Source organism: Streptomyces griseocarneus, from assembly GCF_014655595.1.
Classification (GTDB): domain Bacteria; phylum Actinomycetota; class Actinomycetes; order Streptomycetales; family Streptomycetaceae; genus Streptomyces; species Streptomyces griseocarneus.
Map to the genome: position 1 here is coordinate 225,436 of NZ_BNBL01000009.1, position 57,521 is coordinate 282,956.

Below are 57,521 nucleotides of genomic sequence, written 5' to 3' on the forward strand. Positions count from 1 at the left end.
GCTGTGCAGCGGCACCATGGGCACCCCCCTGGCCCGCTGGGCCGACCCGGGCGCCGCCCCCTGGCTGCTGCTCGCCGGACACGTCGCCCTCGGCCTGCTGGCCGCCGCCTGGCTGCGGCGCGGCGAGGCGGCGCTCGGCCGGCTGCTGCGTGCCGCGGCCGCGGCCGCCTTCCGGCCGCTGCGGATGGCCACCACCGACACCGCGCGCGTGCGGCCGCGGCGCGGCCCGCTCCCGCGCCCCGTGCGCGACGGCCGGCCGGCCCGGCCCCTGCCGCTGCTCGTCCACTCCGTCGTCCGCCGCGGTCCGCCGCCCGGGCCCGCCCTCGCCGCCTGAGGGCCCCGGACACCGACAGCACCGTACGGACACGCATCACGGAGAACGCACCATCATGAGCAAGCGCAACAACTGGGAGAACAAGCAGAGCGCCCGCGAGCGGCTGCGCGCCGAGCGCGAGCAGCAGGCGAAGCGGGACCGCACCCGCCGCCAGTTCGTCGTCGGCGGCGCCATCGTCGGCGTGCTCGCGATAGCCGGCGGCATCGGCTACGCCGCGACCCAGCTCGGCGGCGCCAGCGCCAAGAGCACCAACGCCGCCTGGAAGGCCGCCGCCGACCAGACCCTGGTCAAGCCCGCCAACACCGGCGGCGACAAGGGCACCGAGGTCGTCATCGGCAAGAAGGACGCCAAGCACACCCTGGACGTGTTCCAGGACATGCGCTGCCCGGTCTGCTCGGTCTTCGAGCAGAACGTCGGCGACACCATCGACAAGGACGTCAAGGACGGCAAGTACAAGGTCTCGTACCACGTCGGCACCTTCCTCGACCGCAACCCCCAGATCGCCGGCACCGGTTCGAAGAACGCGCTCAGCGCGCTGGGCGCCGCGCTCAACGTCAGCCCCGAGGCGTTCAGCGCGTACAACAAGGCGCTCTACGCCAAGGCGAACCACCCCGAGGAGACCAAGGACGACTTCGCCGACGACGCCGTCCTGCTGAAGGTCGCCCAGCAGGTGCCGGCGCTCAAGGGCAACGCCGCCTTCGAGAAGGACGTCAAGGACGGCACCTTCGACAAGTGGGCGCTGGAGATGTCCGACTCCTTCGACAAGGTCAAGGACGTCACCGGCACCCCGACGCTCAAGCTCGACGGCAAGAAGGTCACGTACGAGAGCGAGCAGGGCAAGGGCGTACCGATGACGCCCGAGCAGTTCAACTCGGCCGTCGGCGAGCACCTGAAGTAGCCCTCGCGGGGCCGGGCCACCGTCCCCTCGAACGATGCCGAATCTTGACACGACACCCGGCTGGGGCCGTGGCACACTCGGCGTCATGGAGGGGACGGGAGTTCGGTTCAGGGCGGTGCGCGCCGCGCTGTTCACGGCGTTGTGCGTCACCCTGTCCGCCACTTCCCACGTCCTGCTCTCCCACGCACCGCTGCCGGCGGCCACGGTCGCCGGGCTGTCGGCGGCGTTCTTCACCATCGCCTACGCGCTGGCCGGCCGGGAGCGGGGCTACGCGTCGATAGCCGCGCTCCTGGTCCCGCTGGAGCTGGCGGCGGACACCGTCTTCACCACCGGCCAGCACGCCTGTTACGGCCAGGCCGGCGGTCCGGTGGCGGGCCCGCTGCACTCGATGGGCGTCGATCTGGTCTGCCGCGGCGGCGAGTTCGGCACCCCGCTGGCGGCGGGCGAGGCCGCCGCGAACTCCGCCACCCCCTGGCTGCTGCTCGCGGCGCACGTCGCCGTCGGGCTGCTGGCCGCCGCCTGGCTGCGGCGCGGTGAGGTGGCAATGGCCCGGCTGGTCCGCGCGGTGGCCGCCGTCGCCTTCCGGCCGCTGCTGTCGGCCCTGGCCGCGCTCGCGCCGTCCACCCCGGCCGGCCCCCGCCCGCGGCCCGTGCGCGACACGCTCGCCGCGCGCACGCTCCCCCTCCTCGTGCACTCCGTCGTACGGCGGGGACCGCCGCTGTGCCCGGCATCCGCCTGAGCACAGCACCGTCTTCGGTCCCATAGCCCGTACGCCCACGGAGGGTTCACGCCATGAGCAACCGCAACACCCCGCAGAACAAGGCCGCCGCCCGCGAGCGGCTGCGCGCCGAGCGCGAGCGCCAGGCCAAGAAGGACAGGACGCGCCGCAAGGTCCTGGTCGGCGTGGGCGTCGTCGCCGTCCTCGCGATCGCCGCCGGCATCGGCGTGGCCGTCACCAACGCCACCAGCGGCGGCAAGAACAACAAGGTCACCAGCGAGGACTGGGTCTCCGCGGCCAAGAAGGCGGAGTTCAAGGCGCCCGCCAACACCTCCGGGGACAAGGGCACCACGGTCGTCATCGGCAAGCAGGACGCCAAGAACACCCTCGAGGTCTTCGAGGACATGCGCTGCCCCATCTGCTCCGGCTTCGAGCAGAACGTCGGCGAGGTGGTCCTCAAGGACGTCAAGGACGGCAAGTACAAGGCGCAGTACCGGATCGGCACCTTCCTGGACCGCAATCCGATGATCAAGGGGTCCGGCTCCAAGAACGCGCTCAGCGCGCTGGGCGCGGCGCTCAACGTCAGCCCCGAGGCCTTCCTGGAGTACAAGAAGGCGCTGTTCGCGCAGAAGAACCACCCCGACGAGCGGGACGACGCCTTCTCCGACGACGCCAAGCTGCTCGACATCGCCGGCCAGGTCCCGGCGCTCAAGGGCAACGCCGCCTTCGAGAAGGACGTCAAGGACGGCACCTTCGACAAGTGGGCGCTGGCCGTCTCCGACTCCTTCGACACCTTCGTCGGCCCGGACAAGGAGATCAAGGGCACCCCGGGCCTGAAGCTCAACGGCAAGGTGCTCGGCGACGAGCGGGGCCAGGCCCCGCAGGCCCCGGACATGTTCAAGACCCTGGTGGAGCAGAACCTGAAGAAGTAACAGCGGGCGACGGGTGGGCGAACTCTTGGTAACGCGCCCACCCGCACTCTTACCGGCGGTTGTGACCGACCGGTAATGTGACGGCCCGTGACATCCCACGACATATCACGACGCACTGCCGTCACGGCCGTCGCCGCCACCGCGACCGCCGCCCTGCTTCCCACGGTCGCCGCGCCCGCGGCCGTCGCCGATTCCGGCCCTCCCGCCGGCAACACCCCCGCCACGGCCACCGCCTTCGCGCACGGCGTCGCCTCCGGCGACCCGCTGCCCGACGGCGTCCTGCTGTGGACCCGCGTCACCCCCGCGCCCGACGCCGTCCCCGGCTCCGGCCGCGGGCCGGCCGTCGACGTCGCCTGGCAGGTCGCCGAGGACGAGCAGTTCACCCGCGTCGTCGCGCACGGCACGGTCACCGCGACGGCCGCCACCGACCACACCGTCAAGGCCGACGTGCGCGGACTGCGCCCGGCCACCGGCTACTTCTTCCGGTTCACCTGCGACGGCGTCCACTCCCCCACCGCCCGCACCCGTACGGCCCCCGCCCGCGACGCGGCCGTGCCCGGCATCCGCTTCGGCGTGGTCTCCTGCGCCAACTGGGAGTCCGGCCACTTCTCGGCGTACCGCCACCTCGCCGCCCGCCGCGACCTGGACGCGGTCTTCCACCTCGGCGACTACATCTACGAGTACGGCACCGGGCAGTACCCGGCGGCCAAGTACGTCGTCCGGCCGCACGCGCCCGCCCACGAGATCGTCACCCTGGCCGACTACCGCACCCGGCACGGCCGTTACAAGACCGACCCCGACCTCCAGGCGCTGCACCACGCGCACCCGGTCGTGGCCATCTGGGACGACCACGAGTTCGCCAACGACGCCTGGACGGGCGGCGCCGAGAACCACACCCCGGGCGCCGAGGGCGACTGGGCGGCGCGCGTGGCGGCCGCCAAGAAGGCGTACTTCGAGTGGATGCCGGTGCGCCCCTCCGTCGAGGGCACCACCTACCGGCGGCTGCGCTTCGGCAAGCTCGCCGACCTCCACCTGCTGGACCTGAGATCCTTCCGCTCGCAGCAGGTCAAGCCCGGCAGCGGCAAGGTCGACGACCCCGAGCGCACCATCACCGGCCGCGCCCAGCTGGACTGGCTCAAGGAGGGGCTGGCCTCCTCGGACACCGCCTGGCGCCTGGTCGGCAACCCGGTGATGATCTCGCCGGTCGCCTTCGGCGCCCTGCCCGCGCACCTCCTGGAGCCGCTGGCGAAGCTGCTGGGACTGCCCTCGGGCGGCGTGACCATCAACTCCGACCAGTGGGACGGCTACACCGACGACCGGCGGGAGCTCATAGCCCACCTGACCGACCGCGGCATCTCCAACACCGTCTTCCTGACCGGCGACATCCACATGGCGTGGGCCAACGACGTGCCGAAGAAGGCCGCGACGTACCCGCTGTCCTCCTCGGCCGCCACCGAGTTCGTGGTGACCTCGGTGTCCTCGGACAACCTCGACGACCTCCTGCACGTGGCCCCGCACACGGTCTCCCTGGCCGCGGCCACCGCCCTCAAGGCCGCCAACCGGCACGTGAAGTGGCTCGACATGGACTCGCACGGCTACGGCGTCCTCGACGTGACCGCCGAGCAGGCGCAGATGGACTACTACGTGCTGTCCGACAAGACCGACCCGGCGGCCACGGCCTCCTGGACCCGCTCGTACCGCACCCGCTCCGGGACCCAGCGCGTGGAGCGGGCCGACGCTCCCGTGCGCTAGCTAGGAGCGGCCGGAGCCGATGTCCTCGAGGAAGCCGAGCGTCACCCGCCAGGTGGCCTCGGCGGCCTCGGCGTCGTAGTCCGGCAGGTCCGGGTCGGTGAACAGGTGGCCCGCGCCCTGGTAGCGGTGCACCTCCACGTCCGCGCCGGCCCGGCCCATCCGCAGGTACCAGGCGTTGAGCCAGTCGTGCGGCTCGAACGGGTCGGGGTCGGCGACGTGCAGCTGCACCGGCAGCTCGTCCACGGCCGTGTCCTCGGCCAGGTCGGAGGTGCCGTGCAGGAGCAGCAGGCCGCGCGCCTTCTCGTCGTTCAGCGCCAGGTTCTGCGCGATCGAGCCGCCGAGCGAGAACCCCGCGTAGACCACGCCCCGGTCCGACAGCGGCGCGGCGGCGGTCACGGCGCGGCGCAGCAGCTCCTCGCGGCCGATCTCGTCCTTGATGGCCATGCCGTCCTCGACGGTGTCCGCCGTCCGCCCCTCGTAGAGGTCGGGTACGTGCACCTCGTGCCCGGCGGCGCGCAGGCGGTCGGCGGCGGCGTGGACCGCGGGCCGCAGCCCGTAGGCCGAATGAAACAGGACGATCGTGGTAGGGGACGCCACTGGAGGTCACTTCCTTACAGCTGTGGGAGCACCGCCCAGCAGTCAGCTGGGGGAGCGTGCCCCCATCGTGCCAGCTAGGTTCGGAAGGAGCGGAGGTGCCCATGGAGCACATACTGCGTCCCCTGGCGGTCGTCGGCGCGGCAGTGGTGATCACACTGCTGGCGGGCTGGGTCGCGGACCAGGTGGTCCGGCGGATCGGGACGCGCCACCCGGAGACGCCGCTGTGGGGATTGCTGGGCCGCTGCCGGGTGCCGGTGCGGCTGGTGCTGTGCGCGGCGCTGCTGCGGGCCGGCTACCCCTGGGCGGAGCTGTCCCCGTGGAACGCGGCGGCCGTCGGGCAGGTGCTGACCCTGGTGCTCATCGGGGCCTGCGCCTGGCTGGCCGTCCGGGTGGCCACGGCGGTGGTCGAGTCCACCTACGCGCGCTACGCCGCCGGCGCCCAGGACCCGGCGCGGGTGCGGCGGGTGCGGACGCAGGTCACGCTGATCCAGCGGGTGGTGACGGCCGCGGTGACGGTGGTCGCGGTGGCCGCCATGCTGCTCACCTTCCCGGCCATGCGGACGGCGGGCGCGTCCCTGCTGGCCTCGGCCGGGGTCATCGGCATCGTCGCCGGCATCGCCGCCCAGTCGACGCTGGGCAATCTCTTCGCCGGGCTGCAGATCGCCTTCGGCGACATGGTGCGCATCGGCGACACGGTCGTGGTCGAGGGGCAGTGGGGCACCGTCGAGGAGATCACGCTCACCTATCTGGTGGTGCGCACCTGGGACGAGCGGCGGCTGACCATGCCGGTGTCGTACTTCACCAGCAAGCCGTTCGAGAACTGGTCGCGCGGCGACCCCCGGATGACCGGCACCGTCTTCTTCCACCTGGACCACGCCGTCCCCGTCGACCTGATGCGCGAACACCTGCACGACATACTCAAGGCGTCCCTCGAGTGGGACGAACGGGCCTGGAACCTGGTGGTCACGGACACCACGCCCACCACCGTGGAGGTACGGGCGCTGCTGACGGCCCGCAACGCCGACGACATCTGGGCCCTGCGCTGCATGGTGCGCGAGGAGCTGATCGCCTGGCTGCGCCGCGAGCACCCCTACGCGCTGCCGCGGATCAACACCGCGCCCGCGCCCGGCCCGGCCGAGGTGCCCGACCGCGAGCAGGCCCCGCCGTCCTCCGGCGACATGGGGCCGGGGCCGGGGACGACGTGAGGGCGCGGGACAGGCGCGAGGCGGGGAGGCCGGGGAGGTCCGCGTGGGGCCGGGAGGCCGGGGAGGCCCGCCGCTCGGATCCCGCGCAGGGTGCGTTTCAGATCCCGCGCAGGGTGCGTTCGTCCAGATGCCGCAGCACCCTGTCCACCACCTCGGGGTCCATCCCCGGCTCGCTGCGGGCCGCGATGACCTCGCGCCGCGCCGCGGACAGCAGCTCCGCCTGCACCCGGTGGAGCGTCCGCAGCCGCTCCACGCGCTGCGCGTGCGCCTCGCGGCGCTCGTCGTCGACCATCTCGGGGCTGATCCGGGCGCCGATGTCGTAGGCGCGCCGGCCCAGCATCTCCATCATGTCCTCGGGAAGGTCCTCCGCCTCCACGATGTCCAGCAGCCGGTGCCGGGCCGCCTTGGCCGCCCGCGCGGCCAGCTGCCGCTCCAGTTCGAGGGTCTCGCCGGTGTCGGCGCTCACCCCCAGCGCGCGGACCAGCCGGGGCAGGGTCAGGCCCTGGGCCACGAGGGTGACGATGATGACGGCGAACGCGACGAAGAGGATCTCGTCCCGGGCCGGGAAGGGGGAGGAGTTCTCCTGCTTCAGGGGGATGGCCAGGGCGAGGGCGACCGTGGCCACGCCGCGCATCCCCGACCACCACGTCACCACCGTCTCGCGCCAGCTCATCAGGACCTCCTCGTGGACGTCCCGGCGGTTGTGGAGCTTCTTGGTCACCCACGCGGCGGGCAGCAGCCACAGCAGCCGCACGCCGACGACCACCGCCACGACGGTGCCGCCGATGCCCAGCATCTCCTCCCAGCGGCCGGAGGCCGTGCTGATCGCGTTGTGGAGCTCCAGGCCGACGAGGCCGAACGCGACGCCGGTGACGAGGGTGTCGACGACCTCCCAGAAGGTGTGCCCGGCCAGCCGGCCCAGGACGTCGTCGGGGTCGTGGGTGTACTCGGCCAGGTAGAGGGCGGTCGTCAGCACGGCCAGCACGCCGGACCCCTTGAACTCCTCGGCCAGGACGTACGAGACGAACGGCACCAGCAGGGTCAGGCCGATCTGGAGCGTGGCGTCCCCGAGGACCTCCATCAGCCGCTTGGTGGCCCAGCCCAGCGCGAGGCCGACCGCGACGGCCACCACGGCGGACAGCACCAGCGCGCCGAACGCCTGCGGCCACGAGAAGCCGCCGCTGACGGCGGCCGCGATGGCCACGTGGTAGAGCACGATGGCGGTGACGTCGTTGAAGAGGCCCTCGCCCTCGAGGATGGAGACCAGGCGGCGCGGCAACCCCAGGGCGCCGGCGACGGAGGTGACGGCGACCGGGTCGGGCGGGGCCACGAGCGCGCCCAGGGCCACGGCGGCGGCCAGCGAGATGCCGGGCACGATCGTGTGGGCGACGGCGGCAACCGCGGCGGTGGTGACGAAGACCAGCGCGACGGCCAGCAGGAAGATCGGCCGCTTGTTGGACGCGAACTGCCGCCACGAGGTGCGCTGGGCGGTGGCGTAGAGCAGGGGCGGCAGCACCAGCGGGAGGATGTACTCCGGCGGGATGTCCACGTTGGGCACGAACGGCAGCAGCGCGAGGACGATCCCGCCGATCGTCATCAGGACCGGGGAGGGCACCCCCAGCCGGTCCCCCAGCGGAACCGTGACCAGCGCCCCCAGCAGCAGGACGAACAGCAGGGCGAGCTGGTCCACGGATACCCCCGGGCCGGGTCGGTGCGGTCGAGCTGAACCTCAAGCCTGCCGCACCGGCCCCGGGGGCGCCTTACGAGCTCTCGGCGCGCACCGTGTCCAGGGCGTGCTGGAGGTCGTCCGGGTAGACGCTCTCGAACTCCACCCAGCGGCCGTCACTTGGGTGCTCGAAGCCGAGCCGCACCGCGTGCAGCCACTGGCGGGTGAGCTTCAGGCGCTTGGCGATGGTGGGGTCGGCGCCGTAGGTGAGGTCGCCGACGCACGGGTGGCGGTGCGCGGACATGTGCACGCGGATCTGGTGCGTACGGCCCGTCTCCAGCTTGATGTCCAGCAGGCTGGCGGCCCGGAACGCCTCGATGAGGTCGTAGTGGGTGACGGACGGCTTGCCCTCGGCCGTGACGGCCCACTTGTAGTCGTGGTTGGGGTGACGGCCGATGGGCGCGTCGATCGTGCCGCTCATCGGGTCCGGGTGGCCCTGCACCAGCGCGTGGTAGCGCTTGTCGACCGTGCGCTCGCGGAACTGCTGCTTGAGCAGGGTGTAGGCGCGCTCGGACTTGGCGACGACCATCAGGCCGGAGGTGCCGACGTCCAGGCGGTGCACGATGCCCTGGCGCTCGGCGGCGCCGGAGGTGGAGATGCGGTAGCCCGCGGCGGCGAGCCCGCCGATCACGGTGGGGCCGGTCCAGCCGGGGCTGGGGTGGGCGGCCACGCCGACGGGCTTGACGATCACGACGATGTCGTCGTCGTCATGGACGATCTCCATGCCCTCGACGTGCTCGGCGACGATCTGCACCGGCGCGGGCGGCGCGGGCATCTCGACCTCGAGCCAGGCCCCGCCGGTGACCCGGTCGGACTTCCCGGCCTCGGCCCCGTCGAGCTGGACCTTGCCCGAGGCCGCGAGCTCGGCGGCCTTGGTGCGGGAAAAACCGAACATACGGGCGATCGCGGCGTCGACGCGCTCGCCCTCCAGGCCGTCGGGAACGGGAAGGGCGCGGATCTCGGGAATGGTGCTCACCTGTCGAGTATGACGGACGGCCGCGACGGGCCCGTACGCGCGGGCCGCCGCGGCCGTCCGCCCGGGGCTTCAGTCCTGGTGGACGGTGCCGTCCGGGTCCAGGCCCCGGAAGGAGAGGATCACGATCAGGAAGCCGCCGCAGACGATCGCGGAGTCGGCGAGGTTGAAGACCGCGAAGTGCGGGGTGGCGATGAAGTCCACGACCCCGCCCTCGAGGCCGCCGGGCGAGCGGAAGAGCCGGTCGGTGAGGTTGCCGAACGCTCCGCCCAGCAGCAGGCCCAGGGCGATCGCCCAGGGCAGGCTGTAGAGCTTGCGGGCGATCCGGGCGATCACCACGATCACGGCGCTGGCGATCACCGTGAAGACGATCGTCATCGCCTCGCCGATGCCGAAGGCGGCGCCGCGGTTGCGGATCACGTCGAGCTGCAGCCACGTGCCGAGCACCTGGACCGGGTCGTGGTGCTCCAGCTGGGCCACGACGAGCAGCTTGCTGCCGAGGTCGAGGAGGTAGGCGAAGGCGGCCACCGCGAGCAGCACCGCGATGCGTCGCCTGCCCCTGGGCTCGTCCTTGCCGCCGACCGCCGTCGCCCCGCTCTCCCCGGCCGGGCCGGTGGTCCCGGTGGTTCCGGTGGGCCGTCCGGCCTGTTCCGCCTCAGTCACGTGAGTCCCTGATGTCGTCCCTGCTGACTGAGGACGAGGGTACGGCACGCGATGGGGGGCGGGTCAGCGGCGTTCCTGCCGCTGCTTGCACTCCACGCACAGCGTGGCACGGGGAAATGCCTGCATACGGGCCTTGCCGATCGGTTTGCCGCAGTTCTCGCAGAGGCCGTACGTACCGGCGTCCAGCCGCTCCAGCGCCCGCTCGGCCTGCAGCAGCATCTCGCGGGCGTTCGCGGCGAGCGCCAGCTCGTGCTCGCGGGTGATGTTCTTGGTGCCGGTGTCCGCCTGGTCGTCCCCGGCGCCGTCCCCGGAGTCGCGCATCAGGCCGCTGATCGCCTCCTCGGAGTGCGCGATCTCGCCGCGCAGCCGCAGCACGTCGCTCTGCAGCTCCTCACGGGCCTCGCGCACCTCGGCCTGCGACCAGGGCTCCTCCCCCGGCCGTACGGCGAGCTCGCCTGCCGTACGGGCCCCCGGAACCTTCTTCGCCTGCGCCTCACCCATGGTCTTCTTCGCAGCCACCGTGCTGGCTCCCGTCTCCTCAGCGGGCACCGCCGTCGCGGCCGGTGCGGACCCTTCGGCCGTGACGGCCGTGTGCAGTGCCGCGGCCCCTCGGGCCGCGGCCTTCTTCGCCGGCACGGACTCCTCCGCACCGGCCGGAGCGACCCCCTTGGCGGGCGCATGCTTCGCCGCGGCCGCCTTCCCGTCGGCCGCGGGCTTCGTCACCGTGGCAGTCTTCCCCGCCGCGGCGGTCTTTTTCCCCGGTACGGACTTTTTGGCCGACGCGGCGGCGGCCTTCTTGGCCACCGCCTTCTTGGCCACCGTCTTGTTGGCCGCCTTCTTGGCCGTCTTCTTGGCCACCGTCTTCTCGGCCACGGCCTTCTTCGCCGCCGGCGCGGAGCCGCCGGCCGCCGCCCCGGCCGAGGCGGCGCTCCCCGCCACCGCCCTCTTGGCGGACACGGCCTTTTTGGCGGGCGGCCTCTCCTTGGCCACGGCCTTGGCAGCCGAAGCGGGGGCCTTCTTGGCCGAGGGCGTCTTCTTGGCCGAGGGCGCCTTCTTCGCCGCACCCCTGTCGCCGGCCACCGTCACCTTGGCGGATGCCGTCCTCCCGCCGGATACGGCCTTCGCCGACGTGGCCTTCTTGGCGGCCTTGGCGGCTGCCGCCTTGCCGCCGGACGCGGCCTTCCCCGACGTGGCCTTCTTCGCGGCCCCGGCCACAACGGTGCCGGCCTCTGACGCCGTCTTCTTGGCCATCGCCGCGGTCCCTTCACATTTTATGATCTTGCGCGCGAATCGTGCGGGAACGATAAATCGGCCGGGCGCACGCGGCAACGGGGCTCGCCGGTCTCCGCCCGTGTGCCCCGCCTCCGGCCCCCAAATCGGTCTGCCGTGCTCGCCCGGGCCCCGTACACTGGGCGGAGCGAAAGGCGTGGAAGGGACCAGTAGCGCCGCACGCAGCCATGAGCGATCCGGGGACGGTGCGAGCCCGGAGGCGTGCGCGGCAGCGAAGATCAGCCCGGAGCCGCCGGAAGAACGCCCCCGCGGGGGTCAGTAGAACCGGCATCGCGGCCCTAATGAGGGGGCCGGAGGCGCGAGCGGCGTCTGCGGCCAAGGAGGGTGGTACCGCGGGAAGCGCACGGCATGGCGCGTTCTCGTCCCTCCGACGGACAGCGCAATGACGTTCCGCCGGAGGAAGCCGATGACGCAGTACCGCCAGGTACCCGCACAGGTCGACCTGCCCGCCCTCGAGCACGCCGTGCTCGAGTTCTGGCGTGAGAGCAAGACCTTCGCCCGCACCCTCGAGCAGTCCGAGGGCCGCCCCGAGTGGGTCTTCTACGAGGGCCCGCCGACCGCCAACGGCATGCCGGGTGCGCACCACATCGAGGCCCGCGTCTTCAAGGACGTCTTCCCCCGCTTCCGCACCATGCAGGGCTACCACGTCGGCCGCAAGGCCGGCTGGGACTGCCACGGCCTGCCCGTCGAGCTCGCCGTCGAGAAGGAGCTCGGCTTCTCCGGCAAGCAGGACATCGAGAAGTACGGCATCGCCGAGTTCAACGCGAAGTGCCGCGAGTCCGTCACCCGCCACACGGACGCGTTCGCCGAGCTCACCACCCGCATGGGCTACTGGGTCGACCTCGACGACGCCTACCGCACCATGGACCCCGAGTACGTCCAGAGCGTCTGGTGGTCGCTGAAGGAGATCTTCAACAAGGGCCTGCTGGTCCAGGACCACCGCGTGGCCCCCTGGTGCCCCCGCTGCGGCACCGGCCTGTCGGACCACGAGCTGGCGCAGGGCTACGAGACGGTCGTCGACCCGTCCGTCTTCGTCCGCTTCCCGCTGACCTCCGGCCCGCTCGCGGGCGAGGCCTCGCTGCTGGTGTGGACGACCACCCCCTGGACCCTGGTCTCCAACACGGCCGCCGCCGCGCACCCCGACGTCACCTACGTCGTGGCCACCGACGGCAACGAAAAGCTGGTCGTCGCCGAGCCCCTGCTCGAGAAGGCCCTCGGCGAGGGCTGGACGGCCACCGGCCAGACCTTCACCGGCCGCGAGATGGAGCGCTGGGCCTACCGCCGCCCGTTCGACCTCGTCGAGCTGGAGGGCGCCAACTTCGTCGTCAACGCCGAGTACGTCACCACCGAGGACGGCACCGGTCTGGTCCACCAGGCCCCGGCCTTCGGTGAGGACGACCTCAGGACCTGCCGCGCCTACGGCCTCCCGGTCGTCAACCCGGTCCGCCCCGACGGCACCTTCGAGGAGGGCCTCGACCTCGTCGGCGGCCAGTTCTTCAAGAAGGCCGACGAGAAGCTCGTCGCCGACCTCTCCGAGCGCGGCCTGCTCTTCAAGCACGTGGCCTACGAGCACAGCTACCCCCACTGCTGGCGCTGCCACACCGCGCTCCTCTACTACGCCCAGCCGTCCTGGTACATCCGCACCACCGCGATCAAGGACCGGCTGCTCGAGGAGAACGAGAAGACCAACTGGTTCCCCGAGTCGGTCAAGCACGGCCGCTTCGGCGACTGGCTGAACAACAACATCGACTGGGCGCTCTCCCGCAACCGCTACTGGGGCACCCCGCTGCCCATCTGGCGCTGCGAGGAGAACCACCTCACCTGCGTCGGCTCGCTGGCCGAGCTCTCCGAGCTGACCGGCACCGACCAGAGCGCGCTGGACCCGCACCGCCCGTACATCGACGACGTCACCTTCACCTGCACCGCCGACGGCTGCTCGCACACCGCCGTCCGGGTGCCCGAGGTCATCGACGCCTGGTACGACTCCGGTTCGATGCCGTTCGCCCAGTGGGGCTACCCGTACAAGAACAAGGAGCTCTTCGAGCAGCGCTACCCCGCGCAGTTCATCTCCGAGGCCATCGACCAGACCCGTGGCTGGTTCTACACCCTGATGGCCGTCGGCACGCTCGTCTTCGACAAGTCGAGCTACGAGAACGTCGTCTGCCTGGGCCACATCCTCGCCGAGGACGGCCGGAAGATGTCCAAGCACCTGGGCAACATCCTCCAGCCCATCCCGCTGATGGACCAGCACGGCGCCGACGCCGTCCGCTGGTTCATGGCGGCCGGCGGCTCCCCCTGGGCCGCGCGCCGCGTCGGCCACGGCACGATCCAGGAGGTCGTCCGCAAGACGCTCCTCACCTACTGGAACACGGTCGCCTTCCAGGCCCTCTACGCCCGTACGTCCGGCTGGGCGCCGTCCGCGTCCGACCCGGCCCCGGCCGGGCGGCCCCTGATCGACCGCTGGCTGCTCAGCGAGCTGAACGCCCTGACCGACCAGGTCACCCAGGCCATGGAGGCCTACGACACCCAGCGCGCCGGCAAGCTGCTGTCGTCCTTCGTCGACGACCTGTCCAACTGGTACGTGCGCCGCTCGCGCCGCCGGTTCTGGCAGGGCGACGCGGCCGCGCTGCGCACGCTGCACGAGGTCGTCGAGACCGTCACGCGGCTGATGGCGCCGCTGGTGCCGTTCATCACCGAGCGGGTGTGGCAGGACCTGATCGTCCCGGTCGACCCGCAGGCCCCGGAGTCGGTCCACCTGGCCACCTGGCCGAAGGCCGACGCCTCGCTGATCGACCCGGCGCTGTCCCAGCAGATGCTGCTGGTCCGCCGCCTGGTCGAGCTGGGCCGCGCCACGCGCGCCGAGTCCGGCGTCAAGACGCGCCAGCCGCTGTCGCGCGCGCTGGTCGCCGCGGCCGGCTTCGAGACGCTCGGCGAGGAGCTGCGCGCGCAGATCGCCGAGGAGCTCAACGTCTCCTCGCTCGCCTCCCTCTCCGAGGTGGGCGGCTCGCTGGTCGACACCACGGCCAAGGCCAACTTCCGTGCCCTGGGCAAGCGCTTCGGCAAGGGCGTCCAGGCGGTGGCCAAGGCGGTCGCCGCGGCCGACGCGGCGGCGCTGTCGCTGGCGCTGCGCGAGGGCAACGCCTCCGTCGAGGTCGACGGCGAGACGGTCGCCCTCGCCCCGGACGAGGTGATCATCACCGAGACGCCGCGCGAGGGCTGGTCGGTCGCCTCCGACTCCGGCGCGACCGTGGCGCTCGACCTGGAGATCACCCCGGAGCTGCGGCGCGCGGGCCTGGCCCGTGACGCGATCCGCCTGATCCAGGAGGCCCGCAAGAACAGCGGCCTGGACGTGGCCGACCGGATCGCGCTGCGGTGGACCTCCGCCGACGAGGAGACGGTGACCGCTCTGACCGAGCACGCGTCGCTCATCGCGGACGAGGTCCTGGCGACGGACTTCGCGACCGGCGATGCCGACGCCACGTACGGCGAGCCCTTCACCGACGAGGGCCTCGGACTGACGTTCCGCCTCCGTAAGGCGTAAGCAGACGGGTGAAAGCCCCCCGGCGCACCGCGCCGGGGGGCTTTTCCCATGCCGGATCCCATGCCGCATCCCCCACCGGAGGCGCGGGCGTGCAAATGGGCCGGGCCCCTGGGATCACCCAGGGGCCCGGCCCATTGATGCCGACGACTACGCGGCCGTCAGTTGTCGTCCTCGTCGATCAGGAAGCCACGCATCGGCGACGGCGCCTGCATCGGCTGCGGGCCCTGCGGCCGCACCGGTGCCATCGGCTGGGTCATCGCCGGCGACATCTGCTGCTGGCCGCCGTACGACGGGGCACCCGTCGACGGACCGCCGTGGCCGCCCATGGTCTGGTTGCCGCCCATGGAGTTACCACCCATGGAGTTGCCTCCCATGGAGTGGCCGCCCATGCCCGCACCGGCCGAGGCCATCGACCCGCTCATGGAGGGGGCCGGCGGCAGCGACGCCGTCGCGGGGGTGCGCGGCGGGGCCAGCGAGTCGTCCGCCTGGTTCTCCAGCTGACGCAGCTGGCTCTCCAGGTAGGACTTCAGGCGCGTGCGGTACTCGCGCTCGAAGCCGCGCAGGTCCTCGACCTTGCGCTCCAGCGTGGCGCGGGCGGACTCCAGGGAGCCCATCGCGACGCGGTGCTTCTCCTGCGCGTCCCGCTCCAGGGCGTCCGCCTTGGCACGGGCGTCCCGCTCCAGACCCTCGGCGCGGCTGCGGGCCTCGCCGACGATCTTGTTGGCCTCGGAACGGGCCTCCGCGATCGCCTGGTCGGCCGTCTGCTGCGCGAGCGAGAGGACACGGGCCGCACTGTCGCCACCCGGACCGCCCTGGCCCGGCTGCGGCAGCTGGGGGTTGCCACCCATCGGACCGTTCTGCTGCATGGGGTTCTGCCCCATCGGACCGTTCTGCTGCATGGGGTTCTGCCCCATGGGTCCGTTCTGTCCCATGGGTCCGCCCATGGGGCCGCCCATCGGACCGTTCTGTCCCATCGGGCCGGGTCCGTGCGGGCCCTGGGGACCGTGGCCGTGGCCGCCGGGGCCGGCCGGCAGCTGCGGGGCACCGCCCGGAAGCTGCGGCGGGCCGCCCATCTGCTGCTGGTTCGGCGGCACCGGCTGCGGGCCCGATATGGCGGCGGGCACCGGAGCGCCGGGTCGCTGGTCCTGCGGCTCGGGCTTGCGCATGGCCTGCTGCTGGTTCTGCGCGGCGGCACGCGTGGCGGCGGCCAGCTTGGCGCGCAGGTCCTCGTTCTCCCGGAGCAGGCGGGTCAGTTCGGCCTCGACCTCGTCGAGAAAGGCATCGACCTCGTCCTCGTCATAGCCTTCTCGGAGGCGGACGGTCGTGAACTGCTTGTTCCGCACGTCCTCGGGGCTCAGCGGCATCTCTTCTTCACCTCAACGTAGTCGTCGGCAATCGGCAAGACCGTATCGTTCACAGCCGCGTTCACAGCCGGCTCACGACGGTGATCAGGATGTAGACGATGATCATCAGTACGAAGAAGGACAGGTCGAGCGCTACGCCCCCGAGACGCAGCGGCGGGATGACCCGCCGCAGAAGCTTGAGTGGCGGATCGGTGACAGTGTAGGTGGCCTCCAGGAGGACCACCATCGCCTTACCGGGTTGCCATGAGCGGGCGAACTGGAAGACGTAATCCATCACCAGTCGGAAGATCAGCACGATCAGGAAGCAGTACAGCGCGATGTAGATCACCTGCTGTGCGATGCCCATCTCGCGCTTCCCTCTCCCCTTGCTCGTACTCGGCCTGACCGGCCGTTGTCCGGATTGCCCGGTGTTGCGTCTCAGCTCTGGTTGAAGAACCCACCCTCTGCGATGCGGGCCTTGTCCTCCGCCGTGACATCGACGTTAGCAGGAGACAGCAGGAACACCTTCTGTGTCACCCGCTCGATACTCCCGTGCAGACCGAAGACGAGACCGGCCGCGAAGTCGACGAGTCGCTTCGCGTCAGTGTCGTCCATCTCCGTGAGATTCATGATCACCGGGGTACCTTCGCGGAAGTGTTCCCCGATGGTACGGGCCTCGTTGTAGGTCCGGGGGTGCAATGTCGTGATGCGGTAGGGCTCCCGCTCGGACACAACCTTGGGCATGATCACCGGTGCGTTCTTCTCCAGAGAGTGGCGTTCGGGTGTGATGGACGACACGGGGGCGATTCGGGCGGGTCGTCCCGTTTCCGCTACGAGCGGAGCGGGTTCGCGCTGCGCGGGCGGCTGGGCGACTCGAACCGGTTCGTCCGATTGCGTCTGTTGTGCTTGGTGCGCTTGGTGCTGCCGGCGCCGATCCGGCTCCGGCTCGGGCTCGAACTCGTCGTCGGGGTCGAACCCCGGGCCGTCGTACCCATCGTCCTCCACGAGGCCGAGGTAGACCGCCATCTTGCGCATCGCGCCGGCCATTCTCTGCGTCCTCCGCTCTGTGGTGGATCGGCTCCGTCAAAGGCGCCCGGATCCACGTGGTCCGCCCGCCTTTTGACGGGAATGACCATATTTTCTGCTGTGGTCCGACTTCCTGGCGACGTTACCCGAGCCGGGGTCGGACTCCGAGTACCGCTGAGCCGACACGTACATGTGTCGCACCGGCCGCCACCGCGTCCTCGAGATCCGCGCTCATCCCTGCTGACACCATGTTCGCAGTCGGATGAGCCCCGCGCAGGTCCGTTGCGATTTCCATCAGTCGGTCGAATGCCGCCCGGGGTCTGCCCGCGTACGGGCCGACCAGCGGAGCGACCGTCATGAGCCCGGCGGGCCGGAGCCCTTCCGCCTTGGCGATCACGTCGGCCAGCTCCAGCACTCCGTCGGGAGCGACGCCGCCACGCTCGCCGCGGCCTCCCGACTCGGCGTCCAGCGCGACCTGGATCAGGCAGCCGAGCTCCTGTTCGGCCCGGCCGGCCTTGACGGCCGCCGCGGACAGGGCGGTCACCAGTCTGTTCCGGTCAACTGAGTGCACCAGACCGGCGTAATTCACCACCGACCGGACCTTGTTTGTCTGCAACTGACCGACGAAGTGCCAGGTAAGGGGCAGATCCGAGCACTCGGCCGCCTTGGGGGCGGCGTCCTGGTCGCGGTTCTCGGCGACGTGACGCACCCCCAGCTCGGCGAGGATCCGCACGTCGCTCGCGGGGTAGGTCTTGGTGACCACGATGAGGGTGACCTCGTCGCGCTCCCGGCCCGCCGCCGCGCACGCCGCGGAGATACGTTCCTCCACGCGGGCGAGGTTGTCCGCCAATTGGGTTCTACGGTCCGTCACAGATCAGCCGTCCAGCCAGACGTAACTCGCGAGCCGGCCGGTGGTGTGCTCGCGCCGGTAGGAGAAGTGGTCCGCCGACTCCAGCGTGCAGACCGCGGAGGCGCCGGCAACGGCGACCCCCAGCCGGCCGAGCTGGGCGCGGACCCCGCCCGCGATGTCGAGGGCGGGGGTGCCCCGGCGGGTGGTGGCCCAGGCCTCCGGCACCGCCTCGGCGACCTCGGCGCGCATGGCCTCGGGCACCTCGTAGCACGGTCCGCAGACGGAGGGGCCGATGTGGGCGAGGATCCGGTCCGGCTCGGCGCCGAGCCGGAGCATCTCCCCGACCACCGCCGGGACGACCCCGGCCAGCAGGCCCGGGCGTCCGGCGTGCGCGGCTCCCGCGATCCCGGCGACCGGGTCGGCCAGCAGGACCGGGGTGCAGTCGGCGGTCAGCACCGCGAGCGCCAGCCCCCGACGCGCCGTCACCAGCGCGTCGACCGCCGGAATCTCACCGGTTTGCCACGGTCCGTCCACCACCGCGACGTCCTTGCCGTGCACCTGGTTCATCCAGACGACGGAGGCCGCGTCGATGCCGAGCGCCCGGGCGGCCCGGGCGCGGTTGGTCCGTACGGCCTCGGGGTCGTCGCCGACCGCGCCGCCGAGGTTGAGCTCCGCATGCGGAGCGGCGCTCACCCCGCCCCACCTGTCGGTGAAGGCGAAGTGGGCGCCGCTCGCGTGTGCCACGTCGGGGACGCCCCGCCGGTGCGGGGCGGGATTCCCTATCACGGGGATCACTTCGTGCTGTGTCACGTCGTGCCGTGTCACTTCAAGAAGTCGGGAACGTCCAGTTCCTCGGCGGTCGAGTCCTGGTACGGACGGGCCGGCGGGACCTGGGGGGAGGCGACCGGGGGCGGCGGGACCTCGGCGACCGGGGCCGGGTCGCCCACGGGCTCCTCGGTGCGCGGGGTCACGTTGCCCAGCCCGCCGAACGACGGGCGCGAGGGCTCCTGCGCGGTGACGGCCGGACGGCTCGCGGCCGTGGCGGCCGAGCCGCCGTCCTCGCGGCCGGAGCCGTAGGAGGACGAGCCGCCGAGGACCTTGTCGCGGCTGCCCTTGGCCGGCGGCTGGCCGCCGTCGAAGCCCGCCGCGATGACCGTGACCCGGACCTCGTCGCCCAGCGCGTCGTCGATGACGGCACCGAAGATGATGTTGGCCTCGGGGTGGGCGGCCTCGCTGACCAGCTGCGCCGCCTCGTTGATCTCGAAGAGACCGAGGTCGGAGCCGCCGGAGATGGAGAGCAGCACGCCGCGGGCGCCGTCGATGGACGCCTCCAGCAGCGGCGAGGAGATCGCCATCTCGGCCGCGGCCACCGCGCGGTCGTCGCCGCGGGCCGAGCCGATGCCCATGAGGGCCGAGCCCGCCTCGGACATCACGGACTTGACGTCGGCGAAGTCGAGGTTGATCAGGCCCGGGGTGGTGATCAGGTCGGTGATGCCCTGGACACCGGACAGCAGGACCTGGTCGGCCGACTTGAACGCGTCGAGCACGCTCACCTGGCGGTCCGAGATGGACAGCAGCCGGTCGTTGGGGATGACGATGAGCGTGTCGACCTCGTCGCGCAGGCTGGCGATGCCGTCCTCGGCCTGGTTCGCACGGCGCCTGCCCTCGAAGGTGAACGGGCGGGTGACCACACCGATCGTCAGGGCGCCCAGCGAGCGGGCGATGTTGGCCACGACGGGCGCGCCGCCGGTGCCGGTGCCGCCGCCCTCGCCGGCGGTGACGAAGACCATGTCGGCCCCCTTGAGGACCTCCTCGATCTCCTCGCGGTGGTCCTCGGCCGCCTTGCGGCCGACATCGGGGTTCGCGCCGGCGCCGAGGCCGCGGGTGAGTTCACGACCGACGTCGAGTTTCACGTCGGCGTCGCTCATCAGCAGGGCCTGTGCATCGGTGTTGATCGCGATGAACTCGACGCCCTTGAGACCGACCTCGATCATCCGGTTGATGGCGTTGACGCCACCGCCGCCGATGCCGACGACCTTGATGACTGCGAGGTAGTTCTGCGGTGCTGCCACGTCGAAGGCCTCTCGCCTCGAGTTACGTATGCCTGGGGGCGGTTCTCAATGCCGACCCGAACCCTAACGTTGAAGTTTAGGGTTACCGGTGTCACTGTTCCGTGGGTTCTCTGAAGCAGGACACTAAGTCGACAAGCGGCGCGGCTTCAACGAACACGCCGAACCTCCCGTTTTTCTTTTCACCCTATGTGATCACCCATAGCCGTAGCCAACCAGGGTGCTGGCCGATCTGGAACGGCGTCAACTCCCTGACACCGCCGGGGCGCCCGGAGCGCTCACGTCGAACCGTTTCGCGCCCCCCGCGGCCCTGAGCAGGGCGGTGAGCGTGCGGGCCTTCTGCTCGCCCCGTTCGGAGCTGCCCCAGGTGATGCTCCGACCCCCCGTCAGCTCCACCGTGATGGCGTCGTAGGACCGTACGCGCACGGCCAGGGTGTCCTTGCGGACCGGGCCGGGCAGGGAGGTCAGGACCTGGACGGCGGCGCCCTCGAGCCGGGCGGTGCCGAACCGCCGGGCGCTGGCCGAGTCGTCCGGGATCTCCATCACCAGCCGCGGGACGCCCTTCAGGGCATGATCGACTGTGGCGAACCGCACGCCGGCGCCGTCGATTTCGATGAACTTCCCGCCCCTTTCGAGGAGGGCTTTGGGCTGGCGTTCTGTCACTTTCAGACCGATTCCGTGCGGCCAGGACCGGACGACGTCCACCGCGCCGATCCGCCGCAGCCGGGTCCGCAGCCGCTCGCCGATGGCGTCGGTGTCCACGGAGACCAGGGGTTCGCCGAGCGGCACCTTGGCGGCCTCGCGGACCTCACCGGCCGTCAGCACGGAGTTCCCGCTGACGTCCACGTGGGTGACGCGCAGCCAGGTGGAGCCGTAGAGCGCCCACCAGGCGCCCGCGCCCACCATGACGGCGAGCGCCCCCCACAGCAGGAGCGTGCGCCGCCTGGGCGGGCGTCTGAGGGGCCGGGAGCCGCCCGGGCGCCCCGCACGGGGGCCACCGCCCGGGCGGCGCGGACGGGACGGCGGGAGCGCGGTCCGGGACGACTTCGACCTCTTGGACGTTCGGGACGATGTCGACTTCGCGCTCTTCTCGCCACCGCGCCGGGCGGTCGTCGGTCCGGCCACGCTCCCAGCCTCCTGCCTCTACGGGCCGTCAGCCCGCTCTGTGTGCGGCAATCGCCTCGTACACCATGCCGACCAGCAGCTCGTCGGCGTCCCGTCGGCCGAACTCGGCGGCGGCCCGGGACATCTCGTACAGCCGGTGCGGGTTGGACAGCACCGGGACCACCTGGTTCTGCACCCATTCGGGGGTCAGCTCGGCGTCGTCGACCAGCAGGCCGCCGCCCGCCTTGACCACCGGCTGGGCGTTGAGCCGCTGCTCGCCGTTGCCGATCGGCAGCGGGACGTAGGCCGCCGGCAGGCCGACGGCGGACAGCTCCGCGACGGTCATCGCGCCCGCGCGGCAGAGCATCATGTCGGCCGCGGCGTACGCGAGATCCATCCGGTCTACATACGATACCGGGATATAAGGCGGCATTCCGGGCATGTTGTCCGCGTGCGGCAGGTCGTTCTTCGGACCGACCGCGTGCAGGATCTGGATGCCGGAGCGCTGCAGCAGCGGGGCGACGGTCTGGACGACCTCGTTCAGCCTGCGGGCGCCCTGCGAGCCGCCGGAGACCAGCAGCGTCGGCAGGTTGGGGTCGAGCCCGAAGGCGGCCCGCGCCTCGGGGCGGACGGCCGCCCGGTCCAGGGTGGCGATGGTGCGGCGCAGCGGGATGCCCACGTAGCGGGCGTTGCGCAGCTTGCTGTCGGGGGTGCTCACCGCCACGCCCGCCGCGTAGCGCGAGCCGATCTTGTTGGCCAGGCCGGGGCGGGCGTTGGCCTCGTGGACGATGATCGGCACGCCGAGCCGCTTGGCGGCCAGGTAGCCGGGCAGCGCCACGTAGCCGCCGAAGCCGACCACGCAGTCGGCCCGCGTGCGCTCCAGGATCTGCTCGGCCGCCTTGATGGTGCCGCGCAGCCGCCCGGGGACGGTGATCAGCTCCGGGGTGGGCTTGCGGGGCAGCGGCACGGCCGGAATCAGGCCCAGCTCATAGCCCCGCTCGGGCACGAGCCGGGTCTCCAGGCCCCGCTCCGTGCCGAGCGCCGTGATCCCCACGGTCGGGTCCTGCCTGCGCAGGGCGTCCGCGAGGGCGAGCGCGGGCTCGATGTGGCCGGCGGTCCCCCCGCCGGCGAGTACGACATGCACCGAAATTCACCGCTCTCCGGACGGTCGCTTCTTGACGCGCCGTCTCATCGTCTTCCATCTCACCCCAGGCTGCCGCATGGCCAGTGCCGCCCGCGCACCGGGTTCGTCGCGCGCGAAGGCGATCAGGAGCCCGATGGCGAACATGGTCGGCAGCAGGGCGGACCCTCCGTAGGAGAACAGCGGGAGCGGGACACCGGCGATCGGCAGCAGGCCGAGCACCGCACCGATGTTGACCACGGCCTGGGCCGTGATCCAGGTGGTCACACCTCCCGCGGCGTACCTCACGAAGGGGTCCTCCGTGCGTCCGGCCACGCGGATACCCGCATAGCCTAGAGCCGCGAACAGGGCGAGGACCGACAGCGTCCCCGCCAGGCCCAGTTCCTCGCCGGTGATGGCGAAGATGAAGTCGGTGTGGGGTTCGGGGAGTTCGCCCCATTTCTCCACACTGGCCCCCAGGCCTGCGCCGAACCAGCCGCCGTTGGCCAGGGCGTAGATCCCGTGCACGGCCTGCCAGCACTGATCGTTGGCGCCCGGGTCCGTGGCGCCGATGCACTCCAGGCGGGACATGCGGTTGGCGCTGGTCTTGATGAAGAGTACGGCCAGGGCGGCGGTGACGCCGAACACCCCGGCGAAGAGCCGGGTGGGGGCACCGGCGATCCACAGCAGGCCCAGCAGCACCGTGGTCAGGACGACCGTGGTGCCCATGTCGCCGCCGAGCATGATCAGGCCGAGCAGCAGGAAGGTCACCGGCACCAGCGGCACCAGCAGGTGCTTCCACTGCCCCAGCAGCTTCTTGGACTGCTTGCGGGCCAGCAGGTCGGCGCCCCACAGCACCAGCGCCAGCTTGGCGAACTCGCTGGGCTGGAGCTGGAAGGGGCCGCCGAGGGAGATCCAGTTGGTGTTGCCGTTGATCGTCTCGCCGATGCCGGGCATCTGGACCATGCACAGCAGGAAGACCGAGGCCGCCAGCAGCGGGTAGGCCAGCGCGCGCAGCAACCGCACGGGCGTCCGGGCGGCCGCCAGCAGCAGGACGGCGCCGATGGCGGCGGCCAGCAGCTGCTTGCGGAAGAAGTAGCTGGGCGCCAGGCCGTTCTGCAGCGCCTTGATCTGGGAGGCGGAGTAGACCATCACCAGGCCGAGCACGATGATCAGCATGGAGCCGCCGAGGACCAGGTAGTACGCGGTCAGCGGCCGGTCCCAGGCGCGCCGGGCGCGGGCGTGCAGCCCCCGCAGGCCGCGCTGGCCGCCCCGGGGCGGCCGCCCGGGCGTACGGCCGCCGGCGAAGCCGCGGCCCGCCGGGCGGGGTGCCCGGACGGGCCGGGAGCGCGCCACGGGGCCCCGCAGGGCCGTCAGCCCCAGCCGCCGCGCGATGGGCGGCCTCACGATGTCGTCCGCGTGCATCCGGGTTTCCCCTTCGCTGGTCTCCCGCGCCGGCCGGCCGGGCCGACGGGCCGGTCGCCGGGGCGGGGACCTGCGGCTACTCGGCCGCGGTGCGGCCGGCGGCCAGGGCCCGTACCGCCTCGGCGAAGGCCTCGCCGCGCTTGTTGTAGTTGGTGAACATGTCCATCGAGGCACACGCCGGGGCCATCAGCACGGTGTCCCCGGGACGGGCGAGCCGTGCCGCCTCCCGCACCGCCGCGGCCATCGCCCCAGTGTCGGTCCGCTCGAGGTCCACCACCGGCACATCCGGGGCGTGTCGCGCCAGCGCTTCCCTGATCAGCGCCCGGTCGGCCCCGATCAGGACGGCGCCGCGCAGCCGCTTCGCGGAGGCGGTGACCAGCTCGTCGAACGTGGCGCCCTTGGCCAGGCCGCCCGCGATCCACACGATCGACTCGTAGGCGGCCAGCGATGCCTGGGCGGCGTGGGTGTTGGTGGCCTTGGAGTCGTCCACGTAGGCGACGCCGTCGACGTCGGCGACGTGGGCGATGCGGTGGGCGTCCGGCCGGAAGGCGCGCAGGCCGTCCCGCACCGCCGAGGCCTCCACGCCGAAGGCGCGGGCGAGCGCGGCGGCGGCGAGGGCGTTGGCGATGTTGTGGGGGGCCGCGGGCGTGATGTCGGAGACCTCGGCGAGCTCCTGCGCCTGCTGGTGGCGGTTCTCCACGAAGGCCCGGTCGACGAGCAGGCCGTCGACCACGCCGAGCATGGACGGGCCGGGGGCGCCGAGGGTGAAGCCGATGGCCCGGCAGCCCTCCTCGACGTCGGCCTCGCGGACCAGGTGCTCGGTGCGCGGGTCCTCGACGTTGTAGACGCAGGCGACCGTGTTGCCCTCGTAGATCCGGCCCTTGTCGGCGGCGTAGGCCCGCATGGAGCCGTGCCAGTCGAGGTGGTCGGGCGCGAGGTTGAGCACGGCCGCGGAGTGGGCGCGCAGCGAGGGCGCCCAGTGCAGCTGGTAGCTGGAGAGCTCGACGGCGAGCACGTCGTACGGCTGGTCGCTGAGCACCACGTCGATGATCGGCGTGCCGATGTTGCCGACGGCCGCGGTGCGCAGGCCGGCGGCCTCCAGGATGGAGGCCAGCATCTGCACCGTGGTGGTCTTGCCGTTGGTGCCGGTGACCGCGAGCCAGGGCGCGGACGTCTCGTCGCGCAGCTGCCAGGCGATCTCCACGTCGCCGACGACCTCCACGCCCGCCTCGGCGGCGGCCGCGAAGAGCGGGCTCTCCGGCTTCCAGCCGGGCGAGGTGACGACGAGGTCGGTGCCCTCGGGCAGGGTGTCCGCGTCGGCGAGGCGGACGGTGATCCCGCCCTCCTCCAAGGTCGCCGCGCGCTCGCGCAGCGCCTGGCTGTCGCCGCCGTCGACGACGGTCACCCGCGCGCCGAGGCCGGCCAGGGCGCGGGCGGCGCTGACGCCGCTCACGCCGAGGCCGGCGACGGTGATGTGCTTGCCGTTCCAGCTCTGGGAACTCACTTGATGGCCAACCATCCGGCGTAGAAGATTCCGAGTCCGACGGCCACGCACAGGCCCTGGATGATCCAGAAGCGGACCACCACAAGGACCTCGCTCCACCCCTTGAGTTCGAAGTGGTGCTGCAGCGGAGCCATCCGGAAGACGCGCTTCCCGGTGAGGCGGAAGGAACCGACCTGGATCACCACGGACATGGTGATCAGGACGAACAGGCCGCCCAGCAGCGCGAGCAGCAGCTCGGTGCGGGAGCAGATGGCCAGACCCGCGAGCGCGCCGCCGAGGGCGAGCGAGCCGGTGTCACCCATGAAGATCTTGGCGGGCGAGGTGTTCCACCACAGGAAGCCGAAGCAGGAGCCCATCAGGGCCGAGGCGACGACGGCGAGGTCGAGCGGGTCGCGCACCTCGTAGCAGGAGGCGCCCGCGGTCAGCGGGTTGCCGCAGGACTGGCCGTGCTGCCAGGTGCCGATGAAGACGTACGCGCCGAAGACCATCACCGAGGCGCCGGTGGCCAGGCCGTCGAGGCCGTCGGTGAGGTTCACGCCGTTCGACATCGCGAGGATCATGAACAGCGCCCAGATCACGAAGATCACGGGGCCGACGGACCAGCCGAAGTCCTGGGTGAAGGACAGCCGCGTGGAGGCCGGAGTCTGGCCCCGGGTGTCGGCGAACTGCAGCGCGAGCACCGCGAAGGCGATGCCGACGATCAGCTGGCCGGCCATCTTGGCCTTGGCGCGCAGGCCCAGGCTCCGCTGCTTGACGATCTTGATGTAGTCGTCGAGGAAGCCGACCAGGCCCATGCCGGCGGTCAGGAACAGCACCAGCAGACCCGACGTCGTCGGCTCCTTGCTGGTGATCACCTTCGTCACGGCGTACGCGATGAGCGTCGCCAGGATGAAGGCGATGCCGCCCATGGTGGGCGTGCCCTTCTTGCCGGCGTGGCCGCGCGGGCCGTCGTCGCGGATGAACTGGCCGTAGCCCTTGCGGGCGAGGAACTTGATCAGCAGCGGGGTGCCGATGAGGGTCAGGAACAGACCGATGACACCCGCGAAGAGGATCTGGTTCATCAGCCGGCGACCTCACCGTCGACGGCGAGCAGCTGCTCGGCCACCCGCTCCAGCCCCACCGACCTGGACGCCTTCACCAGTACGACGTCTCCCGGGCGCAGCTCGCTGCGCAACAGGTCGACCGCCGCCTGCGCGTCGGACACGTGCACCGACTCCTCACCCCACGAACCCTCGTTATAGGCGCCCATCCGCAGCCAGGCCGCTTCCCTGCCCCCGACTGCCACGAGCTTGCTGACGTTGAGCCGGACGGCGAGCCGCCCGACAGCGTCGTGCTCGGCGAGTGACTCCCCGCCCAGCTCGGCCATCTGACCGAGTACTGCCCACGTACGTCCGCCCCTAGCCCGGGCGGCTTCGCCCATCGCGACCAGCGCGCGCAGCGCCGCTCGCATGGAGTCGGGGTTCGCGTTGTAGGCGTCGTTGACGATCGTCACGCCGTCCGCGCGCTCGGTGACCTCCATGCGCCAGCGCGAGAGCTGACCCGCCGCGGAGAGCGCGGAGGCGATCTCGTGGACGGGCATGCCCAGCTCATGGGCGACGGCGGCCGCGGCGAGCGCGTTCGACACGTGGTGCTCACCGTACAGCCGCATGGTCACGTCAGCGCACCCGGTGGGTGTGTGAAGCGTGAACGAGGGCAGCCCGGCGCCGTCCAGGCGGACGTTCTCCGCGCGGACGTGGGCGTCGGCGGCCTCGCCGAACAGGACCGTGCGGGCCTTGGTGCGCTCGCTCATGGCCCGCACCAGCGGGTCGTCGGCGTTGAGCACGGCGACGCCGCCCTCGGCCGCGGCGGGCAGCGCCTCGGCCAGCTCGCCCTTGGCCAGCGCGATCTGCTCACGGCCGCCGAACTCGCCGATGTGGGCGGTGCCGACGTTGAGGACCACGCCGATGCGCGGCGGGGTGAGCTCGGCGAGGTAGCGGATGTGGCCGATGCCGCGGGCGCCCATCTCCAGGACGAGGTGCCGGGTGTCCTCGGTGGCGCGCAGCGCGGTCAGCGGCAGGCCGATCTCGTTGTTGAGGGAGCCGGGCGGCCACACGGTGTCCCCGAGGCGCTCCAGCAGCTGCGCGATCAGGTCCTTGGTGCTGGTCTTGCCGGCCGAGCCGGTCAGCGCGACGACCGTGGTGCCGAGCCGTTCGACGACGGCGCGGGCCAGGGCGCCCAGCGCCCGCTCGACGTCGTCGACGACGATGGCGGGAACGCCGACGGGACGGGCGGCCAGCACGGCCGTCGCGCCCGCGGCGACCGCGCGCCCGGCGAAGTCGTGGCCGTCGACGCGTTCGCCGGCGAAGGCGACGAAGAGGCTGCCGGTCCGCACCTCACGGGAGTCGATCACGACGGGTCCGGTGACCCGGGCGGCCGGGTCCGGTATGTCGTGCTGCTGCCCGCCGACGATGGCGGTGATCTCGGCGAGGGACAGGGCGATCACCGCAGGTCACCTCCTGCCGCTGGGGAGGGCTGCCGGGGGGAGGGTTGTGCGCGCATGGCGGTCTGTCATCCCTGGTCGTTCCGGTGCTTGGTCGACACACGCAGCCGCGCGGCCTCGATGGCCTCGCGCAGCACCTGGCGGTCGTCGAAGGGGCGTACCACTCCGGCGATGTCCTGGCCCTGCTCGTGGCCCTTGCCCAGGACCAGGACGGTGTCGCCGGGCTCGGCGCGGGCGACGGCGGCGGCGATGGCGGCGGCGCGGTCCTCCAGCAGGAGGACGGCGCCGCGCTCGGCGGCGGGCACCTCGGCGGCGCCCGCGAGCATGGTGGCGAGGATCGCGAGCGGGTCCTCGGAGCGGGGGTTGTCGGAGGTCAGTACGGCCGTGTCGGCGCCGCGGGCCAGCGCCGCCCCCATGGGGGCGCGCTTGGTGGTGTCGCGGTCGCCGCCGCAGCCGAGGACGGCGTGGATGCGGCCCGTGCCGACCGCGCGCAGGGCGCGGAGAACCGATTCGACGGCGTCCGTCTTGTGGGCGTAGTCGACCACGGCCAGGTAGGGCTGGCCGGCGTCGACGCGCTCGAGCCGGCCGGGCACGCCGGGGACGGACGCGACGCCGTCGGCGGCGGCCTGCGGGTCGGCGCCCGCGGCGACGAGGGCGACGATGGCGGCGAGGGCGTTGGCGACGTTGAAGGGGCCGGCGAGCGGCGCCCGGGCGGTCACGGACCGGCCCTCGGGGCCCAGCACCGTGAAGGTCGAGTCGAACGGGCCGATCTCGACGTCCACCGCGCGCCAGTCGGCGTCCTCGCGGCCCTCGGCGGAGAAGGTGATCACCGGGACCTCGGACTCGCCGCGGGCGAGCCGGCGGCCGTACTCGTCGTCGGCGTTCACCACGCCCAGGCGGCTGCGCTCCTTGGTGAACAGCTCCGCCTTGGCGGCGAAGTAGTCCTCCATGCCCGAGTGGAACTCCATGTGCTCCGGGCTGAGGTTGTTGAAGACGGCGACGTCGAAGACGCAGCCGTCGACGCGGCCGAGCCGCAGGGCGTGGCTGGAGACCTCCATGGCGACCGAGCGCACGCCGCGCTCGCGCATCACGGCGAAGAGCGCCTGCAGGTCCGTGGCCTCGGGGGTGGTGCGCTCCGACTTGATCCGCTCGTCGCCGATGCGGGACTCCACCGTGCCGATCAGGCCCGTGGGCCCGGCCAGGGCCCGCAGGCCGCCCTCGATGAGGTAGGCGGTGGTGGTCTTGCCGGAGGTTCCGGTGATGCCGATCTGGAGCAGCTCGCCGCCGGGCCGGCCGTAGATCGTGGCGGCCAGGGCGCCCATCCGGCCGCGCGGGTCGTCCACGGTCAGCACGGGCAGCCCGGTGGCGGCGGCGCGCTCGGCGCCCGCCGGGTCGGTGAGCACGGCGGCCGCGCCGCGGTCCGCGGCCTGGGCCGCGAAGTCGGCGCCGTGGAAGCGGGCGCCCGGCAGCGCGGCGTAGACGTCGCCGGGGCGCACGGCCCGCGAGTCGTGGGTGATGCCGGTGACGCGCGCCTCGGGCGCGCCCTGGGGCGCGGGGATGCCCAGCTGACCGGCCAGCTCCGTGAGGGGCACGGGGTCGACCCGGGTGGGGCGGGGCGCTCCCGGGTGCGCGGCAGGGGCGTCCTGGGAGGTGGTGTGGGACTGATCAGCGTGGGGCACGGCGGTGAGCGTACCGGGCGTACCCGCCTCGTCGCGAAGCGAGGGGCCCGCCGGGCCGCGGTTCCCCGGATCCGGAGTGATCGTCGTCACGGCGGACCCGGCTCACTCGTAGCTCACCGGCAGCCGGGGCGGCTGCGAGCCCGACGGCGGCACCTGGAGGGTCTTCAGCGCGAACTCCATGACCTGCTTGTAGACCGGTCCGCAGATCTGGCCGCCGAAGTAGCTTCCCTGGGTGGGGTTCTGGATGGCGCAGTAGACGGTGATCCGGGGCTGGTCGGCGGGGGCGAAGCCGGCGAAGGAGGCGGTGTAGCCGTGGTAGCGGCCGGTCTCGGGGTCCACCCGGTTGGAGGTGCCGGTCTTGCCGGCCACCCGGTAGCCCGGGATCTTCGCCTTGGTGCCGGTGCCCTCCTGGTCGTCGACGACCGACTCCAGCATCTCGGTGAGCTGCCGGGCGGTCTTCTCGCTGATCACCCGGGTGCGCGGCGGGGCGGGCGCGGCGGTGAAGCGGCCGTCGGGGCCCTTGGTGCCGCGCACCAGCGAGGGCTGTACGCGCTCGCCGCCGCCGGCGATGGTGGAGTACACGGACGCGGCCTGCACGGCGTTCAGGGACAGGCCCTGGCCGAAGGGGATGGTGTACGGCCGCGAGGACTTCCACTCCTGCGGCTTGGCGAGGATGCCGGGCGTCTCGCCGGGGAAGCCGAGGCCGGTGGCGCGGCCGATGCCGAACTTCCGCAAGTAGGTGTAGAGGACCTCGTTGGCCTCGGCGCGGCTCTTGCCGAGCTGCTCGCTGGCCAGGATCGTGCCGATGTTGCTGGACTTGGCGAGCACGCCGTTGAGGGTGAGGTGCCAGGTGGGGTGGTCGACGTCGTCGGCGAACGCGCGGTCGGCGCGCGGCAGCCGGTTGGGCACCTCGACGTGGGTGGAGGGCGTGGCCACGCCCTCCTCGAGGACGGCGGCCATGGTCATGACCTTGCTGACGCTGCCGGGCTCGTAGGCGTCCTGGAGGGCGAAGTTGCCCATGGCGGCGCCGTCGGCCCGGGCGAGCTCGTTGGGGTTGAAGCCGGGGGCGTTGGCCATGGCCAGGATCTCGCCGCTGCGGGTGTCCTGGACGACGACGTAGCCGCGGTCCGCGCCGGACTCCTCCACCTGGCGGGCGATGGCGTTCTGCGCGGCCCACTGGATGTCGCGGTCGATGGTCAGCTCGACGTCGGAGCCGGGCACCGCGGCCTGTTCCTTGACGTCCCCAGTGGGCACCTGGCGGCCGCCGGACTGGGCGTAGACGCGCTTGCCCTCCTTGCCCGCCAGCTCCTTGTTCAGCTGGGCCTCCAGGCCGCCGCCGCCCTGGCCCTCGGCGTTGACGAAGCCCAGCAGCCCGGCGGCCAGATCGCCGTTGGGGTAGACGCGCTTGCTGTGGGACTCGCGGTTGACGCCCGCGAGGACGTTCACGCCCTGCTTGCGGGCCACCCTGTCGGCCTGGGCCTTCTTCAGCTGGGTGATCTTCTTCCAGACCTGGGGGGTCTGGCGGCGGGCGAGCACCACGTACTTCGACTTGGGGTTGGCGGTGAGCTTCTGCTCCAGCGTCGCGACCGGCTCCCCCAGCACCGGGGAGAGCAGCTCGGCGGCCAGCCGCGGGGCGCCCTCGGCCTTGATCCGCTCGAGGGTGAGCAGGTCGGGGGCGGCGGTGATGTCGTAGGCGTCGACGGTGGTGGCCAGGTCGATGCCGGACCGGTCGGTGATGGCGCCGCGCTCGGCGGCCAGGGTGACGGGGATGTAGCGGTTGAGGTTGGCGCGGGCCGCGTAGGCGCCGGCGTCGACGGCCTGCACCTGCAGCAGCCGGACGGTGAAGACCAGCAGGACCAGGGTGAGGCCCACGCCGATCATGCGCAGCCGGGGCCGGGGGCTGCCGAGCCTGAGGGCCTGCGCCCCGGGCCGGGGGCGTGCGGGCCGCGCGGCGGGGCGCGCGGGCCCGGGTACCGGGCGGCGGGGCTGCCTGGGCGCCGTCACGACCTCACCTACCTGACCTGTTCGGGGTGCCCGGCCGCTGGGACCGGGGGGAGGGCCGGAACGGGGGGCGCCGGCGCGCGGGTGGCGGCGGGGCCCGCGGGGGCCGGGGGCCGTACGGCCGCCGGGGGTACGGGCACGGGCGGGACGGCGGCGGGCTGCGGCTCGGCCGGCGAGGGGGCCGCGGCGGCCGGCGGCTCGGCCGGGGCGTGCACATCGGCGGGAGGCTCGGCCTCCGGTGCGCGCGGCGGCTGCGCGGGGCCGACATAGGCGGCCGGGTCGGCCGGGGCGTCGGCGCCGGCGGGGGCGGGGATGCCGCTGACGGTGCCGTCGGGGTTGAGGAAGGCGGGGCTGCCGCCGGGGATCATGCCCAGGTCACGGGCGCGGCGCTCGAGCGCGTCGGGGGCGGCCAGCCGGTCGACCTCCTGCTGCAGCGCCTGCTGCTCGTCGGTCAGCTCGGTGGTCTTGCGCTGCAGCCTGCTCAGCTCGAAGGACCCCTGGTTGAGGGAGGAGTTCAGCAGCAGCAGCGAGATCAGCCCGGAGCCCAGCAGCACCACGACCAGCAGGACGAAGGGGGTGCGCCGGGCGCCCGCGGCCCCGGCCGGCAGCAGCCGGGCCAGCCGGGTGCCCCGGCGGGCGGCCGGGGTCACGGGATGTCCTCGCGGATGCGCTCGGCGCCGCGCAGCCGGGCGGGGGCCGCCCGCCGGTTCTCGGCGATCTCCTCCTCGGTGGGCAGCTCGGCGCCGCGCGTGAGCAGCTTCAGCCGGGGCTGGTAGCGCTCGGGCACGACGGGCAGCCCGGGCGGCGCGGTGGTGGCGGCGCCCGCCGCGAAGACGCCCTTGACGATGCGGTCCTCCAGCGACTGGTACGACAGCACGGCGATCCGGCCGCCGACCGCGAGCGAGGCGACGGCGGCGGGGATGGCGGCCTCCACGCTGGCCAGCTCGGCGTTGACCTCGATGCGCAGGGCCTGGAAGGTGCGCTTGGCGGGGTTGCCGCCGGTGCGCTTGGCGGCCTGCGGCAGGGCGTCGCGGATCAGCTCGACGAGCCGGGCGCTGTTGCTGAAGGGTTCCTTCTCGCGCTCGCGGACGACGGCCGAGACGATCCGCTTGGCCTGCTTCTCCTCGCCGTAGGCGCGCAGGATGCGCACCAGCTCGCCCGGCGGGTAGGTGTTGAGGACCTCGGCGGCGCTGATGCCGGTGGTCTGGTCCATGCGCATGTCCAGCGGCGCGTCCTGGGCGTAGGCGAAGCCGCGGTCGGCCTCGTCGAGCTGCATGGACGACACGCCGAGGTCGAAGAGGACGCCCTGCACGCGCGGGATGCCGAGGCGCTCGAGCACCTCGGGCAGCTCGTGGTAGACCGCCCGCACCAGCGTGGCGCGCTCGCCGAAGGGGGCGAGCCGCTCGCCGGCGAGCTTCAGGGCGGTGGGGTCGCGGTCCAGGGCGACGAGGCGGGCCTCGGGGAACGCCTTGAGCAGCGCCTCGCTGTGCCCGCCGGCACCCAGCGTGCAGTCGACGACGACCGCGCCGGGCTCGGTGAGAGCGGGAGCGAGCATGTCCAGGCAGCGCTGGAGCATGACGGGGACGTGTCGCGCGTTGCTGCTCATGCGCCCTTCTGAGAGTTACGGGGAGGCAGGCCCCGCGCGTCGGCGGCACGCGCCACCGGGTCCCCGCCCGCTCGAAGGGGAAGCGGCCGCTTCGGCACCGGGGAAACGGCGCCGGGCGACCGGGAGCGGGAGGAGGCCGAGGGGCACGTGCGCACCCGCGCGCACGTGGTGTTCTTCTTCGGTTCCAAGGGGAGCGTCACGCCTCCCACTTCGCGCCACTTTAGTCCACTCGTCCCCTCGGTCAACCAACCACCAGGCGCGTCACTCCGCGCGTGCGCCGCGGCCGCCCGGCGACTACCTTCATCCCTATGCCGATATCCGCGCCCCAGCCGCAAAAGCGCAGCTCCGACGCCGAGCACGCCGAACCCACGGTTACCGACCATCTGGTCGAGGCCAATGCCAAGTACGCCTCCTCCTTCCGCGACCCGGGCATGGACGCCCGGCCGGTGCTCAAGGTCGCGATCGTGGCCTGTATGGACGCCCGTCTGGACCTGCACGCGGCGCTCGGCCTGGAGCTGGGCGACTGCCACACCATCCGCAACGCGGGCGGCGTGGTCACCGACGACATCATCCGTTCGCTCACCATCAGCCAGCGCGCGCTGGGCACCCGGTCGGTCGTACTGATCCACCACACCGGCTGCGGCCTGCTCAACCTCACCGAGGACTTCCGCCACGAGATCGAGGCCGAGGTCGGCCAGCGGCCGGCCTGGGCGGTCGAGGCGTTCAAGGACCTCGACCAGGACGTGCGCCAGTCCATGCAGCGCGTGCGGACGTCCCCCTTCCTGCCCCACCGCGACGACGTGCGCGGCTTCGTCTTCGACGTCACCACCGGCCGGCTGCGGGAGATCGACCCGCGGCCGTGACCCACGGGGGCCGCCGCCGCGGCGGCCCCCTCCCCGGGTGACCGGACGAGTTGTCCACAGGCGGTGACGGGAACCGCCGCGGACGGACAGAATGCGTAGGACGCCGCCTCCGTGATCGCGGGCGCGGTGTCCACGCTGGGAGGGGGGCGGTCCGTGACCCGTCGGATCATGCCCCGGTATTGGCCGAGGAGGGCCGGGTGACGACCTATGACGAGCGAGCGAGCCTGAGCGATCTGACCACGACCGCGGACCGCGTCCGCAGGTCGGTGGAGAGCGTGATCGAGGGCAAGCCGGAGGTCGTACGGCTGTCGCTGACCGTGCTGCTCGCCGAGGGCCACCTGCTGATCGAGGACGTGCCCGGGGTCGGCAAGACGATGCTCGCCAAGGCGCTGGCGCGGTCCCTGGACTGCTCGGTGCGGCGCATCCAGTTCACCCCGGACCTGCTGCCCTCCGACATCACCGGCGTGAGCGTCTACGACCAGCAGCGCCGGGAGTTCGAGTTCAAGCCCGGCGCGATCTTCGCGCAGATCGTGATCGGCGACGAGATCAACCGCGCCTCGCCCAAGACCCAGTCGGCGCTGCTGGAGTCGATGGAGGAGCGCCAGGTCACCGTCGACGGGCGCACCTACGAGCTGCCCGGCCCCTTCATGGTGGTGGCCACGCAGAACCCCGTGGAGATGGAGGGCACGTATCCGCTGCCCGAGGCGCAGCGCGACCGCTTCATGGCCCGGGTCTCGATGGGCTATCCCAGCCCGGAGGCCGAGCTGCGGATGCTGGACGCGCACGCCGGCTTCTCCCCGCTGGACGACCTGCAGCCGGTGGCGCACGCCCACGAGATCGTCAAGCTGATCGACGCGGTGCGCACGGTGCACGTCGCCGACTCCGTGCGGCGGTACGCGGTCGACCTGGTCACCGCCACCCGTCACCACCCGGAGCTCAGACTCGGCGCGTCGCCCCGTGCGACGCTGCACCTGGTGCGGGCGGCGAAGGCCGCGGCCGCCCTCGCGGGGCGCGACTTCGCCCTGCCCGACGACGTGCGGTCGCTGGCGGCCGCGGTGCTCGCGCACCGGCTGCTGCCGACCGCGCAGGCCCAGCTGAACCGGCGCACGGCCGAGCAGATCGTCCTGGACATCCTGCAGCGCACGCCGCTGCCCGACCCGTTCGGCCAGCAGCCGCCGGGCGCCCGGCGGCTGTGATGTCCGCCGGCGCCCCGCCCCGGCCGGGCCGGCTGCGGAGCCTGGGGGCGGCGTTCGCCGGGCTGACCACCCGGGGCCGCTCGTTCCTGGCAGCCGGCGTCGCCGCGGCCGCGTGCTCCTACGTCCTGGGCCAGGCGGACCTGCTGCGCGTCGGGCTGTTACTGGCCGTGCTGCCCCTGGTGTGCGTGCTCGTCCTGCAGGGCACCCGCCAGCGCGTCACGGGCAGCAGACGGCTGACGCCCGCGCGGGTGTCCGCCCTCGGCGAGGCCCGGGTGAGCCTGCGCCTGGACAACGTCTCGCGGCTGCCCTCGGGCCTGCTGATGCTGCAGGACCGGGTGCCCTACGCCCTGGGCCCGCGCCCGCGCTTCGTGCTGGACCGGATGGAGCCGGGCGGCCGGCGCGAGGTGTCCTACCGGGTGCGCTCCCCCCTGCGCGGCCGCTATCCGCTGGGACCGCTGCAGCTGCGGCTGACCGACCCGTTCGGGATGTGCGAGCTGACCCGGAGCTTCAGCGCGTACGACGTGCTCACCGTCGTGCCGCGCGTCGACGCGCTGCCGCCGCTGCGGCTGGGCGGCGAGGCCATGGGCCACGGCGACGGCAGCCTGCGCTCGCTCGCCCTGGCCGGCGAGGACGACGTCATCCCGCGCGGCTACCGCCACGGCGACGACCTGCGCCGGGTGCACTGGCGCTCCACGGCGCGCCACGGCAAGCTGATGGTGCGCCGCGAGGAGCAGCCCCGGCGGGCGCACTGCACGGTGCTGCTGGACACCCGGGGCGTCGCCTACGAGGGCGCGGGCCCGGACTCGCCGTTCGAGTGGGCGGTCTCGGGGGCCGCGTCCGCCGCGCTGCACCTGCTCGGGCGCGGCTTCACGGTGCGGCTGCTGACCGACACCGGCGGCATCCTGCCGGGGTCCGACGGCCCGGCCGGCCACGCCGGCTCCGCGGAGGCGACCGGGCCGATGCTGGACGCCCTGGCCGTGCTGGACCACTCCGAGGGGAGCGACCTGTCCCCGGCGTACGACGCGCTGAGCGGCGGCCAGGGCGCGGGGCTGCTGATCGCCTTCCTCGGCGAGCTGGACGAGCGGCAGGCGGCCGTCGTCGCCCGGATGCGCCCGCGCGGCGGCACGGCCGTCGCCTTCGTCCTGGACGGCGACGCGTGGGCGGGCCGCCGGGCGGCGGCCGGGGCCGCGGCGCCGCTGCGCCTGCTGCGCGAGGCCGGATGGACCGCGCTTCCCGTGGGCCCCGGCGTCACGCTGCCCGCTCTGTGGCGGCTGGCGGGCGCGCCGGAGGCCCGGGCGGACACGGCTCCCGGAGGAGCGACGGGCGGGACGGCGGGCGGAGCGACGGGGGGCCGGGCATGAACGGGCGGGTGCGGTCGGCGGTGTGCGGCGCGCTGGCGACGCTCGGGGCGGCCTGCGCGATGCTGCCGCTGGTCGACCGGACGAGCTGGCTCCTGCAGGCCGCGCTGCTGCTGACCATCCAGAGCGCCGTCGGCGTGGTGGCGCGGCGGGTGCCGCTGGCCGCGCCCCTGACCGTCGCGCTGCAGGCGGTGACCGCGCTGCTGCTGCTGACCGTGGTCTTCGCGCACGAGCAGGCCGTCGGCGGAGTGCTGCCGGGTCCGGACGTCTTCCACGCCTTCGACCAGCTGCTGCGCGAGAGCCTGGACGACATCGGGCGGTACGCCATCCCGGCGCCGGCGACCCTGGCCCTGAGGCTGCTGCTGGTGGGCGGGGTGCTGCTGGTGGGCCTGGTCGTGGACGCGCTGGCGGCCACGTACCGCAGCGCGGCCCCGGCGGGCCTGCCGCTGCTCGCGCTGTACTCGATCGGCGCCGGGCTGGCCAAGGGCGGCTCGGACTGGCTGTGGTTCCTGCCGGCCGCGGCGGGCTATCTCCTGCTGCTGCTGGCCGAGGGCCATGAGCGGCTCTCGGGCTGGGGCCGCGTCTTCGGCGGCGGGCAGCGGCCCGCCGAGGACGGCCCGGCCGCGATCGGTGCGGGCCGCGGGCCGGGCCCGCTGCGCACGGGTCACCGCATCGGCGCGCTCGTACTGGGCATCGCGGTGGTGGCGCCGGCCGTGCTGCCGTCGATCGGCGGCGGGCTGCTGCAGCCGCGCGGCCGGGGCGACGGACCCGGCGGCTCCGGCGGCACGATCTCGGCGGTCAACCCCCTGGTGTCGCTGCAGAACAGCCTCAACCAGCCGGAGAACCGCGAGGTCCTGCGCTACCGCGTCGCCCCCCAGGGCGGCCAGGACCTGTACCTGCGGATCGTCTCCCTCGACCAGTTCGACGGGGCGTCATGGCGGGCCTCCGAGCGGCGGATCACCAATGTGCCGATGCCGATGCTGCCCGCGCCCACCGGGCTGGCGCCGGAGGTGCGGGCGGACCCGGTCGGGATGTCCGTGGCGGCCGCCGACGGCTACGCCCAGAACTACCTGCCGATGCCCTATCCCGCCCAGAGCGTCGGCAAGCTCACGGGCCAGTGGCGCTACGAACCCGAGGGCCGCACCCTGGTCGGCGACCACGGCCAGACCACCCGGGGCCTGCGCTACGAGGTCTCCGTCCTGCGGGTGCAGCCGACGGCCGCCCAGCTCGCGGCCGCCCCCGCCCCTCCCGAGGCGCTGCTGCGCGAGTACACCAAGGTCCCGGACAACGTGCCGGCGGTGGTGGCGCGGACCGCCCGCGAGGTGACCGCCGGAGCGGCGAACGCCTACGACCAGGCGGTCAGGCTCCAGGACTTCTTCGCAATGAACGGCGGCTTCCGCTACGACACCGAGGTGCGCTCGGGCAACGGCCACGACGCCATAGCCCGCTTCCTCGAGGAGAAGCGCGGCTTCTGCGTCCACTTCTCCTTCTCCATGGCGGCCATGGCACGGACGCTGGGCATTCCCGCCCGGGTGGCGGTCGGCTTCACGCCGGGCAGCCCGCAGACGGACGGGTCGATGTCGGTGGGGTCGAAGGACGCGCACGCCTGGCCCGAGCTGTACTTCGAGGGCGCCGGGTGGACGCGGTTCGAGCCCACGCCGAGCCGGGGCACCCAGCCCGGGTACACGGTCGCCCAGGCGCCCACCGTGCCCGACCCCGGCGCTCCGGTGCCGGCGCCCAGCCGCAGGAGCGTCCCGTCGGCGGCGCCCTCGGCCGACCCGGCGTGCCCGCCGGAGCAGCGCAAGCTCACCGGCTGCTCCGGGGCCGTCTCCCGCGCGAGCTCCGCGGGCACGGGCGGGAGCACCTCCCCGCTCACGGTCGCGGGCTTCGCGCTGGCCGCCCTGGCGGCGCTGGCGCTGCCCCTGCTGCCGATGCTGTGGCGGATACGGGCCCGGGCCCGGCGGCTCGGCGGGGCGCGCTCCCCCGGTGAGCCGGCGGCCCGCACGCTGGCGGCCTGGCGCGAGCTGACCGACTCCGCCTGGGACTACGGCATTCCGCCCGACGACTCGCGCACCCCCAGGATGGCCGCCGACCGCATCGTCGCGACGGGCCGCCTGCAGGGCCCCGCCGCCGAGGCCGCCGGGCGGGTGGCCACGGCGGTGGAGCGGACGCTGTACGCCCCCCACCCGCGCCCGGCCGAGGGTCTGGCCGGTGACGTCGAGCTCGTACGGGCCGGTCTGCACGCCTCGGCCGCGCCCGGAGCCCGGCTGCGGGCGCGGCTGGCGCCACGCAGCGCCGCCCGTCTCGTACGGGCCGCGGGCCGCCGCTGGTCGGAGGCCTGCGACGCGCTGCGCTCCGGGCGCGCGGGGAGGGCCTGGCGCCGCGCCGGCGCCGCGCTGCGCGGGATCGCCGCACCGCGCGGGACCGGACGGCGGGGCTGAGCGACGGCGGAAAAGCCCCCGGGGGCCAGGATCGTGTCCTGGCCCCCGGGGGCTTCGTCGTTCGGCTCGACTGCCGGGCTCAGTGGCCCTGTTCGTCGCGGCGGCGCTGCCAGCGCTGCTCGATCCGGTCCATCATTCCGCGCCGCCGGACGGCCTGCCGCCGCTGCGTGCCCGGTCCGGCGTTCCGCTGCGCACCGGGCCTGGGCGCCTTGCGCCACCCCGTCACCGCGAGCACGGCGCAGCTCAGCATGACGAGGAAGCCTGCGACGCTGATCCAGATCCGCTGGGCGACCATTCCGGCCATGAGGAGCGCGATGCCCACCAGAAAACCCGCGACCGCCTGGTAGACCCGTCGCCGGGTGTACGTGCGCAGGCCGCTGCCCTCGAGCGCTGTCGCGAACTTGGGATCTTCGGCGTACAGCGCTCGCTCCATCTGCTCGAGCATGCGCTGCTCGTGCTCCGAGAGCGGCACGGAGTCCTCCTACTCGTCGGTCGCGGGGGGCGACCGGGTGCGACCCTTTCAGGATAGGCAGGGAATCGCCCCCGTGAAACCCGCCCCTCTGCGCCAATTCGGCCACCGGCCCCGGTGTGGCGATCGATGCCGTCGGGACGTACATTCCCTGCTCGCCGATCCGCCATGCCGGACGGTGTCCCCCGATCATACGGGGCGAACGGGCCGATCGGGCGGCCCGTGTGCGCCCGCGCGGAATCAGCCCCGCTCGGCCAGGACGTGCAGCTGCGTGGCCACGGAGTGGAAGGCGGGCAGCTCGGCCACGGCGGCCTCGAGGCGCAGGAGCGCGTCCATGGCGCCGGGCTCGGCGTCGACGAGCACACCGGGCACCAGGTCGGCGAAGACGCGCACGCCGTGCACCGCCGAGACCTCCAGCCCGGCGTCGGCCACCAGGCCGGAGAGCTGGTCGGCGGTGAACCGGCGGGCGAGGGCGTCGCCCGCTCCCCACTGGCCGGCCGGGTCGGTGAGCGCCTGGTGGGCCTCGGTGAAGTGCCCGGCCAGGGCGCGGGCGAGGACGGCGCCGCCGAGACCGGCGGCGAGCAGGCTGAGGGTGCCGGCCGGGCGCAGCGCGGCGACGGCGTTGCGCACGCTCTCGGCGGGGTCCTCGACGTACTCCAGCACGCCGTGGCACAGCACGAGGTCGTAGCCGCCGCGCTCGACGACGTCGAACAGGCCGTGGGCGTCGCCCTGGACGCCGCGCACGAGGTCGGCGACGCCGGCCTCGGCGGCCCGGCGCTCGAGGGCGAAGAGGGCGTTGGGGCTGGGGTCGACGACGGTGACGCGGTGGCCGAGCCGGGCGAGCGGGACGGCGAACTTGCCGGAGCCGCCACCGGTGTCGAGGACCTCCAGGGCATCCCGGCCGGCGGCCTTGACCCGGCGGTCCAGGGCGTCCCGCAGGACCTCCCAGACCACGGCGGTACGGAGGGACGCCCGGGGGCGAAGGGGGTCTGACACGGCGGATGGCTCCTCGGCGGCGGCAGAACGGCTCGTCTCCGGCGACCTTCGCCGGCGGGCCCAGCCTAATGGGCTTTCCCGGCCCGGGGTTGACGGGCGGGGCCCGGGGTCCGCCATACTTTTTGCACTGACCGGTCAGTCCAAGATCGTTGGAGGTGGCGTGGACGGCACCCCGCACGGAGCCGCGATCACGGCCGAGGACTTCGGCGTCAAGGGCCCCCGCGGCTGGGCCTTCCGCGCGGTGGACGTGAGCGCGGAGCCCGGCTCGCTCGTCGCCGTCACGGGCCCGTCCGGCTCGGGCCGCACCTGTCTTCTGCTCGCGCTGACCGGCCGCATGCGTCCCTCCTCGGGCACGGCCACGGTCGCCGGCCTGCCGCTGCCCCGGAAGATGTCCGCCGTCCGCGGGCTGAGCGCGCTCGCGCACGTCCCCGGCGTCACCGAACTCGACCCCGCCCTGACCGTCGCCGAGCACCTGCGCGAACGCGCCCTGCTGCTGCGGCGGTTCGGCGGCCCGCTGCTCGGCCCGCTCCGCCGGGGCGCCCGCGCGGAGGCCGGGCGGGCGCACGGCGAGGCGGCGCTCGCCGCCGCCGGGCTCGACGTGCCGGCCCTGCCCAGGGGAGCCGCCACGGCCGTCCGCGACCTCGGCCGGGTGGAGGCGCTGCGGCTCTCGCTCGCCCTCGCGATCGCCGGCCGGCCGCGCCTGATCGCCGTGGACGACGCCGACCTCAAGCTCTCGTCCGCCGAACGCGAGGAGGTGTGGGCCCTGTTGCGCTCGCTCGCCGCCGCCGGCCCGACCGTGCTCGCGGTGTGCGCCGAACCTCCCGAGGGGGCGGTCGTCGTCTCCCTGCGCGACCAGGCGAAGGACCGCGAGAAGGACCAGGAGAAGGGAGTCGACGGTGCGCTCGCCGAAACTGGCCGCGCTTGAGCTCAGGCGCTTCGGCAGGGGCCGTCTCCCCCGGGCCGCGCTCGTCGCGCTCCTGCTGCTGCCGCTGCTCTACGGCGCCCTGTACCTGTGGTCGTTCTGGGATCCGTACGGGCGCCTGGACAAGGTGCCCGTGGCGCTGGTCAACGCCGACCGGGGCGCCACCGTGGACGGACACCGGATCGCGGCGGGCGACTCGATCGTGGCGGGCCTGCGGGAGAGCAAGTCGTTCCAGTGGCACGAGACGGGCGCCGACGAGGCCCGCACGGGCGTCGAGCGGGGCAGGTACTACCTCTCGCTGACCATCCCCGCCGACTTCAGCGAACGCGTCGCCTCCGCGTCCGGCGACTCCCCCGCGGCCGGCGCGCTGCGGGTCCGGACGAACGACGCCAACAACTACATCGTCGGCCAGATCTCCCGCACGGTCTTCTCCGAGGTCCGCGCGGCCGCCTCCCGCAAGGCCTCCCGCTCCTTCTACGACAAGATCTTCGTCTCCTTCTCCGAGCTCCACGGCAGGACCCGCGAGGCCGCCGAGGGCGCCGGGCGGCTCCAGGACGGCATCGGCAGGGCGGGCAAGGGCGCCGGCGACCTCAAGGACGGGCTGGCCCGGGCGAAGCGGGGGCAGCGGCACCCTCGAGGACGGCGTCGGCGAACTCCACACCGGCGCGGGCACCCTCGACACCACGTCCCGGGAGCTGGCCACCGGCGCGGGGAAGGTCGCGGCCGGCACCCAGCAGCTGGCGGACAAGGTCAACGCCGCCGCCCGCGACGAAGGGGCCTTCGTCAAGGGGCACGCCAAGGAGATCGGGGCGACCGCCCGCTTCGTCGCCGGGCAGGCGAAGCTCCTGCGCGACCACCTGGACGACCTGCCGTCCGCCGCGACCACCGCGGCGCTCGCCGAGGGCAGCCGCAAGAGCGCGGCCGCCCTCTCCGCGGCGTACACCACGCAGTGCCCGCCCCAGGGGGCCGCCGCCTACTGCCCCGAGCTGAAGAAGGCCGTCTTCGCCGCCACCCGGTCGGCGGCCGGCGCCGCGAAGCTCGACACGCTCGTGCAGAACAGGAACGGCGAACTCGACCGGCTCCCCGGCGAGCTGGACACCCTGCGCACCTACGCGCTGCGGCTCGCCAAGGAGGCCCCGAACCTCGCCCGGGACATCGACGGCGCGGTGCGCAACGTCAACACCCTCAACGAAGGCGCCCACAAGGTCGCCGACGGCGCCGGCCGGATCCACACCGGCGCGGGGAAGCTGAACAGCGGGCTCGGCACCGCCGAGAAGGGGGCCACCGAGCTCGACGGCGGCATCGGAAAGCTGCGCGAGGGCGCGGGCACGCTCCAGGGCGGCATGGTCAAGCTGTCCGACGGCTCCTCACAACTCGCCGGAGGGCTGCGCGACGGCGCCGCCCGGATACCCGACTACGACAAGAAGGACCGCGACGCGAAGACCGAGGTGATGGCCGACCCCGTGCGGCTGGCCGGCCGGGCGCTGCACGAAGCGCCCAACTACGGCACCGGATTCGCCCCGTACTTCATCCCCCTGTCGCTGTGGGTCGGCGCGATGGTCGCCTACATGCTGATCCCGCCCCTCAACCGGCGGGCCCTGGCGGCCGGCGCCGCCGCCTGGCGGATCGCGCTGGCGGGCTGGCTGCCGGTGGTCGCCGTCGGCGTGCTGCAGACGGGCGCGCTGCTGGCCGTCCTGCACCGGGGGCTGGGGCTGCGGATGGCCCACGCCGGGGGCACGGTCGCCTTCCTCGCCCTGGTCACGGCGTGCTTCGCCGCCATCGTGCAGTGGCTGGGCGCCCGCTTCGGACCGGCCGGCCGCATCCTCGTCCTCGCGCTGCTGATGCTGCAGCTGACCTCGGCGGGCGGCACCTATCCCGTCCAGACCAGCCCCGGCTTCTTCAACGCCGTCCACCCCTTCCTGCCGATGAGTTACGTGGTCGAGGGGCTGCGCCACCTGATCAGCGGCGGCTCCCTCGCGCCGGTGTGGCAGGCGTGCGGGGTGCTGGCGGCGTTCACCGCCTGCGCCCTCGCGCTGACCGCCTGGTCGGCGCGCGGCAAGCAGGTGTGGTCCGTGGACCGGCTGCACCCGGAGCTGAGTCTGTGAGCGCGGACACCGCGCGTACAGGGAGAATCACTCTCATGGACAGCAGCAGTACACGCCGCCAGAACACCCGGCGCAGACTCTTCGAGGCGGCGGTCACCCTCATCGCCGAGCAGGGCTTCTCCTCCACCACGGTGGACGAGATCGCCGAGCGCGCCGGAGTGGCGAAGGGCACGGTCTACTACAACTTCGCCAGCAAGACCGTGCTCTTCGAGGAGCTGCTGCGGCACGGCATCGAGCTGCTGACGGACTCCCTGCAGGCGGCCGCCGACGAGACCGCCGAACGCGGGGGCAGCCGGGTTGACGCGCTCGACGCGATGATCCGGGCCGGGCTCGACTTCATCACGCGCTACCCGGCGCTCATGCAGCTCTACGTCGCCGAGCTGTGGCGCACCAACCGGGCCTGGCAGTCGACGCTGATGCAGGTCCGCCGACGCGCGATAGCGGTGATCGAGTCGGTGCTGCGCGAGGCGGTCGCGGAGGGCGAGCTGAGCGAGGAGATCGACGTGCCGCTGACGGCGTCCGCACTGTTCGGGATGGTGCTGGTGGCGGCGCTGGACTGGCAGTCGTTCCAGCCGGAGCGATCCATCGACGAGGTGCACTCCGCGCTGTCGCGGCTGCTGCAGGGGCGGGTGAGCGGCGGCCGCTGACGGGCCGGCGGACGTGCGCCGTCCCGGTGCGGACCGATCCCCCTCGATCCGCACCGGGACAGCGTTCCCCCGTGACTCCCCCCAGAGCCCCCATGGGGCTCCCGTGCCCCCCCGTACGGCAGGGCCGCCGCGCCGTTCCGCCGCCCCGTGTCGGCGGTGCCGGCCCGGGCGTCCCTTCCGTGCCCCCTACTCTCCCCCGCCGGCGGGGTCCGGCCCATCCGCGCGGGTACTCATCTCCCCGCCTAGGTACGCGTACTCAGACGTGAGCCCCCGGCACCGGGCGCGAACGGGTGCGGGGCCGCGTTGCGGGCCGGGCGCCGGGGTGCGGATACAGTCGGCGCATGGCACGGATTGCGGTGATCGGCGCCGGGATGGGCGCGATGGCCACCGCTGCCCGGCTGGCCGTCGCGGGCCACCGGGTGGCGGTGTACGAACAGGGACCAACCCACGGCGGTGGCGTCGGGCGGCTGGAGCGGGACGGGTTCGTCTTCGACACCGGCCCGGGGCTGCTGCACCTGCCCGCCGTCTACCGCGACCTGTTCGTCAAGACCGGCAAGGAATCGCTCGAGCAGTGCCTGGAGCTGGTCCAGGTCGACCCGGCGAGCCGGCACGTCTTCCCCGACGGCACCGACGTCGTCCTGCCCAACGCCTCGCGGGCCGGCGTCGTGGCCGCCCTGGACGCGGCGGTGGGCCCGGGCGCGGGCGAGCGCTGGAGCGATCTGGTCAACCGGGCGCGCGAGGTCTGGGACGCCACGCGGCGCCCGCTGCTGGAGGAGCCGCTGCGCGCGGAGCGCGCCGCGGCCCTGTGCCAGGACCCCTACCCGGCCGTGCGCCGGCGCGGCCTCTTCCGGCGGCCGGCGCCCGCCACCCTGGCGTCCGTCGCCGAGCGGGAGTTGAAGGACCCCCGCCTCGTCGGCCTGCTCGAGAGCCACGCCCTCGCGTACGGCCTCGATCCCCGCCGCGCCCCCGCGAGCGCGACCGTGCTGCCGTACATGGAGCAGACCTTCGGCAGCTGGTACGTGCGCGGCGGCCTGCGCGGGCTGGCCGACGCCCTGTACGAGCGGTGCCTGGCGCGGCGCGTGGAGTTCTCCTTCGGCGCCGAGGTCGTGGGCCTGGTGGAGAAGGACGGCCGGGCGGCCGGGGTGCGCCTGGCCGACGGCGGCGTGGCCGAGGCCGACATGGTGGTGGCCGCGGTGTCGCCCGGCCGGCTGGCGGCCATCGCACCGGGCGCGGAGGGGCGGCCGTCGGCGGCCCCCGTCCCGCCGCCCGGCAGGTTCGGCGTGTTCCTGGCGCTCTCCGGCGCCCGGCCGCAGGGCACCGCGCACCGCACGGTGGTCCACGCGGCCGACCGCGGCGCCGAGTTGGACGCCGTCTTCGGCGAGCGCGGCGGGACCGGCTACGGGCCGACGGTGACGGTGCTGCGGCCCGACGACCCCACCACGCGCCCGGGCGACGACCACGAGGCGGTGACGCTCACCGCGACGGTCGCCCCGCACGGCCGGGTGGACTGGTCCGCGCCCGGGGCGTCCGCCGGCTTCGCCGAGCGGGTGATCCGGGCGGCCGAGGCCGCCGTGCCGAACCTGCGCGAGCGGCTGATGTGGCACGAGGTGCGCACCCCGGCCGACACCCGGGCGGCGACCGGAGCCGAGGGCGGCGGCGTGCCCGCGCCGGCGCTGGCCGGCACGGAGGGCGCGTTCCTGCACCCCGGCAACCTCACCGGCCTGCCCGGCCTGTATCTGGCGGGCGGCTTCGCCCACCCCGGCGGCGGGCTGGCGCACGCCGGCATGTCCGGTGCGCTGGTCGCCGGGCTGATCGTGGACGGGGCGGACTGGCGCGGCTCGCAGTAGGCCGCCCGCGGCGTCCCCGCGCCGGGGGTCAGTAGCGGTAGTGCTGTTGTTCGTCGTAGCCGTGGCCGGGCGCCTGCTGCGGCGGGTACGGCTGCTGCTGACCGCCCTGCCCGGAGGGCGGGGTGTCGTTGTCGCGCTGCTGCGGCACCCAGACGCCGCCGGGCGGGGTGTCGAAGTCGTACTGCGGCGTGTACACCCCGGAGGCGGGGGTCCCGCCGCCGTACTGCTGCTGCGGATAGGTCTGCTGCGGGTACGGCTGCTGCTGGCCGTACACGTCGTACTGCTCGTAGGACGGCGGGCGGTTGCCGATGTACGGGTCGGAGTACGAGGCGTACTGCCCCTGGCCGTAGTCGTACTGGCCGGCGTAGCCGCCCTGGGCCGGGGCGCCGGGGGCGGCGGCCTGGCCGTCGTAGCCGTCGGTGTGCCCGAAGACGTTGTCGTCGGCGCTGCCGGAGGGGTCGTAGCCACCGGGGTGGGGCTGCTCGGCCGTGGGCTGCTGGGGCACGGCGGGCATGAGCTCGGTGGCGGCGGCGTCCAGGCTCGGGGCGGGCGGGGGCGCGTCGGGGCCCGAGGACGGGCCGTCGGTGTCGGTGGCGGCGGGCGCGGGGGCGGGCGCGGGACCCTTGCGGCGGCGGCCGGATCCGGGCCGGTTCTCGGCCGCGGCCCGGCCCTTGCCCCTGCCCCTCGGTGCGTCCTTGCCCTTCGGCGCGCTCCCGGGGCCGGCGTCCTCCTCCTTGCGGCGCAGCGCCCAGCCCATGGAGAAGCCGCGGCGGAAGGAGAGGGTCACGAAGGTCTGGCCGACGCCGAAGGCGAGGGCGCCCACGACGATGACCGCCACGGACGGTACGGCCACTCCGGCGACGACCCCGAGGAAGCCGACGAAGGCGAGGAGCCGCCAGCGCAGCCGCGCCTTGTACTGCAGCAGCACCTCGCCGAGCAGCCAGAGCGCGACGACACCGAACGCGATGTAGAGGACCGTCCAGCCCATTAACGCCCCTCTCGTGCGACCGCCCGTCCGCCGGCCGGCCGTGTCAGGACCGCTGGTGCAGCCCCAGGTTCTCGTAGATTTCCAACGTGGCCGTTGAGTGGTTCAGGGTAATGAAGTGCAACCCGGGGATCTCCTCGGCCATCAACCGGGCACACAGGTCCGTCGCGTACTCGATTCCGATCGAGCGTACAGCGGCCGCATCGTCCTTCACCGCGAGGATCCGCTCCGCGAGGTCCGGCGGGAAGGCCGCATTACTGAGCTGCGCGAATCGTTCGATCTGGCGCACGTTGGTGACCGGCATGATTTCCGGAATGATCGGAGTTTGGCAACCCGCTGCCGCGACCCGATCGCGGAGCCGGAGATAGTCCTCGGGGTAGAAGAACATCTGGGTGATGGCGAAATCCGCACCCGCCCGGCACTTGTCGACGAAGTGCCCGATATCGGTCTCCCAGTCGGTGGAGCGCGGATGCATCTCCGGGAAGGCCGCGACGCCCACGCAGAAGTCGCCCGACTCCTTGATGAGCCGCACCAGGTCGGCGGCGTAGCGCACGCCCTCCGGGTGGTGCACCCACTCGCCCATGGGGTCGCCGGGCGGGTCGCCGCGCAGGGCCAGCATGTTGCGGATGCCCACGTCGGCGTACTGGCCGATGATGTTGCGCAGCTCGGCCACGGAGTGGTTGACCGCGGTGAGGTGGGCCACGGGGGTCAGGGTGGTGTCGGTCGCGATGCGCTCGGTCGCCCGGACGGTGCCCTCACGGGAGGAGCCGCCGGCGCCGTAGGTCACCGAGACGAAGGTCGGTCCGACGGCTTCGATCCGCCGGATGGCGTTCCACAGCGTCCGTTCGCCCTTCTCCGTCCTCGGGGCTGCGAACTCGAAGGAGTACGACCGCTCGCCTGAGGCGAGCAGATCCCGCACGGTGCGCGCGTGGTCCGTCCTGGTGGAGGCAGTGCCAAGGGCCATACCGGCAAGTTAACCAGCGGGTCCGTGGACCCCCCAACCGGATCAGCGAAATGTCCTGTTCGCGGGGCAACCGTCCACCGACCGTCCCACTCCTTGGACACCTGGCATCTCACGGGCCCCTTGCGCGGGGGCACCGACAGCCCGGAGCCGGGGGCGGGGCTATGCCTCGTGGGCGCGTATCCGCTCGGCCAGCCGCGCGGCGGCCGCGCCCGGGTCGTCGGCCTCGGTGATCGCGCGCACCACCACGATCCGCCGGGCGCCCGCGGCGAGCACCTCGTCGACGTTGCCCTCGTCGATCCCGCCGATGGCGAACCAGGGCCGTACGGGCTCGAGCGCCGCGGCGTAGCGCACCAGGTCCAGGCCCGGGGCGTGGCGGCCGGGCTTGGTGGGGGTCGGCCAGCAGGGGCCGGTGCAGAAATAGTCCACGCCGGGCTCGGCGACGGCGGCGTCGACCTCGGCCTCGGCGTGCGTGGAGCGGCCGATCAGCACGTCCTCGCCGAGGATCGCGCGGGCGGCGGGCACGGGCAGGTCGCCCTGGCCCAGGTGGAGCACGTCGGAGCCGATGGCGTGCGCGACGTCGGCGCGGTCGTTGACCGCGAGGAGCCGGCCGTGGCGGCGGGCGGCCTCGGCGAACACGGCGAGGTGCTCCAGCTCCTCCCCCGCCTCCATGCCCTTGTCGCGCAGCTGGACGATGTCGACGCCTCCGTCACCGAGCACGGCGTCCAGGAACTCCGGCAGGTCGCCCTGGCGCTTGCGGGCGTCGGTGCACAGGTACAGCCGGGCGTCGGCGAGCCGCTCGCGTGCGGTGACGGACATGTGGTGGGTCCCCCCGGGTCGGCGGCGTACGGGCACGGGATGCTCCCCGTGCCCGTACGCCGGACGGTTTTCACTTCGCGTCTACGGCGCCTGCGGGCGCGTCAGACGGCGAGCGCCTGGGCGCGGCGCTTCACCTCCGTGCCGCGATTCTCGCGCAGCGCCTGCGCGGGGGTGCCGGGCAGGGTCGGGTCGGGGGTGAAGAGCCACTCCAGCATTTCCTCGTCGCTGAAGCCGTCGTCCCGCAGCAGCGTCAAGGTCCCGGCCAGGCCCTTGACCACCTTGCCCTCGCCGATGAAGTCGGCGGGCACCATGAGCACTCGGTTCTCGCCACGGCGTACGGCGATCAGCTGGCCCTCCTTGACCAGCTGCCGGACGCGCGTCACCTCGACATCGAGCTTTTCGGCGATGTCGGGGAGGTTGAGCCAGGCGGGGACGAGAGCATCGATCTTTGCGTCAATCTCGGTCACGGGGACAAGCCTGCCATCCTGGACTGACAGTCGGTAGCCGGGTTGACCCGAGCCGGTCCCGGAACCGGCCCCGAGGTCACCCCACCGGCCCCTCAGAGCACCGCGGACTTCAGCGGGACGGACGCGTCGGCGGCCTTCGACCGGTCCAGCACCGCCCCCTGCTCGATGAGCTTGCGGCCCTGCGCCAGGTCGCGCGGGCGCCCGACGGCCAGCAGCGCCACCAGGACGCCCGAGCGCAGCCAGCACACCGACCAGGCGGCGCCGGCCGGGTCGCCGCGCCAGACGAGCTCGTCGGCGCGCGCGTGGTGCCCGGCGTACTGCACGAACCGCCCGAACTGCTCGGACCAGAAGTACGGCACCGGGTCGTACACCGGCCCCTCGGCCGGGCCGTGGACGATGTTCCCCGCGACGGTCCGGGGGCCCTGCAGGGCGTTGTCCCAGTGGTGGACCAGCAGCCGCTCGCCGTAGCGGGCGGAGGGGAAGGACGCGCAGTCGCCGACCGCGTAGACGTCCGGCAGCGAGGTGCGCAGCCGGTCGTCCGTGGCGACGGAACGGTCCTCGGCGAGCTCGATGCCGGAGCCGGCCAGCCAGGCCGTGGCGGGCCGGGCCCCGATGCCGACGACCACCGCACCGGCCGGCAGGCGGCTGCCGTCGTCGAGGACGACCGCGCCCTCCTCCACCGCCGCCACCCGGGCGCCGGTCACCAGGCGGGCTCCGCTGTGGGCGTACCACTCGGCCATGTGGGCGGCGACCTCGGGCGGCATGGCGCCCGCCAGCGGCCGGTCCGCGGCCTCGACCACGGTCACCCGGCATCCCGCCTCGAGCGCGGCGGTCGCGAACTCGGCGCCGATCCAGCCGGCCCCGACCGCGACGACGTCGTGCTGGGCGGCGAGCACCGGGCGCAGCCCCTCGACGTCGTCGAGGGTGCGCAGGACGTGGACGCCGGGCGCGCCGGCGCCGCCGGGCAGGGTGATGGGCTCGGCGCCGGTGGCGACGACCAGCACGTCGTAGGGCACCGGACCCCGGTCGGTCTCCAGGACGTGCTCGTCGGCGCGCAGGCCGGTGGCCTCCCGGCCGAGCTCGAGGTCGATGCCGAGCGAGCCGAAGTCCACCTCGAAGGCGGATCCCTCGGCCTTGCCGAGGAGGACGGCCTTGGACAGCGGGGGGCGGTCGTAGGGCGGGTGGGGCTCGGCGCCCAGCAGGGAGATCGCGCCCTTCCAGCCCTGCTCGCGCAGGGCGACGGCGGTCTGCACGCCGGCCATGCCCGCGCCGACGATGACGACGCGCCGGTCACTGGAGGTGTTCGTCTGCTCGCTCACCCGATCAACTGTAGGGCGGCGACCTGCGTCCGTCGGGGCAACCGGTGACGAGACCTCTGACACAGCGTCACGATGTTTGGGGGGCCGATCGCCACGAACTACGCGTGGGCCGCCCTTCCGGCCCCTCCTCGGCGCGTACTACTGTGGCCGCTGCAAGCACTCGCGGGAGCCCGGACGCACCGGGCTGAGAGGGAGGCTGGACGGCCTCCGACCGTACGAACCTGATCCGGGTCATGCCGGCGAAGGGAGGGGCTGGAAGCCCATGCACGCGCGGCACACCTGTGACGTTCTGGTCATCGGCGGCGGCGTCATCGGCCTGGTCACGGCCTGGCGCGCCGCCCAGCGCGGGCTGCGCGTGGCGGTCGCCGACCCGGCGCCCGGCCGGGGCGCGGCCCAGGTGGCGGCCGGGATGCTGGCCGCCGTCACCGAACTGCACTACGGCGAGCAGACCCTGCTCGCCCTCAACCTCGCCTCCGCCCGGCGCTATCCGGCGTTCACGGCCGAGCTGGAGGAGGCCAGCGGCGTGGAGACCGGCTACCGCGCCTGCGGCACGCTCGCCGTCGCCCTCGACGCCGACGACCGGGAGCACCTGCGGGAGCTGCACGACCTGCAGCGGCGCTCCGGCCTGGACTCGCAGTGGCTGTCCGGGCGCGAATGCCGCCGCCTGGAGCCGATGCTGGCGCCCGGCGTGCGCGGCGGACTGCGGGTGGACGGCGACCACCAGACCGACCCCCGGCGGCTGTCGCGGGCGCTGCTGACGGCCTGTGAGCGGGCCGGCGTGGTCTTCCACCGCCACGAGGCCGTGCGGGCGCTGCTCGCCGGCGACCGCGCGGCCGGCGCCGAACTCGCCGACGGCACCCGCCTGGCCGCCGGCCAGACCGTACTGGCGGCGGGCAGCCTCAGCGGCCGCCTGGCGGGGCTGCCCGAGGAGGTGCTGCCCCCGGTCCGCCCGGTCAAGGGCCAGGTGCTGCGGCTGCGCGTCCCGGACGCCTACCGGCCCTTCCTCTCCCGCACCGTACGGGCGGTGGTGCGCGGCGGCCCGGTGTACCTGGTGCCGCGCGAGAACGGCGAGCTGGTCGTCGGCGCCACCAGCGAGGAGCTCGGCTGGGACACCACCGTCACCGCCGGCGGCGTCTACGAGCTGCTGCGCGACGCCCACGAGCTCGTGCCCGGCATCACCGAGCTGCCGCTGGTGGAGACCCTCGCGGGGCTGCGGCCCGGCTCGCCCGACAACGCCCCGCTGCTCGGCCCGACCGCCCTGCCGGGGCTGCTCGTGGCCACGGGGCACCACCGCAACGGCGTGCTGCTCACCCCGGTCACCGGCGACGTGATGGCCGAGGTGCTGACCACCGGGCGGCTGCCCGAGGAGGCCCGCCCCTTCTCCCCCCGACGCTTCGTCCCCGCACTTCAGGAGCAGCCCGCATGACCGGCAGCGACGTCACCACCCACACCATCAGCGTCAACGGCGAGCACCGCGACGTCCCCGCCGGGACGACCCTCGACGGGCTCGTGGCGAGTCTCACCACCGCGCACGGCGGAGTCGCCGCGGCGGTCAACGAGGCCGTCGTCCCCCGCGGCCGGTGGCCGCACACCCCGCTCGCCGCCGGCGACCGGGTCGAGGTCCTCACCGCGGTCCAGGGAGGCTGATCAGCACAGATGGCCGACGACCTGCTCACCATCGCGGACACCCCCTTCACCTCCCGGCTGATCATGGGCACGGGCGGCGCCCCCAGCCTCGACGTGCTCGAGCGCGCCCTGATCGCCTCCGGCACCGAGCTGACGACGGTCGCCATGCGCCGCCTCGACGCGACCGTGCGCGGCTCCGTGCTCTCGGTCCTGGAGAAGCACGGCATCCGGGTGCTGCCGAACACCGCGGGCTGCTTCACCGCCGGCGAGGCGGTCCTCACCGCCCGGCTGGCCCGTGAGGCGCTCGGCACGGACTGGGTCAAGCTCGAGGTGATCGCCGACGAGCGCACCCTGCTGCCCGACCCGATCGAGCTGCTGGACGCCGCCGAGATCCTCGTCGACGACGGCTTCACCGTGCTGCCGTACACCAACGACGACCCGGTCCTGGCCCGCAAGCTCGAGGACGTGGGCTGCGCGGCCATCATGCCGCTGGGCGCGCCCATCGGCTCGGGCCTGGGCATCCGCAATCCGCACAACTTCCAGCTGATCACCGAGCGGGCGGGGGTGCCGGTGATCCTGGACGCCGGCGCGGGCACCGCCTCGGACGCCGCGCTCGCCATGGAGCTGGGCTGCGCGGCGGTGATGCTGGCCTCGGCCGTCACCCGCGCGCAGGAGCCGGTGCTGATGGCGGAGGCGATGCGGCACGCGGTGGAGGCCGGGCGGCTGGCCCACCGGGCCGGGCGGATCCCCCGCCGCCACTTCGCCGAGGCCTCGTCTCCCACGGAGGGTCTGGCCGCGTTGGACCCGGAGCGGCCGGCGTTCTGAGAAGCCTTCCGACCAGCCGTTCCTGTCACTGTTCGGCTATAGAAGACGTGAGCGGGGCGCGCGCCGTCCGGGCCGCGCCTCACGACTCGTAGACTCGTGTGCCGTGGATACGACCCTGCCGGACCCTCTCGTCGATCACCTGCTCGACGGCCGTTACCGCGTCGAGGCGCGGGTCGCCGTGGGCGGCATGGCCACGGTCTACCGGGCCCTGGACACCCGGCTCGACCGGGTGCTCGCGCTCAAGGTGATGCACCCCTCCCTCGCCGCCGACCGGGCCTTCGTGGACCGCTTCATCCGCGAGGCCAAGTCCGTGGCCCGGCTCGACCACGCCAACGTGGTGAGCGTCTTCGACCAGGGGACGGACGGCCCGTACGTCTACCTCGCGATGGAGTACGTCGCCGGCTGCACGCTGCGCGACGTGCTGCGCGACCGCGGGGCCCTGCGTCCGCGCGCCGCGCTCGACATCGCCGAGCCGATCCTGGCCGCGCTGGGCGCGGCCCACGTCGCGGGGCTGGTGCACCGCGACATGAAGCCGGAGAACGTCCTCATCGGCGACGACGGCCGGGTCAAGGTCGCCGACTTCGGTCTCGTCCGGGCGGTGGACACCAACACCACCGCCAGCACCGGCTCGGTGCTGGGCACGGTCTCCTACCTCGCCCCCGAGCAGATCGAGTACGGCACGGCCGACACCCGGGCCGACGTCTACGCCTGCGGCGTCGTCCTCTACGAGATGCTCACCAGCGCCAAGCCGCACACCGGCGGCACCGCCGCCCAGGTCCTCTACCAGCACCTCCACGAGGACGTGCCGCCGCCGTCCGCCGCGGTGCCCGGCCTCGCGCCGGCACTGGACGCGCTGGTGGCCGCCGCCACCGCCCGGGACGCCGCACTGCGCCCGGCCGACGCGGTCGAGCTGCTGGCGATGCTCCGCGAGGCCCGCGCCGCGCTGACCGACGAGCAGCTGGACGCCGAGCCGCCGGGCGCCGCGCCCGCCGACCGGGCCGTGGGCTCCGAGGACCGTACGAGCGTGATCCCGCGCGTGGTCGTGCCCGCGCAGGGCGAGGACGACGGCCTCCACCACACCACCCGGCTGGAGCTCCCCGTGCCCGCCCCCGCGCCGCCGGTCCAGGCCCCGCCGCCCGGGCCGCGGGGAGCCGCGCGGCGGCTGCCGCCGCGCCGCTGGATCATCGCCGCGCTGGGCGCCCTGCTGGCCGTGCTGGCCGGCACGGGCGTCTGGTACATCAACTCCGGGCAGTTCACGTCCGTACCCGGCGTCCTGGACCTCACGCAGGCCGAGGCGGAGAAGAAGCTGGACGCGGCCGGGCTCGGGGTGCGCACCGAGCAGACGTTCAGCGACACCGTCGAGCGCGGGCACGTCGTGGCCACCGATCCCAAGCCGGGCGAGCGCATCCGCAACACCGGCAAGGTGACGCTGACCGTCTCGCGCGGCCCGCAGAAGGCCGAGGTGCCCAATGTCGTCGGCATGCCGCTGGACCAGGCGCGGAAGAAGATCGAGGGCCAGGGGCTGACGGTCGGCGAGACGAGCAAGCAGTTCAGCGACGAGACGCCCAAGGGCTCGGTGCTGGCCACGGACCCCAAGCCGGGCGCGCAGCTCAGGCCGGACTCGGCGGTGGCGCTCGTCGTCAGCCAGGGCCGGCAGATCAGCGTGCCGGACGTCACCGGGCAGTCCGCGGCGGCGGCCACCTCGGCGCTGCGCGACGCCGGCCTGCAGGTCAAGATCTCGGACGACCAGGTCTACTCCGACCGGCCCCAGGGCGCCGTGGCCCAGCAGTCCCCCGCCAAGGGGGCGCAGGCCGCCGAGGGCGACACCGTGACCGTCACGCTCTCCAAGGGCAAGGAGATGATCGCGGTCCCGGACGTCACCGGAAAGAGTGAGGCGGTGGCCCGGAAGGCCCTGACGGACGCGGGCTTCGCGGTGAAGGTGGAGCGGCCGTTCTTCTTCCCGAAGGACTCCGTCGAGAGCCAGTCGGTCCGGGGCGGCGAGCGGGCCGCCAAGGGTGACACCGTCGTCATCCGCATGAAGAGCGGCATCTGAACAGGATCATGAACACCACCAGCACCACCACCGGCCTTCCGCCCGGCCCCGCCCGCAACCCCGTGGGCGGCCACATCCCGGTGGCCGGCGGCCTCGCCCGGGTGGGCCTGCCCTACGCCCGCGAGATGGGCGCCGAGGCCGTACAGGTCTTCGTCGCCAACCCGCGCGGCTGGGCGACCCCGCCCGGCAACCCCCGGCAGGACGAGGAGTTCGCGGCCGCCTGCGCGGACGGGGGGATCCCGGTCTTCGTGCACGCCCCCTACCTGATCAACTTCGGCTCGCACACCGAGGCGACCGTCGAGCGGTCCGTGGAATCCCTGCGGCACTCGCTGCGCCGGGGCCGGGAGATCGGGGCGCGCGGCGTCGTGGTCCACACCGGCTCCGCGACCGGCGGCCGGCCCCGCCGCGAGGCCCTGGCCCAGGTCCACGAGCGGCTGCTGCCGCTGCTGGAGGAGCTCACCCACGACGACGACCCGCGGCTGCTGCTGGAGCCGACGGCCGGTCAGGGCGCCTCGCTGTGCTCCTGGGTGCACGACCTCGGCCCGTACTTCGACGCGCTGGAGCACCACCCCCGGCTCGGCGTCTGCCTGGACACCTGCCACGCCTTCGCGGCCGGGCACGACCTGGCCGGTCCCGGCGGGATGAAGCTGGCCCTCGACGAGCTGGTCGGCGTGGTGGGCGAGGGCCGGCTGGGGCTGATCCACGCCAACGACTCCAAGGACGTCGTCGGCGCGCACAAGGACCGGCACGAGAACATCGGATCCGGCCACATCGGCGCCGAGCCCTTCGCCGAGCTGTTCGCCCACGCGGCGACGGCCGGCGTGCCGCTGACGATCGAGACGCCCGGCGGCAAGGAGGGGCACGCCGCGGACGTGGCGCGGCTCAAGGCCCTGCGCGACGGCTGACGGGCGGACGCCCTAGAGCTCCGGGCCCTCGCCCGGCTTCTCCTGGTAGGAGTAGCGCTGCTCGCTCCAGGGGTCGCCGATGTTGTGGTACCCCCGCTCCTCCCAGAAGCCGCGCCGGTCGGCGGTCATGTACTCCACGCCGCGCACCCACTTGGGGCCCTTCCAGGCGTAGAGGTGCGGGACGACCAGGCGGACGGGGAAGCCGTGCTCGGCGGTGAGGAGCTCGCCGTCCTTGTGGGTGGCGAACATGGTCTTCTCGGCCGTGAAGTCGGCGAGCCGCAGATTCGAGCTGAAGCCGTACTCCGCCCACACCATCACGTGCGTGACCTCGGGCGCTGGCGGGGCGAGTTCGAGGATCGTACGGGCGGAGACCCCTCCCCATTCCGCGCCGAGCATGCTGTACTTCGTGACGCAGTGCAGGTCCGCCACCACCGTGGTGTACGGAAGCGCGGAGAACTCCTCGTGGTTCCAGCGGTGCTTGTCGCCGCCCGCCGTGGCGCCGAAGACGCGGAACTCCCAGCGGTCCGGCTTGAACCTCGGCACCGGGCCGTAGTGCGTCACCGGCCATCCGCGCTGGAGCCGCTGCCCCGGGGGCAGCTGAAGATTCTCCCCTTTGCGGCTTTCGGTGTTCTTCGAGGGCCCCATGGCTCAATGGTGTCAGACCTTCGGGGGTGCTGATGACCGGGGGTTGCGTTATCCGGGCAACTCCCACTAAGTGTGCACTTACTGGACGCCCCCCCGGGGCGGTGCGAGGATGCGCGCAACCTGCCAACTGCTGGGAAGGAGCCTCTGCGATGCAGGGCGACCCCGAGGTCATCGAGTTCCTCAATGAACAGCTGACTGCCGAGCTGACCGCCATCAATCAGTACTTCCTGCACGCGAAGCTGCAGGAGCACCACGGGTGGACGAAGATCGCGTCGCATACGCGCGCCGAGTCGTTCGACGAGATGCGGCACGCGGAGACCCTCACCGACCGGATCATCTTCCTGGAGGGGCTGCCCAACTACCAGCGGCTCTTCCACGTCCGGATCGGCCAGACGATCAGCGAGATGTTCCAGGCCGACCGGCAGGTCGAGGTCGAGGCCATCGACCGCCTGCGGCGCGGCGTGGAGGTCATGCGGGCCAAGGGCGACATCACCTCGGCCAACATCTTCGAGGCGATCCTCGCCGACGAGGAGGACCACATCGACTACCTGGACACCCAGCTGGAGCTGATCGAGAAGCTCGGCGAGGCGCTGTACCTCGCGCAGTACATCGAGCAGGAGAACGGCGGGAGCGGCTGACCCGCGAGGGCCGGCTAGGCGGCGGCAGGGGCCTGCGCCCCGGCGGAGGCCGCGAGGAGCGCCACGTCGGCGCCCAGCACGTCGGACTCCCCCTGGTCGGCGAGCTCCCGGCGGGGGCAGGCGCCCCGGCCGAGCAGGGCCTGGATCCGGCGCACGCAGCCGCCGCAGTCGGTGCCGGCCTTGCAGGCGGACGCGATCTGCCGGGGCGTGCACGCACCCTTGTCCGCGTGCTCGCGCACCTGCCGCTCCGTGATGCCGAAGCATGAGCAGACGTACACGCGGTCACCGCCTTGCGCCGGCCCGGAGGCCGAGTTGATCAATAAGGTTACCCTTACCTTACCCGTCTCGGCGGCCGGATAACAACGCCGTGGGGGGCGGATCACAGATCCGCGCCCCACGGTCGTCACCGACGGTTATGACTGCTCGCGCCTACTGGTCGCGGTACATCTCGGCGACCAGGAAGGCCAGGTCCAGGGACTGGCTGCGGTTCAGGCGCGGGTCGCACGCCGTCTCGTAGCGCTGGTGGAGGTCGTCGACGAAGATCTCGTCGCCGCCGCCCACGCACTCGGTGACGTCGTCGCCGGTCAGCTCCACGTGGA

51 protein-coding genes, 1 pseudogene and 1 riboswitch (2 of these 53 only partly in view) are annotated in these 57,521 nt (G+C 73.4%); of the genes and pseudogenes, 21 read left to right on the forward strand and 31 right to left on the reverse strand.

The window, feature by feature from the left end:
- The 5 genes from IE295_RS23045 to IE295_RS23065 form a co-directional block, all read left to right on the forward strand.
- Positions 1-334: the 3' portion of a hypothetical protein gene (locus IE295_RS23045; RefSeq protein ID WP_224322868.1), read on the forward strand. 320 nt of this gene lie to the left of the window's left edge; the window shows 334 of its 654 coding nt (coding positions 321-654); the start codon falls outside the window, past its left edge; its stop codon occupies positions 332-334.
- A 55-nt stretch (positions 335-389) separates the two neighbouring features.
- On the forward strand, positions 390-1,232 hold the full coding sequence (locus IE295_RS23050) for a thioredoxin domain-containing protein (protein ID WP_190065626.1): 843 nt from the start codon (positions 390-392) through the stop codon (positions 1,230-1,232).
- 85 nt (positions 1,233-1,317) lie between these two features.
- Positions 1,318-1,971 carry a hypothetical protein gene (locus IE295_RS23055; RefSeq protein WP_190065627.1) on the forward strand — a complete coding sequence of 218 codons (654 nt, stop codon included), beginning with the start codon at positions 1,318-1,320 and terminating at the stop codon, positions 1,969-1,971.
- A 53-nt stretch (positions 1,972-2,024) separates the two neighbouring features.
- Positions 2,025-2,882 carry a thioredoxin domain-containing protein gene (locus IE295_RS23060; RefSeq protein WP_190065628.1) on the forward strand — a complete coding sequence of 286 codons (858 nt, stop codon included), beginning with the start codon at positions 2,025-2,027 and terminating at the stop codon, positions 2,880-2,882.
- Positions 2,883-2,969: 87 nt separating this feature from the next.
- Complete coding sequence (locus IE295_RS23065) at positions 2,970-4,634, forward strand: alkaline phosphatase D family protein (RefSeq protein WP_190065629.1); 1,665 nt, start codon at positions 2,970-2,972, stop codon at positions 4,632-4,634.
- On the opposite strand, the gene IE295_RS23070 is transcribed toward IE295_RS23065, so the two are convergent.
- The gene (locus IE295_RS23070) at positions 4,635-5,231 is read right to left on the reverse strand and encodes a dienelactone hydrolase family protein (protein ID WP_190065630.1); all 597 of its coding nucleotides are present in this window, start codon (positions 5,229-5,231) and stop codon (positions 4,635-4,637) included.
- 101 nt (positions 5,232-5,332) lie between these two features.
- On the opposite strand from IE295_RS23070, the gene IE295_RS23075 reads away from it, so the two are divergent.
- On the forward strand, positions 5,333-6,436 hold the full coding sequence (locus IE295_RS23075) for a mechanosensitive ion channel family protein (protein WP_190065631.1): 1,104 nt from the start codon (positions 5,333-5,335) through the stop codon (positions 6,434-6,436).
- Between the two features lie 97 nt (positions 6,437-6,533).
- Here IE295_RS23075 and IE295_RS23080 read toward each other — a convergent pair whose 3' ends face one another.
- From IE295_RS23080 to IE295_RS23095, 4 genes are all read right to left on the reverse strand, one after another.
- Positions 6,534-8,126 carry a Na+/H+ antiporter gene (locus tag IE295_RS23080; protein WP_190065632.1) on the reverse strand — a complete coding sequence of 531 codons (1,593 nt, stop codon included), beginning with the start codon at positions 8,124-8,126 and terminating at the stop codon, positions 6,534-6,536.
- Between the two features lie 70 nt (positions 8,127-8,196).
- On the reverse strand, positions 8,197-9,138 hold the full coding sequence (locus IE295_RS23085; RefSeq protein ID WP_190065633.1) for an RluA family pseudouridine synthase: 942 nt from the start codon (positions 9,136-9,138) through the stop codon (positions 8,197-8,199).
- Between the two features lie 69 nt (positions 9,139-9,207).
- Positions 9,208-9,798 carry a signal peptidase II gene (lspA, locus tag IE295_RS23090; protein WP_190065634.1) on the reverse strand — a complete coding sequence of 197 codons (591 nt, stop codon included), beginning with the start codon at positions 9,796-9,798 and terminating at the stop codon, positions 9,208-9,210.
- 63 nt (positions 9,799-9,861) lie between these two features.
- Positions 9,862-11,049: a TraR/DksA family transcriptional regulator gene (locus IE295_RS23095; protein ID WP_190065635.1), complete on the reverse strand. Its 1,188-nt coding sequence runs from the start codon at positions 11,047-11,049 to the stop codon at positions 9,862-9,864.
- A gap of 445 nt (positions 11,050-11,494) precedes the next feature.
- Between IE295_RS23095 and ileS the strand changes: the two genes are divergently transcribed.
- Complete coding sequence (ileS, locus tag IE295_RS23100) at positions 11,495-14,629, forward strand: isoleucine--tRNA ligase (RefSeq protein ID WP_190065636.1); 3,135 nt, start codon at positions 11,495-11,497, stop codon at positions 14,627-14,629.
- A gap of 158 nt (positions 14,630-14,787) precedes the next feature.
- Here ileS and IE295_RS23105 read toward each other — a convergent pair whose 3' ends face one another.
- The 16 genes from IE295_RS23105 to rsmH form a co-directional block, all read right to left on the reverse strand.
- The gene (locus IE295_RS23105; protein ID WP_190065637.1) at positions 14,788-15,993 is read right to left on the reverse strand and encodes a DivIVA domain-containing protein; all 1,206 of its coding nucleotides are present in this window, start codon (positions 15,991-15,993) and stop codon (positions 14,788-14,790) included.
- Between the two features lie 61 nt (positions 15,994-16,054).
- A complete protein-coding gene (locus tag IE295_RS23110) occupies positions 16,055-16,339 on the reverse strand; it encodes a YggT family protein (RefSeq protein ID WP_086567466.1) in 285 nt (94 codons plus the stop codon).
- 71 nt (positions 16,340-16,410) lie between these two features.
- On the reverse strand, positions 16,411-17,019 hold the full coding sequence (locus IE295_RS23115; protein WP_086567467.1) for a cell division protein SepF: 609 nt from the start codon (positions 17,017-17,019) through the stop codon (positions 16,411-16,413).
- A 121-nt stretch (positions 17,020-17,140) separates the two neighbouring features.
- Positions 17,141-17,869 carry a YggS family pyridoxal phosphate-dependent enzyme gene (locus IE295_RS23120; RefSeq protein ID WP_190065638.1) on the reverse strand — a complete coding sequence of 243 codons (729 nt, stop codon included), beginning with the start codon at positions 17,867-17,869 and terminating at the stop codon, positions 17,141-17,143.
- Between the two features lie 3 nt (positions 17,870-17,872).
- On the reverse strand, positions 17,873-18,592 hold the full coding sequence (gene pgeF, locus IE295_RS23125) for a peptidoglycan editing factor PgeF (protein ID WP_190065731.1): 720 nt from the start codon (positions 18,590-18,592) through the stop codon (positions 17,873-17,875).
- Positions 18,593-18,669: 77 nt separating this feature from the next.
- Positions 18,670-19,920 (reverse strand): cell division protein FtsZ, encoded by a 1,251-nt coding sequence (ftsZ, locus tag IE295_RS23130; RefSeq protein WP_190065639.1) that lies wholly within the window; start codon positions 19,918-19,920, stop codon positions 18,670-18,672.
- 240 nt (positions 19,921-20,160) lie between these two features.
- Positions 20,161-21,042 carry a cell division protein FtsQ/DivIB gene (locus IE295_RS23135; RefSeq protein ID WP_190065640.1) on the reverse strand — a complete coding sequence of 294 codons (882 nt, stop codon included), beginning with the start codon at positions 21,040-21,042 and terminating at the stop codon, positions 20,161-20,163.
- A gap of 28 nt (positions 21,043-21,070) precedes the next feature.
- Positions 21,071-22,165, reverse strand: coding sequence for an undecaprenyldiphospho-muramoylpentapeptide beta-N-acetylglucosaminyltransferase (gene murG / locus IE295_RS23140; RefSeq protein WP_190065641.1), 1,095 nt, complete (start codon positions 22,163-22,165; stop codon positions 21,071-21,073).
- Positions 22,166-22,171: 6 nt separating this feature from the next.
- The gene (gene ftsW / locus IE295_RS23145; protein WP_224322869.1) at positions 22,172-23,566 is read right to left on the reverse strand and encodes a putative lipid II flippase FtsW; all 1,395 of its coding nucleotides are present in this window, start codon (positions 23,564-23,566) and stop codon (positions 22,172-22,174) included.
- Positions 23,567-23,642: 76 nt separating this feature from the next.
- On the reverse strand, positions 23,643-25,070 hold the full coding sequence (gene murD, locus IE295_RS23150) for a UDP-N-acetylmuramoyl-L-alanine--D-glutamate ligase (protein ID WP_224322870.1): 1,428 nt from the start codon (positions 25,068-25,070) through the stop codon (positions 23,643-23,645).
- Positions 25,067-26,131, reverse strand: a complete 1,065-nt coding sequence (gene mraY, locus IE295_RS23155) for a phospho-N-acetylmuramoyl-pentapeptide-transferase (protein ID WP_190065643.1) — start codon at positions 26,129-26,131, stop codon at positions 25,067-25,069. The genes murD and mraY overlap by 4 nt, the downstream gene beginning before the upstream one ends.
- Entirely contained in the window at positions 26,131-27,552 is a 1,422-nt protein-coding gene (locus tag IE295_RS23160) for a UDP-N-acetylmuramoyl-tripeptide--D-alanyl-D-alanine ligase (RefSeq protein ID WP_190065644.1), read from the reverse strand. The genes mraY and IE295_RS23160 overlap by 1 nt, the downstream gene beginning before the upstream one ends.
- 65 nt (positions 27,553-27,617) lie before the next feature.
- Positions 27,618-29,318: a UDP-N-acetylmuramoyl-L-alanyl-D-glutamate--2,6-diaminopimelate ligase gene (locus IE295_RS23165; RefSeq protein ID WP_190065645.1), complete on the reverse strand. Its 1,701-nt coding sequence runs from the start codon at positions 29,316-29,318 to the stop codon at positions 27,618-27,620.
- A gap of 12 nt (positions 29,319-29,330) precedes the next feature.
- A complete protein-coding gene (locus IE295_RS23170) occupies positions 29,331-31,232 on the reverse strand; it encodes a peptidoglycan D,D-transpeptidase FtsI family protein (RefSeq protein WP_190065646.1) in 1,902 nt (633 codons plus the stop codon).
- Between the two features lie 8 nt (positions 31,233-31,240).
- Entirely contained in the window at positions 31,241-31,879 is a 639-nt protein-coding gene (gene ftsL / locus IE295_RS23175) for a cell division protein FtsL (RefSeq protein ID WP_190065647.1), read from the reverse strand.
- Positions 31,876-32,835 (reverse strand): 16S rRNA (cytosine(1402)-N(4))-methyltransferase RsmH, encoded by a 960-nt coding sequence (rsmH, locus tag IE295_RS23180; protein WP_190065648.1) that lies wholly within the window; start codon positions 32,833-32,835, stop codon positions 31,876-31,878. Before rsmH ends, ftsL begins: the two co-directional genes overlap by 4 nt.
- Before the next feature lie 308 nt (positions 32,836-33,143).
- On the opposite strand from rsmH, the gene IE295_RS23185 reads away from it, so the two are divergent.
- From IE295_RS23185 to IE295_RS23200, 4 genes are all read left to right on the forward strand, one after another.
- Positions 33,144-33,698, forward strand: a complete 555-nt coding sequence (locus IE295_RS23185) for a beta-class carbonic anhydrase (RefSeq protein ID WP_190065649.1) — start codon at positions 33,144-33,146, stop codon at positions 33,696-33,698.
- 197 nt (positions 33,699-33,895) lie between these two features.
- A complete protein-coding gene (locus IE295_RS23190; RefSeq protein ID WP_190065650.1) occupies positions 33,896-34,894 on the forward strand; it encodes an AAA family ATPase in 999 nt (332 codons plus the stop codon).
- The gene (locus IE295_RS23195; protein ID WP_190065651.1) at positions 34,894-36,255 is read left to right on the forward strand and encodes a DUF58 domain-containing protein; all 1,362 of its coding nucleotides are present in this window, start codon (positions 34,894-34,896) and stop codon (positions 36,253-36,255) included. Before IE295_RS23190 ends, IE295_RS23195 begins: the two co-directional genes overlap by 1 nt.
- A complete protein-coding gene (locus IE295_RS23200; protein WP_190065652.1) occupies positions 36,252-38,693 on the forward strand; it encodes a transglutaminase TgpA family protein in 2,442 nt (813 codons plus the stop codon). The genes IE295_RS23195 and IE295_RS23200 overlap by 4 nt, the downstream gene beginning before the upstream one ends.
- 79 nt (positions 38,694-38,772) lie before the next feature.
- Here IE295_RS23200 and IE295_RS23205 read toward each other — a convergent pair whose 3' ends face one another.
- Positions 38,773-39,165 carry an SCO2097 family morphological protein gene (locus tag IE295_RS23205; protein ID WP_190065653.1) on the reverse strand — a complete coding sequence of 131 codons (393 nt, stop codon included), beginning with the start codon at positions 39,163-39,165 and terminating at the stop codon, positions 38,773-38,775.
- A gap of 237 nt (positions 39,166-39,402) precedes the next feature.
- Complete coding sequence (locus tag IE295_RS23210; RefSeq protein WP_190065654.1) at positions 39,403-40,158, reverse strand: methyltransferase; 756 nt, start codon at positions 40,156-40,158, stop codon at positions 39,403-39,405.
- 160 nt (positions 40,159-40,318) lie between these two features.
- On the opposite strand from IE295_RS23210, the gene IE295_RS23215 reads away from it, so the two are divergent.
- The 4 genes and pseudogenes from IE295_RS23215 to IE295_RS23230 all read left to right on the forward strand — a co-directional run bounded on the left by IE295_RS23215 (position 40,319) and on the right by IE295_RS23230 (position 45,679).
- Complete coding sequence (locus IE295_RS23215) at positions 40,319-41,083, forward strand: ATP-binding cassette domain-containing protein (protein WP_190065655.1); 765 nt, start codon at positions 40,319-40,321, stop codon at positions 41,081-41,083.
- Positions 41,055-43,185 (forward strand): annotated as a pseudogene (locus IE295_RS23220) (YhgE/Pip family protein). Before IE295_RS23215 ends, IE295_RS23220 begins: the two are co-directional and overlap by 29 nt.
- 35 nt (positions 43,186-43,220) lie before the next feature.
- Positions 43,221-43,832: a TetR/AcrR family transcriptional regulator gene (locus IE295_RS23225; RefSeq protein ID WP_190065656.1), complete on the forward strand. Its 612-nt coding sequence runs from the start codon at positions 43,221-43,223 to the stop codon at positions 43,830-43,832.
- A gap of 341 nt (positions 43,833-44,173) precedes the next feature.
- Positions 44,174-45,679: a phytoene desaturase family protein gene (locus IE295_RS23230; protein WP_190065657.1), complete on the forward strand. Its 1,506-nt coding sequence runs from the start codon at positions 44,174-44,176 to the stop codon at positions 45,677-45,679.
- Between the two features lie 28 nt (positions 45,680-45,707).
- Here the strand turns inward: IE295_RS23230 and IE295_RS23235 are convergent, their stop codons facing one another.
- The 5 genes from IE295_RS23235 to IE295_RS23255 all read right to left on the reverse strand — a co-directional run bounded on the left by IE295_RS23235 (position 45,708) and on the right by IE295_RS23255 (position 50,230).
- On the reverse strand, positions 45,708-46,667 hold the full coding sequence (locus tag IE295_RS23235; protein WP_190065658.1) for a hypothetical protein: 960 nt from the start codon (positions 46,665-46,667) through the stop codon (positions 45,708-45,710).
- A gap of 43 nt (positions 46,668-46,710) precedes the next feature.
- Positions 46,711-47,628, reverse strand: coding sequence for a methylenetetrahydrofolate reductase [NAD(P)H] (gene metF, locus IE295_RS23240; RefSeq protein ID WP_190065659.1), 918 nt, complete (start codon positions 47,626-47,628; stop codon positions 46,711-46,713).
- Positions 47,629-47,787: 159 nt separating this feature from the next.
- A complete protein-coding gene (gene thiE, locus IE295_RS23245) occupies positions 47,788-48,444 on the reverse strand; it encodes a thiamine phosphate synthase (RefSeq protein WP_190065660.1) in 657 nt (218 codons plus the stop codon).
- A gap of 101 nt (positions 48,445-48,545) precedes the next feature.
- Complete coding sequence (locus IE295_RS23250; RefSeq protein WP_190065661.1) at positions 48,546-48,911, reverse strand: Rv2175c family DNA-binding protein; 366 nt, start codon at positions 48,909-48,911, stop codon at positions 48,546-48,548.
- 92 nt (positions 48,912-49,003) lie between these two features.
- The gene (locus IE295_RS23255) at positions 49,004-50,230 is read right to left on the reverse strand and encodes an NAD(P)/FAD-dependent oxidoreductase (protein WP_190065662.1); all 1,227 of its coding nucleotides are present in this window, start codon (positions 50,228-50,230) and stop codon (positions 49,004-49,006) included.
- Positions 50,231-50,382: 152 nt separating this feature from the next.
- Positions 50,383-50,495: riboswitch (TPP riboswitch) on the forward strand.
- Here IE295_RS23255 and thiO point away from each other — a divergent pair.
- The 5 genes from thiO (at position 50,493) to IE295_RS23280 (ending at position 55,639) form a co-directional block, all read left to right on the forward strand.
- A complete protein-coding gene (thiO, locus tag IE295_RS23260) occupies positions 50,493-51,656 on the forward strand; it encodes a glycine oxidase ThiO (protein WP_190065663.1) in 1,164 nt (387 codons plus the stop codon). (Overlaps the previous riboswitch by 3 nt.)
- A complete protein-coding gene (gene thiS / locus IE295_RS23265; RefSeq protein ID WP_190065664.1) occupies positions 51,653-51,877 on the forward strand; it encodes a sulfur carrier protein ThiS in 225 nt (74 codons plus the stop codon). Before thiO ends, thiS begins: the two co-directional genes overlap by 4 nt.
- A 9-nt stretch (positions 51,878-51,886) precedes the next feature.
- On the forward strand, positions 51,887-52,681 hold the full coding sequence (locus IE295_RS23270) for a thiazole synthase (protein ID WP_190065665.1): 795 nt from the start codon (positions 51,887-51,889) through the stop codon (positions 52,679-52,681).
- Positions 52,682-52,784: 103 nt separating this feature from the next.
- The gene (pknB, locus tag IE295_RS23275) at positions 52,785-54,734 is read left to right on the forward strand and encodes a Stk1 family PASTA domain-containing Ser/Thr kinase (protein WP_190065666.1); all 1,950 of its coding nucleotides are present in this window, start codon (positions 52,785-52,787) and stop codon (positions 54,732-54,734) included.
- A gap of 8 nt (positions 54,735-54,742) precedes the next feature.
- Positions 54,743-55,639, forward strand: a complete 897-nt coding sequence (locus IE295_RS23280; protein WP_190065667.1) for a deoxyribonuclease IV — start codon at positions 54,743-54,745, stop codon at positions 55,637-55,639.
- 12 nt (positions 55,640-55,651) lie between these two features.
- On the opposite strand, the gene IE295_RS23285 is transcribed toward IE295_RS23280, so the two are convergent.
- The gene (locus IE295_RS23285; protein WP_190065668.1) at positions 55,652-56,284 is read right to left on the reverse strand and encodes a sulfite oxidase-like oxidoreductase; all 633 of its coding nucleotides are present in this window, start codon (positions 56,282-56,284) and stop codon (positions 55,652-55,654) included.
- A gap of 149 nt (positions 56,285-56,433) precedes the next feature.
- Between IE295_RS23285 and bfr the strand changes: the two genes are divergently transcribed.
- A complete protein-coding gene (bfr, locus tag IE295_RS23290; protein ID WP_190065669.1) occupies positions 56,434-56,922 on the forward strand; it encodes a bacterioferritin in 489 nt (162 codons plus the stop codon).
- 14 nt (positions 56,923-56,936) lie between these two features.
- On the opposite strand, the gene IE295_RS23295 is transcribed toward bfr, so the two are convergent.
- A complete protein-coding gene (locus IE295_RS23295; protein WP_190065670.1) occupies positions 56,937-57,200 on the reverse strand; it encodes a (2Fe-2S)-binding protein in 264 nt (87 codons plus the stop codon).
- Between the two features lie 151 nt (positions 57,201-57,351).
- Positions 57,352-57,521: the final stretch of a class II 3-deoxy-7-phosphoheptulonate synthase gene (locus IE295_RS23300; protein WP_190065671.1), read on the reverse strand. 1,180 nt of this gene lie beyond the right edge of the window; 170 of the gene's 1,350 nt are visible here — the last part of the coding sequence; its start codon lies off the right edge, out of view — the gene reads right to left on this strand; it ends in the stop codon at positions 57,352-57,354.

Coding starts and splice junctions, on each gene's coding strand:
- IE295_RS23110 (WP_086567466.1), bottom strand. CDS start 16,339: ATGGGCATCGCACAGCAGGTGATCTACATCGCGCTGTACTGCTTCCTG.
- IE295_RS23055 (WP_190065627.1), top strand. CDS start 1,318: ATGGAGGGGACGGGAGTTCGGTTCAGGGCGGTGCGCGCCGCGCTGTTC.
- thiS (WP_190065664.1), top strand. CDS start 51,653: ATGACCGGCAGCGACGTCACCACCCACACCATCAGCGTCAACGGCGAG.
- IE295_RS23095 (WP_190065635.1), bottom strand. CDS start 11,049: ATGGCCAAGAAGACGGCGTCAGAGGCCGGCACCGTTGTGGCCGGGGCC.
- rsmH (WP_190065648.1), bottom strand. CDS start 32,835: ATGAGCAGCAACGCGCGACACGTCCCCGTCATGCTCCAGCGCTGCCTG.
- IE295_RS23105 (WP_190065637.1), bottom strand. CDS start 15,993: ATGCCGCTGAGCCCCGAGGACGTGCGGAACAAGCAGTTCACGACCGTC.
- ileS (WP_190065636.1), top strand. CDS start 11,495: ATGACGCAGTACCGCCAGGTACCCGCACAGGTCGACCTGCCCGCCCTC.
- IE295_RS23235 (WP_190065658.1), bottom strand. CDS start 46,667: ATGGGCTGGACGGTCCTCTACATCGCGTTCGGTGTCGTCGCGCTCTGG.
- ftsW (WP_224322869.1), bottom strand. CDS start 23,566: ATGCACGCGGACGACATCGTGAGGCCGCCCATCGCGCGGCGGCTGGGG.
- bfr (WP_190065669.1), top strand. CDS start 56,434: ATGCAGGGCGACCCCGAGGTCATCGAGTTCCTCAATGAACAGCTGACT.
- IE295_RS23200 (WP_190065652.1), top strand. CDS start 36,252: ATGAACGGGCGGGTGCGGTCGGCGGTGTGCGGCGCGCTGGCGACGCTC.
- IE295_RS23050 (WP_190065626.1), top strand. CDS start 390: ATGAGCAAGCGCAACAACTGGGAGAACAAGCAGAGCGCCCGCGAGCGG.
- IE295_RS23195 (WP_190065651.1), top strand. CDS start 34,894: ATGTCCGCCGGCGCCCCGCCCCGGCCGGGCCGGCTGCGGAGCCTGGGG.
- IE295_RS23060 (WP_190065628.1), top strand. CDS start 2,025: ATGAGCAACCGCAACACCCCGCAGAACAAGGCCGCCGCCCGCGAGCGG.
- mraY (WP_190065643.1), bottom strand. CDS start 26,131: ATGAACCAGATCCTCTTCGCGGGTGTCATCGGTCTGTTCCTGACCCTC.
- IE295_RS23115 (WP_086567467.1), bottom strand. CDS start 17,019: ATGGCCGGCGCGATGCGCAAGATGGCGGTCTACCTCGGCCTCGTGGAG.
- thiE (WP_190065660.1), bottom strand. CDS start 48,444: ATGTCCGTCACCGCACGCGAGCGGCTCGCCGACGCCCGGCTGTACCTG.
- IE295_RS23280 (WP_190065667.1), top strand. CDS start 54,743: ATGAACACCACCAGCACCACCACCGGCCTTCCGCCCGGCCCCGCCCGC.
- thiO (WP_190065663.1), top strand. CDS start 50,493: ATGCACGCGCGGCACACCTGTGACGTTCTGGTCATCGGCGGCGGCGTC.
- IE295_RS23225 (WP_190065656.1), top strand. CDS start 43,221: ATGGACAGCAGCAGTACACGCCGCCAGAACACCCGGCGCAGACTCTTC.
- metF (WP_190065659.1), bottom strand. CDS start 47,628: ATGGCCCTTGGCACTGCCTCCACCAGGACGGACCACGCGCGCACCGTG.
- IE295_RS23270 (WP_190065665.1), top strand. CDS start 51,887: ATGGCCGACGACCTGCTCACCATCGCGGACACCCCCTTCACCTCCCGG.
- IE295_RS23185 (WP_190065649.1), top strand. CDS start 33,144: ATGCCGATATCCGCGCCCCAGCCGCAAAAGCGCAGCTCCGACGCCGAG.
- IE295_RS23075 (WP_190065631.1), top strand. CDS start 5,333: ATGGAGCACATACTGCGTCCCCTGGCGGTCGTCGGCGCGGCAGTGGTG.
- IE295_RS23285 (WP_190065668.1), bottom strand. CDS start 56,284: ATGGGGCCCTCGAAGAACACCGAAAGCCGCAAAGGGGAGAATCTTCAG.
- IE295_RS23230 (WP_190065657.1), top strand. CDS start 44,174: ATGGCACGGATTGCGGTGATCGGCGCCGGGATGGGCGCGATGGCCACC.